Origin of the sequence: Desulfosporosinus sp. OT (assembly GCF_000224515.1) — a bacterium.
Taxonomy (GTDB): domain Bacteria; phylum Bacillota; class Desulfitobacteriia; order Desulfitobacteriales; family Desulfitobacteriaceae; genus Desulfosporosinus.
On record NZ_AGAF01000148.1, the window covers coordinates 1 to 57671 of the forward strand.

Genomic DNA, 57671 nt, shown 5'->3' on the forward strand with positions numbered 1-57671 from the left:
GAAAACGCTCCTCGGGCCTAGCCTAACCCAAGGAGCGTGTACAAAAAGCTACAAGATTTTACTTAAGAACGCCTGTGTACGGGAATTCTTAGGATGAGCAAAAACCTCGTTGGGCTCTCCCTCCTCCATAATAACACCCTCATCCATGAAGATCACTCGATCACCAACTTCACGGGCAAATCCCATTTCATGAGTAACGGCAACCATGGTCATCCCTTCACGAGCTAAATCCTTCATTACGGCAAGAACCTCTCCAACCATCTCCGGATCCAAAGCGGAAGTGGTCTCGTCAAAAAGCATGATCTTCGGTTTCATCGCCAATGCCCGGGCAATCGCGACCCGTTGTTGTTGCCCACCAGAAAGACGATCCGGGTATTCGCCCGCTTTGTCGGATAAACCAACTTTTCCCAAAAGATCTAAACCAATCTTTTCGGCTTCCGCTTTATTCATTTTACGAACAATCTCTGGAGCAAGTACAATATTTTGAAGTGCTGTCATATGCGGAAAAAGATTAAAACGCTGGAACACCATGCCTACTTCTCGGCGAATTGCATTAACATTAATCTCAGAGTTAAGTGGAATCCCATCAACGATAATTTCTCCACTTGTCGGCTCTTCCAGTTTATTTAGACAACGCAAGAAGGTGCTCTTGCCCGAACCACTTGGGCCAATGACAACGACAACTTCTTTTTCTCGAATATGGCAATCAATCCCTTTAAGCACTTCGAGCTTACCATAGGATTTATGCAAATTCTTAACGTAAATCATTTTTCCCCAACCTCCTCTCCGTATAGGCAACCCATTGGGAAATCAACTGGGTCATTAAAAGATAATACAAGGCAACCGCTATATACATAGGAATAGGTTGAAACGTTCGCCCAGCAATAATTTTCCCGCTATAAAAAAGCTCTTGAATCGCAATGATCGATAACAGAGACGAATCTTTAAGTAAGGCAATAAACTCGTTGCCTAAGGGTGGAATTACTCGCTTAAACGCTTGGGGAAGGATTACGTAGCGCATGGATTGGCTATGGTTCATCCCCAACGAACGCGCCGCTTCCGATTGCCCACGATCAATTGATTGAATCCCCGCCCTAAATATTTCAGCAATATAGGCTCCAGAATTCAGACCCATTGCCAAAACCCCTGCAAAGTACTGATAGTTATCCGGCAGAGTCTCCCAATGAAAAAGTCTTGGGACTAAAAAATAAACTAAAAAGATTTGAACTAACAATGGGGTCCCTCTAAAAAAATCAATATAAGCAATAGCAAGCGCCCGTAAAACTTTAATTTTGGATAAACGCGCTAAAGCCATAATGAGACCAATAACAACCCCGATTGCAACTGCACCGGCTGTCAGTTCCAAAGTAAGAAGAGCTGCTCTATTCAGTACAGGGATGCTATCCAGGGCTGCCTTCCAATTCATTTCCACAGAAAATCCTCCTAGCTTTTCATTGCATAAAATGATAAGAACATTTTTCAATCGTTAGAATTCTTTTGTTTTTCTTACCACTGCCTGAAATTATACATTTTAGGACAAATTTATACAAGCCAAAAAACGTCAGAAAAGAACTTCCATAATTTTTCTAGCGTAGTCGTACCGTCAGTGAAAACAACAGGAAGAAAATTTCATATTTAGTTTCAATGGCCAATTTCCGCGATCAATTTTCTCCTCAAGAACTTAGTCTGCAATATGAAAAAAGAAGACACTTAATCAAAGTGCCTTCTCTCATAGAAGGGTCAACTAGCTAATATCAAAAACCTCTTAGAATTTCGGTGCATCTACTTTAAACCACTTCTTATAAATCTCATTGTATTTCCCGGTATCGATTAATTTCTTTAAAGAGGCGTTCATTTTAGCGCCCAACTCTTTATCATCTAATTTCATGCCTATTCCGTAAAATTCTGCACCTGAATTTGCATCCACTGATTCAATTTGAGCACTTGCATTTTGTGCTTGGAACCAAAGTACTACTGGAGCATCTGCCACAACAGCATCTACGCCACCATTCAGAAGATCGTTGAGAGCGTCGGGTGTCGTATCATATTTTTTAGTTGCCATTCCTAGTTTCTCAACTGCAAATTGTCCCGTTGTATTGAGTTGGACCCCGATCTTTTTGCCTTTCAGGTCTGCCAATGATTTAAAGTTGGCTCCCTTTTTCATTGCAATATACTGAGTACTTTTAAAATACTTGTCACTAAATTGAATAGTCTTAGCACGTTCATCTGTGATCGTCATAGCTGAAATGATCGCATCATATTTCCCGGCCTGTAAAGCCGCAATCAAACCATCAAAAGAACATGTCTCGATATTCACCTTAGAATATCCCATATCTGCTCCAAGAGCATTGATGAGCTCAATATCAAACCCTGTCGCTTGCTGCTTCTCATCCATGAACTCGAATGGTGCGTAAGCAATATCTGACCCTACCTTCAGAATCTTTTCCGCGGGTGCAGGAGTAGGAGTTGGTGCACTGGCATTTCCGCAGCCAGCAAGTGCCAAGAGACTTAAGCTAAGTAATCCGCTTAAAACAAGACGAAACTTTGGTTTAAACATGTTTATCCCCCTTTTTCATTGGATGAACGCAGCATACTCTTTATACAAGCTTTAGTGTATGATGAATTAGCCCATCCATCTATTTTTCTAATTATACATACTTATAAATATTTATGGAAGCCATTTTTCTCTATTTTTCATTCTATTTCATGCTTATTTTTCAAGCGCGGGTCAAAACATCTCTTAAACCACCTTCAGCGCAATTTTTAATCCCACTTCTTTCAGGAAAATCGTAATACCAGAGCAAAACAATTCTCTCCAAAAGTGTGCACAAAATAGTATCATTTATCCCCCAAAGTTACGCACAGGAGCCTGTGGATAGTGTGGATAAGTCTTAAAAATCTACTGCTTTTCACAATAGAACTGTGGATAACGTTGTTGAAAGAATGTTTTATCGATAGTTATTAACAAATACAGAAAAAAGCATTGGCCGACCTCGAGTCAACCAATGCTTGTCATGTCAAATAATTTAATTCAATACCTGAATTAATATTGCTCGCGAGCTGGACGATGGTGTTGATAGCACTCACGGCAGTATACTGGACGATCGGATGTCGGTTGGAAAGGAACTTGTGTTTCCACTCCGCAGTCCGCACAAACAACCGTAAACATTTCACGTGATCTTCCTTCTTGGGAATTACGGTTTGCTTTGCGGATGTTGCGGCATTCGCGGCAACGTTGTGGTTCATTTTCGAATCCTTTTTCAGCGTAGAATTCTTGTTCTCCGATTGTGAAAATAAAAGTTGCTCCGCAGTCTTTACATACTAGATCTTTGTCTTCAAAGGCCATGAAAGATATTCCCCTTACGTAAAAAAATGTAATAGGCTCTGCCCATCCAATAGTAATTATAACGCTAATCACACAAAGGCACAAGTTTTTTTTCGAGTCCAGCTGCCAAACACAGGCCATAAATTGCTTGAACTCCACTTTCGCGCAGAGTTTCTGCCACGGCTTCTAACGTAGCTCCGGTTGTTGTTACATCATCCACCAGCCATATGCTCCGCCCTTTAATCTTCTCTGGTTGTTGCACTTCAAAGGCACCTTTCAGATTATGCAAACGTTCTTGACGTGAAAGGGAAACTTGAGACGATGTTGATGCGATCCGTTCAACTCCGCAGAGAATTGGTAATCCTAATTGCCAGTGTAACACGGAGGAAATGACCTCCGCCTGATTAAAACCTCGTTCTGCCATACGCGATGCATGCATAGGGACCGCCACTACACCATCGACGACAGGAAGCTGACTAATCGCCCAATCGGAAAAAGGGCGAGCAATCTCCATTAAGCGCCGAGGATGTGCTTTGAACTTTATTTCTTGAATAAATTCCTTTAATCCTCCGGCATAATGACCCCAAGCTGTAATCTGATCAAGATGCTTAGGACCCTTTCCAGCCTCACAATCCAGGCAGTGTATTTTCTCTGAGAGAATCAACTTTCCACATCCCCTGCAGCGCCCGAGCTCCGGATGAAGATACTCTGTTGTACAGGCTGGACAAATTACACCCTGCTCCTCGCCACAAAATATACAAGCTTGTTTGTCTACATACCATAAAGCTCGCGTGATCTTTGCCGCTTCTATCCCGAGGTCTCTCAATACTTTTACCCTCCCGCTGAATCTGCGTTAATAAGCCCTAATTCCATGGCATGTCTGTTTTGCTCCTTAATCCACAAAACTGCAGTTTTCATGGCCGGTGTCCTTCGCTGAGAAACAAAAACGACCTTTCCCTCAGGACTTTCTCGAGTTCGCCCCACCCTTCCAGCCATTTGTACCAAGGCACGCTCATCAAATACAGGATGGTCTGCCGCGAGAACCACGACTTGTATCCTTGATAACGTGATGCCTCGCTCCAAGATCGTCGTACTTACAAAAAGATCAAACTCTCCCTGACGCAAGCGCTCAAGTTTCGCGGAACGCCCTAAGTCTGAACTGTAGCTACCGTCAACACACCAATCTGGAAAACGTCTTTGAAAACATTTGATCCACGGTTTGATCCAAGAGATCTTGGGGACAAATACCAAAACAGGTCCCGCTGCCCTCAAGGTATCAATTTGCGATGCCCATAAATCTGCGCAGCTGTAAGACTCTAGAGGATGACGGGATCTTTCCCAACTGGGAACCGGCAAGGGGGTTCGATGGTGCCGTGCCGGAAGTCGAATGAGTCGTATCTTACCTTGTTGAACACCCACTAATCCTTCCGGGGAGGGCGTTGCCGTCATGTAAATTATCTTACCGTTTGGACGCAAGGCATGCTTCAGTCCCCATTCCAAAGCACGGCTCCCATGATAGGGAAAGGCATCCATCTCATCCATGAAAACCACATCAAAAGCTCGCCAAAATCTTAATACTTGGTGGGTGGTCGCCAGGACCATCCCTCCGCCTTGAAATTTAACCAGGGTTGTCCCTGTCAACACTTGCAACGGATAGTCCGGAAAATCCCGTCTCAGCCTCGGTTCAATGTCCTTAACGACATCTTGGCGGGGCGCAGCAAATAGTACCGATTTTCCCCTCTCTAGAGCCCAAGCTGCGGATGGGAAACACACTTCAGTTTTCCCGGCTCCACACGCTGCCCAAAGAAGTGCCGTCTCTTCCGAAGCATCTTTAATGAATTCAAGCACTTGTTCACTCGCTAAACGTTGTGCCTCTGTTAAGGTCCAGTGTGGCCGAAATAGAACCTCAGAAGGGCCGTCTAAGAGTGGACGTTGATCTCGAAAAAATACGTCTAGTGAAGTGCTCGGCCCGATACTCTCACAACTTTGACACGTTGCGGCCATTCCTTGAAGGCCGGGCCACACTTCCAAGTTTGTCTCTCCACAACGTTGACACTGCCAGCCTCTGCCGTGCGACTTCACCGCAGGAACCCACTGCGCACTGCCTTGTTCAACACTGGAATGGGCTAGCCTGATGATTTCTCTCTCTTCTAGCTTGAGCTCTCTGGCCAGGCTACGCAGGTCACTGCACGAAAGTTGCCTTCCTAGTACTAGTCGATTAAACATATTCCTGACTTCATAATATCGTTTCTCATCCAATCGGTCTGAACAACCAGCAACTGAAGCAGGGCTAAGTTCCTGCCAGGTGAAGTCCTGGGTGTCCCAGCCTAAAGCTCTGATTATTTTAAGGATCTCAAGTTTTCTATCCCTTCGCTTTGGCCCTTTGTGCAGAAAATTAACGAGTTTTCTCCGATACAAACGCTCCTGAACGATCTGGATAGTCTCTAAAGAGAGGGGTTTACTGAGATAACTAAGAACATCAGAATTCAGCTTGTCCATTACCTGAAACGGACAAAAACTAACGTTACCGTCTTCTTTTAACGTCAAGAAGAATTGCATAAGTATCCCCTCTTCATTTTAATCCCCATAGCAGTTACACTCTACTTCACAACAAACTCTGGAAAGGGGGCACTCGTCAATCTCAATTTCTGGGAACCGCTTTTGAAGACAGGCTAGATATAAATCTTTCTGCTTAGTGGCTACGCCTTGATGGATGCGAACTTTAATCCATAAAGGTACCTTGAATTTCTTCTGCATCCTAGGCAAGGCCATTCGGAGATGCCAAAAGTCTTTTTCTAACTCGCTGTTTTCTGAGCCTAAGTAACAAACATAGTTTAGACTATGTGTCTTATTGCCACACTCTCTCTGCCATGCCCCAATAAGAATCTGCCATTTAAGTGGAATATTCCATTCCAAACTCGAATTAGTTCTCCACAAAAGAATTCCTAAGCACAACACGACACCTAGTAAAAACATCAGCCACTCCCCCTCACCCACAACCTATGTTCCGGGTAAGAGTTGCGTGAGTTGTCTCTGCCGAGCATATTCAACCAGAAGTTTGATATGTTGGGAAGGTTCAAAATCCTGATATCCCTTCCAGAGGAATCGATCCTCTTCCGATAGTATAGCTGCTCTTCCCTCAATTTTCTGGGGTATACCTTCGACCCAGAGATAGAGCGGAACTGCCTTTTCAGGGTGCGTACGACGCTGTGCCTCAGCTGCATTCCAAACTACTGACTGGGCCCATTCATACGCTTCTAAGTTAAATGGTTGCCAACGAAGTACCTCCTCTACAGCTTGCACCCCTGTATCTGTGTTTCCACTCTTTAATAGGGACTCTGCCTGCTCGCGTCGCACACTGGTTTGTGTTTGATCCCAGTTCAAGCTCATATTCCAAAGGGCAATGCTTCGAGCAGGATCCTGTGCACGACCAAGACGTGCCTGTGTATTCCAAGTCTTCTCTTTCTCGAGCAGTATTGGATTCAAAAGTACACTCCCAGTAACCAGACACAAAAATAGACTTATGAAGAAGAATAATCCCTTGCCCCTCAGTTTTGGAACTAATTTTTTCCACTTTGGAACAAGAGAATGAGGCGGTTTTTCTCTATTTTGAATGCTCCCAAAAATAAGCCAAAATAGAACACCTAAAGTCCCGAAGGAAAAATCAGCATCCACCAAACTATGTAATCCCAAAAAGAGTAATGCTCCCCATGCTCGAATTTTAGCTGTATATCCATCGACTCCCTGCGACGATATGGACGGCACAGATTTCTTAGCCCAAGTCTGCCATACCTGGCCTAAGGTAAAAGCACTCCACATAACCATGCTTAAAGTTCCGATAAAACCTTGGTTTAATAAAATATGAATAAAACTCGAATGAGGATCTGCTGTCCAGTATGGAAAACGTTGAACCGTGGGAAAGGCCATCCACCCTCCGGCTCGTGGAATCCCTCCTGAGTCCCAAGCTAAGCGTAACCCATCCTTAAAGTAGACGAGCCGTTCTTGCCAACTCGCTGATGAAAAGCTCCAGGACGTTAGGTTCCCCCAGGCGAGTCTATTAGTACGTAGCACGAGTGCTGTCCCAACTACCCCCAGCAGAATTACCCATAGTCCTCTTATTTCCATGCTCGTTATTTTCCTATTAACAGAGTTTAAAATTCGGCTGAATCCACGCGCTTTAACCTTGTCTACAGTTTGACGGTTTCTAACCTTTAATAAAAATTGCCCTATAAAAACTGCCAAAAATATTCCCACTCCAGCGCGCGATCCCGTGCCTAAGAGTGAAATTCCTAGGAAGATTGTCTGAACTGGCTTCCTACACGGACAAAACAAAAGAACTGCTCCTAAAAAAGCTGCTGTGGCATTGGGGTAGCCAAAGACTGAACTTAATCTCCCCGCCACTTTGCTCACCCAAGGCAGCCAGCCAATAATAGCCACAACAATCGCCAGCCATTCGGTATATTGTACCAGATGTTTTTTGGCAATATCATCCGCAGAAATCCCCACCCCCAGCCTATAAACAAACCATAGGATTCCCCAGCGTAGAGTTTCAATAAATCCGTCCTTGACTTTCACGGGATGAACTATTCCTACCACAGAAAAAAAGAGCATTCCCAAAAACAAAACATCTGTCAGACCAAAGGCAGAAGACATCTCTGTTACGTGATTAGACTTCGACAAGGTAGCCTGCAAAGCATACACTGATAAGGCAAAGGCAAAAAAAACCCATTCCTGTGAAAAGAAAAGACCGTGGGCCACAAGGCTTAGGGTTAAAAAAAGAGCTAGGATGCGTGCTGTGTTGCTCCTAGCTCTGCTGACTTGCTGTAAAGTTGTCCCGATCACAGGGTAGGTGTCTTCCTCTCCAGGAAGAATTTAAGGGTGCCTTCTGCAACCAGCGTTTCTCCGACATACGCTTTACCTTGGGCAACACCAAACGTTTTTCGCAGCTTTAGAAGTTCCACTTCCAAGCGCAGCTGATCTCCGGGAATCACTTGCCGCTTAAACTTAACGTCATCTAAACCGGCAAACAATCCCAAGTATCCAGCATACTCTGGCATCTTAAGGATGACCACACAGCCGACTTGGGCCAGTGCCTCCATGATCAGAACTCCCGGCATAATCGGATGCCCTGGAAAGTGGCCCTGAAAAAACGGTTCATTGGCTGACACATTCTTTATTCCGACCGCTCTTTTCCCTTCCTCCAATTCTATGATACGATCTACCAGAAGAAAGGGATAACGATGCGGGATAATCTCTTGGATCTCTTGGCTTTGTAACACTAGTACTCCTCCTTATAACTCGATGCTCGAAGCTTGATGCACGATGCTCGAAAGTCAAATATTACGTTTCTCGCCCTGCGCATCGCGCTCCACTATTTACTTGCAGATATGAATCAGTCTGGCTATGATTAGAGTAATTCATTTTTCCTACTCGCTAACTAGTATAACCAAGTTTAAGGCTGAAGGGAAGATAAGAAAATCGTGGAAAACTACAAAATTTTACATATTATAGGTGGGGGAGAAATTGGTGGGGCTGAACAGCATGTATTATCTTTGCTTAATGGTTTAAATGGGTCTCGTTTTTCCCCTCATCTGGCCTGCCTTACACCCGGGCCTTTTGCAGCCCTTGCCCGTGAAAGCAATATCTCAACTCGAACCTTCCCCATGCACTTCCCTATAGATCTATCCCCAATGCCCGGTCTCCTGCGTTGGGCTCAGCATAAAGGGATAAATCTTATTCATACTCATGGTTCCAGAGCAAATCTTCTAGGCCGCCTTGGCGCAAAATGGTTAGGACTCCCCTGTTTGACTACGGTGCATAGCTCCCTTGCCCATGATTATCTTTCACCCTGGTCTGCTCGCCTAGCTTTAGGACTAGACCGCCTTACCCTGCCCCTGACGTCTGGGATTATCACTGTATCTGAACATTTAGCACAAGAAGTCGCGTCAAGAGGCGGTCAGAACATAGAGACAATTTATAATGGCCAATCTCCCCTGGCGTTTAATGATCCAGCAAATTCTCGCCACCAGTTCCGCAAAGAATGGAAAATCCCATCTGATGCACTTGTCGTTGGATCTATTGGACGACTCCATCCTACAAAAGGACATACTTATTTGATTAAAGCTGCGATTCAACTGCGCTTAAAGTTTCCAAACCTTCATCTTTTGCTCATTGGAGACGGTCCCTTTCGCCAGGCTCTGGAATCTGAACTTAGCCATAACCTGATTCCCTATACTTTGACTGGCTACCTCCCCCGCGCCTACGATGCACTTCCAGCCATGGACCTTTTTGTCTTGCCCTCGGTCAGCGAAGGCATGGGATTAGTCCTTCTTGAAGCAATGAAAGCCGGAGTTCCTATAGTGGCTAGTTCTGTTGGAGGAATTCCGGAAGTCGTTCGCGCTGGAAAAGATGGATTGCTCGTTCCTCCAGGGGATGTGGCTGGGTTCACAAAAGCATGTGCTTCTATAATTGAAAACCCAGATTTAACAAAGTCCCTTGTTCTCTCCGGCCATGACCGCTGGCCCAAGTTTTCTATTGAAACTATGGTTCGAGAAACCGAACAAGTTTACACCCGCTTGCTTGATAACTTCACTCGACCCATCAAAAGAGAAGAATGCTTCAAATGACGATAACAAGAGGAGTTGAGCGAAATCGCTCAACTCCTCTTGTTATCGACCTGGTGTTCGTCTCTAGCGCTCTTGTCATTCATTTTCCCCTTATCTTGACGCTCAGGAATTTTATAGACAGGAATTACCTGATGCCTAGTATTCCAGGGATCAGGTATAGGTGCTAGGACTGGAACGTTGTCGTTGTCCTGCTCTTTTGTTCGCTTCATCCCTTTATTCACACTGTTCTTAGTTGCATCCGATTCTTTACTCTGTGCTTGACCATGTCCTTTTCCCTTATTATTTTCCTGGTCCTTCTGCCAATTCTTAGTTTCCTCTTGCTCCTGCTCTTTACCGTTATCTCTCCCTCCATTAGGAATCTTGAGCAGAGAGGATGGTTTATTGGTCAATCCTGAATCTTGCTTCGAAGCCCCTGACCTACGCGGTGAACCAGTTTGAGGCTCTTTCTTCGCTACCTTGATTTGCTCTTGAACCTGTGGGTTTTCTAGTAACCTAACCCGTTCTGATGTATCTTTTAGTTTTAGTTTATCCGATTGTGTTACGACCCCTGCCTTTTGAGCTGTCTCCCATAGTCCATACTCCCCTAATGACAAATCTCCCTTTTGCGCTAACTCTCGATCCTGAGGAGTAAGAGGGAAGACCGCAACTTGAGGTGTCAACCCTTTTTTCTCAACTGTCTCTGTAACCCATGAAGTAATTTGAGTTTCGTTGAGTTCCTTAGGCATTTGATCTAAGGTTTTATCACTCATCGGCGAATATCCGACCATAACCCACCGCTGCTCAGAGTTAAGATATTTTTGATCAAAGGCCTCGGTAACTATTTGTTCTAAAACCTCATCAATTGGTTTACCCGTTAAGTCAACACGACTTAGCATACGCTTTGCATCCTCATTCTGCGTGTTAAACTTTAATAAGTGACCTTGGGCATCCAGAGTAAATTGCACACTAGGATTAATATCAACTGAGAGCATCGCTACAGCGGTTGGCGTTTGATATAGGTTCCACCCCAAGAGAGCAACAAAAATCAAAAGAAACATCGCTGCAACTCCAGCCCATAGGCGTAACCCCCTAAAAAAATCTCTCGCGTTATGTTGGATTTCTATTTCTTCACCCACCTCAGCAAGGAGCCGACTGCGGATTTTGCGAAAGCTTCCGTCCGTTCCCAAAACAGTGTAATGCAAATCGGACTTTTCTATCACTACAGCTTTCATTTTGCTCATCCCTTTGCCTTCCTTTCCTGAGGGAGTACATATTCGCGCAAATAAACATAGTCATATTGATTAGCAATAAGTAAAGCAACCGCTAAAATGTACTTTCTTCCCCGTTCTAGTACCTTCGGGTGAATTTTAGTTTTCAAAGCTAATGCTTGCATGGGGACCTTCCCCTTTCGTTCAACCTGAAGCCACAACTCAGGGTCACTGGCTAATTCTCGAGCCGCAGTGAGTAGCGTTTCTCGAGAATCCCGATGTTTTGGGGAAGCCGCAACCAGGTCCTGAAAGGTAAGCTGTAACTTTGCCAAGGCTTTAGAGAATTGTTCAATTTCTGCTGCCCGTTCGCTGTTCTGCTCTTGCTCCCGAAATTCATCTAAACCAAGATGGACATCAATTCCACGTCCAACGTCCTCTTGATCCAGAGAGATTGCCTGCCTCAAGCGCTGCCTGCGATAATAATCAATCAACCGTCGTTTCATTAAAACCCGTGCATAGGCTAAAAATGGTACACCTTTATCCAATTCAAATAGATCGATCGCTTCATTGAAAACGATCAGCGCTTCTGATAATTCGTCATCTTTACCCCATTCTAGAGAACGATAACACGCCTGGCTCGCCACATGACGAATAAACGCCTGAGATTCAGCCAAAAACCCTTCTCGGGCTTCTAGGTCCTCTTTCAAGCGCTGCCACGTCCATTGTTCTTCCCATACTGGCATGCTTACTTCCCCCTACTCTCCAATACGAAGCAGATTCTCCCTTTTAGGGGGTCTTCTGAAAGAATCTCTGCCAAAGCACCTTAAATACAAAGCGTGGTAGAACCGTTTGCCGTTTCCAACGCCAAGGCTCTTTCCACAAGCGATAGAGCCATTCAACATGAAGATCTTGGATGCGTTTTGGCGCACGGACCACTGTTCCAGCTAACGCATCGAAACTTCCTCCAACTCCAATACTCACACTTGCCAATCGTGGATGTTCAGAAATCCAATATTCCTGACGGGGAGCGCCTAATCCGACGAACAAGAGATCAGGTCGAAAGCGGCGTATTTCTTCTAACACATGAGGCTCTTCTTCAGAGTTAAAGTAACCATGCCAAGCTTTACATACAATCTCAGGGTATTCACTGGAAACTCGATACATTGCCTGTTCGGCTACTCCTGGTTTTCCTCCTAGAAAGAAGAGTCGCCATTTCCCCGCATTAGAGACTGGAAATAAAGCTTGAACTAAATCAATCCCAGTTACCCGTTCATAAACAGGAGTTCTTAACCTCCGGGCAGCCCAAACCACCCCAATTCCATCGGCTGTTACAATTTCTGCGGAGTTAATTAGTTCCCTTAGTCGAAGATCTCGGATTGAAGCATAGATCATTTCAGGATTAGCCGTAACCACTCGTATCGGCACCTGACTCGCTATCGCTTGACCGATCTGCTCTACTGTCTCTGGCATGGAATAGGTATCTACGGTTATCCCCAGAATATTGACCCTCATAAATTGACCTTCCCTTTCTGAGTCACTGTCTTTGACAGTTCGTACTTGCTCCCTTGAGAGAGGAAGTGTCTTAGCATCTACGGCACGAAAGTATGCGTCAGCTGCTCTGTGCCTTCGGCGATACTCTCCACCGGAGACTATCGTGATCGACACGCTCCATTGCTATTCACTTGTCGCTAAGGCCAAAACGCAAACCCTCTGGGCTGTCCTGGTCGAATGCTATGCCATTCTTGGCGCATTCGACACTAGGAACATCCTTGTTCCGTCGCATGTGTGTCGCTCCTTGCCATCCAAGAAGGCTAATACGTGCGAAGACAGTGTCTTCGGGCACCGCGACATCAGTCCATCCATGGACAAGTCCCGTTGCGTTTCTTAACGCCTTATCGTCTGCGCTCATTGACGCAATCCCACTAAAGTGCTCTCTAAGCTAAGAAACTTCCTCTGTGCTGGGGTCGACGGGGTTCGGAACCTGAAATCAAATAGGGGACAGTTCTAACTTTCTGCTCCAAGAGCAGTTGTAAAATTAATTGAGAAAGTCCAAGGATAACAACCCTTACCCGAACAGATTCTCTATTCGGATTAGAACACTATCCTCGGACATTTCAAGTTTATATTTAGGATTCTAGCGCCATCCTTTTATTTAAAACATCCGTTTAATACCTTGCCTGTACCCAAGGCCACACTGGATATTGGATCTTCGGCTATGCTAACCGGCAATCCAGTCTCTCGGGACACACGCTGGTCAAAGCCATACATTAAGGCTCCTCCCCCAGTCATTACAATTCCTTTGTCAAGAATATCCGAGGCTAACTCAGGAGGGGTACGTTCTAAAACTTCTTTCACTCCAGCGACAATCGCCTCTATGGATTCCTCAAGGGCAACAAAACACTCTTGAGAATTGACTTTGACTGTTTTAGGTAAACCTGTAATCAAATCCCTACCGCGAACATCAATGAACGCCGCTGGACGGCCCTCAGGTATTGCTGAACCCACCGCCATTTTAATTTCTTCAGCAGTACGTTCTCCGATCATGAGATTATGTTCACGGCGTATATACCGAGTAATAGCTTCATCAAATTTATCTCCACCAACGCGAAGACTACGTTTAGCTACTATGCCATTAAGCGAGAGCACCGCAATATCTGTTGTGCCCCCACCAATATCTACGACCATACTTCCGGTTGGACCAAAAATATCCAACCCCGCGCCCAAGGCTGCAGCATATGGTTCTTCTACCACTTTTACATCTTTGGCTCCAGCCTGATATGCTGCCTGCTTAACTGCTCGTTGTTCTACTTCTGTTACTCCTGAAGGAATACAAACTACAACACGAGTTTTGAAAAAAGGCCAGCGCTTGGCGCCCGCTTTCTCCAGAAAATATTTTAACATTAGCTCCGTGGTCTGATAATCAGCGATCACACCATCACGCATCGGACGTACGGCGACAATATTCCCCGGTGTTCGCCCGATCATTAACCGTGCTTCTTCTCCTACAGCAATTCGTTTATTGGTATTACGGTCAATGGCGATTACAGAAGGCTCATGTAACACAATTCCTTTTCCTTTAGCATAAACCAAGACACTAGCTGTTCCCAGATCTATTCCTAAATCTATTCCAAACATTGATGGAGATACCCCTTTCGTCATCATAGCTTGTCCAATTATATATGTTTATATAAACAAATAGCACAATCTCCCTCGCGGGAGATTCGCTATTATTTGTTAGTACTAAAATCATTCGTGATAAAATCTCTAATCCCTTTTTGCTTTTCAACTTTTTTGGCATTCTTCTACAAATTTCTTATGCTGATCACATTCTAAATTTCGTTTTTAATTTTCCTGGTATTTTTTCCGGGTCGCCTCGCCTCCTCGAATATGCCGTTCGGCCTTATTGGTCTCAAGAATATGCTTTACTTCCATGGACAGTTTCTCATTTACCAGGGGTAGTCGTTCAGTCACATCTTTATGCACCGTCGATTTCGAAACACCGAAAACATCAGCCGTTTGCCTCACCGTTGCACTCGATTCCAATATGTAAGTCCCAATATCGAGCACCCGTTTGCGTATATATTCTTGCACACAGAGCCCTCCTTCGTCCACAAGCGTACTACATTTATATGCATACTCGATAAAAAAAGACATCCATAAAAGGATGTCCTCATTTGGTAAATACTGTGTTGTTTATCTTAAGACCGCAATTTATAAATAATAACCTACTAGGGCCTTTGCACTTCATTATCATGCCATACTTCGTAATGAAGTTGCGTACGATCATTTTGTCCTTCTGCTCCTGGGAAGAATCCAACCTGTCCAAGCGCCCCTTGATTCACTACTATCTCACCCACATGCACACGAAGATTATCCAACCCCCCATAAGTGACCAACCAACCTTCACCACAGTCTAAAGTCACTTGCTGACCTAAGATTGGGTCTAATCCTATAGAAACAACTTTCCCTCCATGTGTTGCTCGGATTACTGTCCCTTCTGGTTCTGCGTAGTCCACACCGGCATGAAAGATGTAACTCTCAAGAGTTTCTGAATAATAGCTCCCTACATCGCGCAAAATTTTCCCCTGCACTGGACTGGGGAAATCCTTAATACTCCAATTTTTTTCACCCATGTCTGTCGGTTCATGCACAAGCCTTAATCCTTCCGAGGGTTCTTGAGCCTTTACAGAACCTGCAGAAACGTCTGCCTGAGTATCCACAGTCGTTCTTTGTATCGTTTGAGTTTGGTTACCTTCTGAGACGGCTTGGGTTGTCTGACTTGGCAACTTGGTTGCTCTCTCTTGGATAGAGATTGATGAGGAACTTAGATATCCTTTAAATATTATTAGACCACTCACTAAAAGAGTTGCGCTCCAGACCAAGATCCAACCTTTAGACCTTTTCCAATAATTCACTCGACTCACCTCAAATCTAGCCTTGCCGAATGCCGCAACTTTTAGACGCCTCTTCTCAATGAAACAATTTCATAAATCTCTAACGCTTATATCCTAACGCCATAAGCTTTGTACCCGGATAATAATGAGCCAGAATCTCTTCAACTTTCTTATTTTTTTTAGCCAAATCATTGGCTCCCCATTGCGACATCCCTACTGCGTGCCCATTACCATATGCTGTTATAATTAAGCGCTCAGGTTGAACAACCCATTCGATATCTGTTGAGGGGAGTCCAAGTAACGTTCTGAGCTGAGTTGCGAGATATACTTTGCCTAACAAACGTACGCTCTTGACTCTTCCGACCGTCGTTCGGCTTAATACTTGAATATCTTCAGAATTCATAGACTGTGGAGATCCCTTGATTCCTAATTTCTTGTACAACTCTGTTGGCGTAAAACCAAAGCTTTTTATATAACGCTCTAAATTTTCTTCACCTGAACTAACATTTTGCAGATATGGACGAGGCGAACTCCACACCTCCTCAGATCGCTCGGTTGGCTTTCTTCCGCTACTGCTATGATAAAAGGCATCGATATATTCACCATTGGCAACGAGAACCTGGCCGCGCGTTTCACTCACTGCTTTTTGCAATCTGCCTCGATACCGCCAGTAATTAAACCATCCCCATTTGGCCTTCATTTGTGTGTCCGACAACCAAGCTTGGGTTTGAACCGTTGTATCAACATCATATCCAATATCTGAACTATTTTTTTGGCCTAGTCGCTTTGCTGCATAGGTTCGAGCCGCGACTGCCTGAGCTTTTAAGGCTTCAATCTCAAATTCTGCAGGCATCTCTGCAGCAACAACCCCTAAGAGATAGTCCTCCAGTGCTATTTTTACCACTTCCCCGCTAGGCATTAATATACGAATTTGTACATCATCGGTTATGACCTTCTCTTTCTGCCAACGTAAGATACTCCACGGAATTACAAATACAATACAAAGCGATAATGCAATGAGCCATACCCATTCTTTTTTCATTTGATCCTCCTGCGGTACAAGCATTTTGCTTAAATCTATGCAGAAAAGGTAAAGAATATGGCAGTCAAAGGGTACAAAAAGGACAAGGAATAGTTTAATCTGTTCCTTGTCCTTTTTATTGCCTCTATATTTTCTCATACATAATTAAGTAATTTCTAAAGATGCACCGCCACTTCGCCCACTCTCTATTTCTCACGAATAATTTCAGCACCCAAACGAGATAGTTTTTCCTCTACCTTCTCGTAACCCCGATCAATATGGTGAATTCCGCGAATACCGGTCGTCCCTTCCGCAGTCAATGCAGCCAGTATTAATGCGGCTCCGGCCCGCAAATCAGTTGCAGTCACTGGTGCCGCATTCAGACGTTGTATCCCATGAACAATGGCACTACGCCCTTCGATCTTGATATCTGCTCCCATTCGCTTAAGCTCATCCACATGCATGAAGCGGTTCTCGAAGACTGTTTCTGTGAATAAACCCGTACCGTTTGCCCGTGTTAGAAATGCCATAAAGGGAGCTTGAAGATCCGTCGGAAATCCTGGATGAACCTGAGTTTTAATATCCACTGCATTATAGATACCATTTCCGCTAATACGAATTCCGTCGTCTTCTTCAGACATGCGAATTCCTGCCTCTTCCATTTTGGCAATCAGAGGCTTAAGATGATCCGCAATGACATTTTGAACTAACACATCTCCACCAGTTGCAGCTGCCATAAGAAGATAGCTGCCCGCCTCAATCCGATCGGGAATAACCGTGTGTGTGGTGCCGTGAAACTCACGAACACCTTCAATATGAATGATACTCGTACCTGCCCCACGCACTTTGCCACCCATTTCATTCAAAAATGTTGCCAAATCCACAATTTCCGGCTCTTGCGCAGCATTTTCTATAAGTGTCGTCCCTTGGGCCATTGCGGCAGCCATCATAATATTTTCCGTAGCTCCCACACTTGGATAATCTAAGTAAATTCGAGCTCCTTTAAGCCCTTTAGACGTAACATCTAAGAACCCATGATCCATTTTGACTTCTGCACCTAGAGCTTCTAATCCCTTTAAATGCCAATTTATAGGGCGAGACCCTATGGCACACCCACCTGGATGAGAGATACGCACATGCCCTTTACGAGCTAGGAGTGGACCCATAGTGACAATAGACGCTCTCATTTGAGAAACAAGGTCATATGGAGCTTCTATACAATCTATCTCACGAGCATGGATTTTCAGAGTTGAGCCCTTTCGCTCAACCGTTGAACCCAAAGCCGATATAACCTGATTCATGACATTCACATCTAACAAATCTGGAGCATCATCTAATTGAATGGGTTCGGCACATAACAAACTTGCAGCTATAATAGGAAGTACAGCGTTTTTCGCCCCACTTACTGTGATTGTCCCTTCAAGCGGTTTGCCGCCTGTGATAGTAAGCATACTCAAATTCTAAAGACACCCCCTGTCTCTGTTTTCATTATACCCGGACTTGTATTAATTCTCTTTGTTCAGTCTTTTATCCTGCTTAAATTCGACTATTTTCCTCAAAAAGTACTTTAAAATTCTTCCAGCAAGACTGGCATAGCCAAGACAGTTTGTCCTTCAGTGTTTTTCCCCCGACTAAGCAATTGAATGTTAACAAGATCTTGACCTGCTATCACACTATTATTAAAATTGCTCTGGTATCCAGCGATGGAAACCATGTCACCCTGAAGGGCCCATTGAGAAGGCAAGGCATTTGTCTTGCTTAAGTAAGAAGCAATATCGACTAATTGAGGGACACGTTCATCCAAATAGATGTGCCCGTCGGTTTTAGCCATTTGTTGAGCCATAATAGTATACCACGAATATAGATTACTTTCCTCGTTTTTATCAATAAAGCAATGCCCAGAAATAGTTACGGCTACGTTTCCATTTCCAGTCTTTAGCTCTTTATAGTCCCAGTTCCAATTAGGCATTGGCTTTTTTGTCCAAATTTCAAGTGGTATCTCTCCATCTTCAAACCACAATATCACGTTTACCTCAGCTTCTTCCGCCAGCACAACCTCTGAGTTTAAAAGTAAGGGTACCTCCATCTGAGAGGTCTTAAGCGTGTCTTTTGAAGGCATCCCCATATAAACGTTGTGAATACCAAAGCCGATACATAATATACAGGCAATTAGGGAAATCATGATTATTCTATGTAGATTCTGTTTTGACTTCATTCGTCTAACAAGCATTATAGAAGGCCTCTTTCTCAATCTTTCTATAGGTTTAGCCATAGCTTTACCAAATAGTGAGAAAGCTAACATACTTAACACTAAAAAGTTTATACATATCCTAAATTAAGCAATAAATAAAAAAAGAAAAAGGGCCCAACGGGCTCTTTTTCTTATATAGTGGAAAACAATACTTCAAAAATATGCTTATTTTTTGCCAACTGATGCCTCAATACGTGCAGCTGCTCTTCGCAATGCATACTCCGCTCGTCGTACATCAATCTCGTTCGTACGTGTTGACAAGCGTTTCTTCGCCCGTTCTCTGGCCTCTTGGGCACGAGCAACATCGATATCCTCGCTCAACTCAGCAGTATCCGCAAGAACTATCGCGGAGTTTTCGATAACTTCGACGAACCCCCCCGCAACCGCCACTCGTTTAACAGCACCATTCAGGTTGTACCGTAAGACACCGATATCCATGCCTGCAATTAAGGGTGCGTGGTTCGGCAAAATCCCTAATTCACCTAATTCACCAGGAATAACTGCAAACTCAACATCTTCTTTTAATACGTTTCCTTCAGGAGAGACTATGCGTAGCGAGAATGTTCCTGCCATAGCTTACTCCCCCAGTTTCTTAGCTTTTTCGACAACCTCTTCAATTGCGCCGACCATTAGAAAAGCTGCCTCTGAAATGTGGTCGTATTTCCCATCCGCAATTTCTTTAAAGCTACGAATTGTCTCTTTCAAGGGCACATACTTTCCAGGCGAGCCCGTAAATACTTCAGCAACGTGGAACGGTTGTGACAAGAAACGTTGGATCTTACGAGCACGTGCAACAATAATTTTTTCTTCTTCAGAAAGCTCATCCATACCTAGAATAGCAATGATATCCTGCAATTCTTTGTACTTTTGGAGAAGTTGCTGAACTTGACGCGCAACAGTATAATGCTCTTCACCAAGAACTAATGGTGAAAGAATCCGTGACGTTGAGTCCAAGGGGTCCACAGCAGGATAAATCCCGATTTCAGTAATGGCACGAGACAAAACCGTTGTAGCATCTAAGTGGGCAAATGCTGTTGCCGGAGCGGGGTCTGTCAAGTCGTCAGCAGGCACGTAGATAGCTTGTACAGATGTAATAGATCCTTTACGAGTGGAGGTAATCCGCTCTTGCAGTTGACCCATCTCTGTTGCCAACGTTGGCTGATAACCTACGGCCGAAGGCATCCGGCCGAGCAGAGCCGAAACCTCAGACCCGGCTTGCGTGAAGCGGAAAATGTTGTCGATAAAGAGCAACACGTCTTGTCCTTGTTCATCACGGAAGTACTCAGCCATTGTCAAGCCCGTTAGACCTACACGAAGACGAGCTCCAGGCGGTTCGTTCATTTGGCCGAACACCATAGCGGTCTTATCGATAACGCCAGACTCTTTCATTTCGTGGTAAAGGTCATTTCCTTCACGAGTCCGCTCACCAACACCGGCAAATACAGAAAGACCACCGTGTTGTTTAGCAATATTGTTAATAAGTTCCATAATTAATACAGTTTTACCAACACCAGCACCGCCGAAGAGTCCAATCTTTCCGCCTTTAGAATACGGACATAATAAGTCGATAACTTTAATACCAGTCTCCAAAATACGGGTAGATGGCTCTTGATCTTCAAAGGCCGGAGCCGGACGATGGATTGAATAATTGGTATCGGACTTAATATCTCCAGCGTTATCAATTGGCTCTCCCAAAACACTTACCATCCGACCCAAAGTTGCGGGTCCGACAGGAACTGTAATTGGTGCACCAGTATTAATTGCATCTATGCCCCTTTGCAGACCATCAGTCGAGGACATGGCAACACAACGTACTGTATCGTTCCCGAGATGCTGAGCTACTTCTAAGGTGATATTAAGTTTCTGTTCAGGAACAATTACCTTAATGGCAGTATATATCGCCGGCAGTTCATCGGGCGCAAACGCAACGTCAACTACCGGTCCCAAAACTTGCAAAACCTTGCCGTTCTTCACAGGCGCGAAACCTCCTTATTGGGTTTTTCCGGCAGCTTAATCTAAAGCAGCTGCTCCGCCGACAATTTCAGATATTTCCTTAGTAATCGCCGCCTGTCGGGCTCTATTCATAATCAACGACAATCGGTCAATCATATCTTTGGCGTTATCTGTTGCCGAACTCATGGCTGTCATCCTAGCCCCTTGCTCGCTTGCTTTTCCTTCAAGAATTGACCGAAAGATCTGTGTTTCTACATACTTCGGCAGCAGACTTGCAAGGATCTCATCAGGAGACGGTTCAAAAATATATTGTTTACTTTGTTTGCCTTCAGGCTTTTCGATGGGAAGTAGTTTGACTTGCGTAGGTCTCGCGTTAATTGCGCTTACGAATTCAGTATACATCAGATAAACCTCATCCGCTTCACCCTGCTCGTAAAGTCGCACCACTTCCTGGGCTATTTCTTTCGCTTGATTATAACTTGGTTCATCTCCAAGTGCTACAAACTCAGCCAAAAACTCAATTTTACCGCGTCGGAAGAAATCTCGACCTTTGCGGCCTACCGTCACCAACTTAACTTCTTGTGGCGTTTCGGCAATCAAACCGGCGGTCTTCCGAATCAGGTTCGAATTATACCCTCCGCAAAGACCACGGTCTGATGTTATCACCACATAAACCACCTTCTGCACAGGCCGCTTAATCAAAAGCGGATGAACCGTATCCCCAGGAACCTGTGATAGGCGTTCCAAGACCCCTTGCAATTGGTGGGCATAGGGGCGGGCAGCGTTAAGCTTTTGTTGGGCTTTCCTGAGTTTGGCCGCGGAAACCATTTTCATCGCCTTAGTGATCTGCTGCATGTTACGGACGCTGCGGATCCGGCGACGAATATCGCGTACTCCTGCCACCTCATTCACCTACTCCTTTTTAATCTAGGCCACAAACCCCTGTTTGAATTCGTTAATTGCTTTTTCCAGAGCGACGATCATATCATTGGAGAGCGCCTTCTCGGTGCGAATTTTAGTCAACAGGTCGGCCTTCACGGAGCGCATGAAGCGCAGGTATTCTTGTTCGAATTTCCCAATCTTTTCAGCATCAATGTCATCAGTAAACCCTTTAACCGCCGCATAGATAACGACAACTTCTTCCTCAACCGGCATTGTTGCATACTGATTTTGTTTGAGAATTTCCATAGTCCGTTTTCCACGGGCCAGACGCATTTGGGTAACTTTATCCAAGTCAGATCCAAATTGAGCAAATGCTGCTAATTCACGATAGCTGGCGAGGTCCAAACGAAGCTGTCCAGCAACCTGTTTCATAGCTTTGATTTGGGCACTACCACCTACCCGAGAAACGGAAAGACCAACGTTGATTGCTGGCCGGAAGCCGGCGTTAAAGAGGTCTGACTCCAAAAAGATCTGACCGTCTGTAATGGAAATAACGTTAGTAGGAATATAGGCCGACACGTCACCTGCTTGAGTTTCAATAATCGGAAGTGCCGTCATTGAACCTCCACCAAGGTCATCAGACAACTTCGCAGCCCGCTCCAACAAACGAGAGTGGAGATAAAAAACGTCTCCAGGGTATGCTTCACGTCCTGGTGGGCGTTTAAGGAGCAGTGAAAGTTCACGGTAAGCTACCGCTTGTTTAGAAAGGTCATCGTAAATGATCAGGACATGTTTGCCATTATACATGAACTCTTCACCCATAGCAGCCCCGGCATAAGGTGCGATAAAGACCATTGGTGAAGGCTCAGAAGCAGTAGCGCATACGACAATTGTGTACTTCATAGCATCGTTTTCTTCTAATTTCTGAACCACGCTGGCAACTGTCGATGCTTTTTGGCCTACAGCTACGTAAATACAAATCATGTCTTGACCTTTTTGGTTGATAATCGTATCGATAGCTACAGCCGTTTTACCAGTTTGGCGGTCACCAATAATTAATTCCCGCTGACCACGACCAATAGGAACCATAGCATCAATAGATTTAAGACCAGTTAGCATCGGTTCACTCACGGATTTTCGCGCAATAACACCTGATGCTGGGGATTCAATCGGACGGAACTTATCCGTTACGATCTCCCCTTTGCCATCAATGGGTTGACCAAGAGCATTAACTACGCGGCCAATCATAGGCTCGCCGACAGGAACTTCCACAATCCGTCCTGTTCTCTTGACTTGATCGCCCTCTTTAATCCCTGTAAAAGGTCCAAGAATAACGCAACCAATATTATCTTCTTCAAGGTTCATTGCCATGCCGTAAACGTCACCTGGAAACTCTAGGAGTTCTCCGGCCATGGCCTTCTCCAAACCGTATACACGGGCAATGCCGTCTCCAACCTGGATAACTGTTCCGACATCTACAATATCAACAGCCGTATCATAGCGTTCAATTTGTTGTTTGATAATGGAACTAATTTCTTCTGGACGCAAGTTCATCCTGTTATTTCACCCCTACTTCCTGAGGTTTATCTGAGGTTCTACGCAAATCCCCACGCATTCTGTTCAAAGCGTGAGCGATGCTCCCATCAATCACGCTGTCTCCCACCTGTATAAGAATTCCACCAATGAGTTCAGCTCGAACTTCGCTAATAATACGGACGTCTTTCCCCGTCTTACGTCCTATGGCCTGTTTTAGATCGTCAAGTTGGGAAGGGCTCAGAGCAACGGCACTGGCCACTTTAGCTTCCACAACTTTCCGTGCCTCATCCGCCAACCGAGTAAACTCACGTTGAATGAACGGTAAAAGGTTTTCCCTTTTCCTATCAATCAATAGATAGAGGAAATGACGTGTCGTGGCACCAAAGTCTTCTCCCAGCAACTTATCCATGACGGATTTTTTCTCCTTCAAGGAAATATGCGGATGAAGCAGGATGCGTTTAACCTCTTCGTTTTCCTCCACAAATTTTGTAAGTTCACGCAAGTCATTGTCAATTGGATCAAGAGACGTCTCCGAGGCAATACTAAACAAGGCCTGAGAATACCTACGAGCCAGTGCCCCATTTATCATTGCATTTCCCCTACCTCTTGAATGAATTGCTCAATGAGTTTTCCTTGACCTTTCATGTCAAGCTTTTGGCGAATGATTTTTTCAGCAACTAAAACCGACAAATCTGCAACTTGTGCTTTGACTTCAGAAATTGCTCGATCGCGTTCGCGTTCAATATCTGCTAAAGCGGATTTCTTGATTTTTTCTGCCTCTTCATGAGAAGCTGCTAAAATCTCATTCGCCCGAGCTTCGCTAACCTTTGTAGCCTTGGCAATCACTTCTTGAGCTTCCTGACGTGCTTTACGCATTTCTTCTTGGTATTCGCGTTTAATTTGATCTGCCTGTTTGCGTTCATTTTCCGCCTGAGCAAGCATCGATTCAATGCGACTCCGCCGTTCTTCCATCATTTTCATTAACGGACCCCAAGCTTTTGAACTGAGCAGCCAAACGAGCAACAGGAAAGAAACTATCATTACCACAAACGTATAGTCAAATTGAATAGGATTCCCACCCAATGGTCTACCCCCCCCTCGAGTATGATAACGTCGTAATGATTTTTTTCAAGGGGGAACTTTCGTTCCCCCTTGAATTTAAGATGGGTCTAACTTTTGCCCATCACGCAAACTTACTTTGTGAACATGAGAAGAAGGGCAAGTACCCAAGTTAACAGTGGTAAGGCCTCGATCAAGCCGACACCGATAAACATGGTGGATTGTAAGGATGCTTTGGCTTCAGGTTGGCGGGCAATACCCTCCAGAGTTTTAGTAACAACACTACCATTACCAAGCGAAGCTCCAAGGGCTGCTAATCCAGCAGCAAGTCCTGCACCTAACGCAGCTGCAGCAGACACGTCCATAGGATTTCCTCCTTTCTTATTTGCAATAGATTGTAAGTATTATTCCCTCAGCGAGCTTTACGCGTCACTGAAAACTAACTGAAACAATGTTTTAATGATCCGATGAGACGGCTTGAGATATGTAAGCCGTAGTCAACACCGTGAACACGTAGGATTGGATGGCTCCAATGAAAATACTAAAGGCCAGCCACACTACCATGGGAGGGATTCCTCCCAAAACCGATTTTCCAGGAAGCATCAGAATAACCTTGATTAGAATTTCCCCAGCAAAGATATTCCCAAAAAGACGAAAGGCCAGCGTCATTGGCTTTGAAAGCATGTCAATGATGTGAATAATCGAGAACACCTTAAAAGGCTCAATAAAATGATGGAAATAATGGAGTCCTTTGTGCTTAACCCCTAAGCCAATAACCATGCAAATTGTTAATATTGCTAAGGCCATTGTGATGTTAATATCTGCCGTAGGTGACGACCAAACTGGTTCCTCGAAAATCTTGTCCAAATGGGCAAATTCTATGTGGAAATGTTCAAATAAGTTAAACGTTAAGTTTGGGATAAGGCCAATCATATTGGAAAAGAACACAAACGTAATCAACGTTAGCAAATACCCTAGAATCGGACGCCCCTTCTCCAGTCCCATGTTATCACCCACAAGGTTACTGACAAAGTCGACGATCCATTCCAAAACATTTTGCATTTTACCAGGTTTGCCGCTCGTTAAATGACGAACCCCCATAAAACAGAACACGCAAATAAGAAACATCGTCATCCAAGTCATGACCAAAGTTTTGGCATGGAAGGTCATGCTCCCTAAATGCCATAAAACTAGTTCTTCATGCACTTCTTTTATCACCCCTTTCTCCATGAAGTTTGTGTATTGCAACGGTGATGAATGATATTATCACCCCTGTAGCAATCCCTAAAGCTAAACTAAGTAGCCATTTTGACTGGAAGCGGGCCACTGCAGCAACCACGAGGGTCACCATGCCCAATCGAGCCACAAGACTTCGACGCATCCGCTTAAGTGCTGAATGAATATCAAGCTCAGAACTTCGCTGTGTCTCGTTATAAATCCACACTGTATAGCCAAACCCTACCCAGTAACCAATTAAACCACCAAGAAAAGCCTGTCGACCCGTCAATGCTACCGCAATCAATATACAGGACGTTCCACTCAATAAGGCAATTAAGCTACTTCTAATCATCGGATACTCCAAATTTCTTTAAAGTGATCACTAGGTAGCTCCCCCCGAGTACCAAACCACTTAACATTAAGATTATGGTCAACCATGGTTGTGTTCCCAAGCGGTCATCTAAGTAACGCCCTAATAGGAATCCTCCCCCGACTAACCCCGCTAACGATGTCGCAATACTGGAACCGATCTCAAATCCTTTCTGCCAGCCTTTTTGGTTCCTTGCCATTTTCATTCTTTCCTTTTCTATATGTACTAAGGTAAATGTATTCGCGAAGCAAATCTAAATTCCTGCTCATTCTACAATTAAAACTGACAATTCAGTATTTATATTTCCAATAACTTTTTACAATTTTCTCTTATTTATTTAATTCTAACTAACTATACCACAACTTTGTACTATTTTGTACAGCATTGTTTAATTTTATCACCACGCTCACTTTCCTTCGATAATCTTAGCAATACGTTTCGCAGCACGTCCATCGCCGTATGGATTAGTCGACATTGCCATTTTATGGTATGACCTTTGATCCCCAATAAGGTGCTTTAATTCCGAAAACACTTTCTCATATTTAGTCCCCACAAGTAAAACTGTCCCCGCCGCTACTGCTTCCGGGCGTTCTGTAGTATCCCTCACAACAAGAACTGGTATACCAAGCGAAGGTGCTTCCTCCTGAATTCCTCCTGAGTCGGTCAAGATTATATACGATCGTGCCATAATATTTACAAATGGCTCGTAGTCCATTGGTTCTATCAGATTAACTCTCGGATGAGATCCTAAGACTTCAGTGACCACTTTCCGAACCTCGGGATTTTTATGTACTGGAAAGATAATGTATGTGTCCGGAAATAACTCCAGCGTACTCTTCAAGGCTTGATAAATTTGACGCATCGGTTCACCAAGATTTTCTCTGCGATGCGTTGTGACCAGAATCATTCGTGATTTTTCACCCTGTTTGAGGATCGTTTGAATGTGAGGGTCCAAAAAAACATACTCTGGTTTCACTGTATCTAACAAAGCATCAATCACAGTATTGCCTGTTACAAAAATCTTTTCTGGCACAACGCCTTCAAGCAAGAGGTTCCTCTTCGCCGTTTCAGTTGGGGCGAAATGCAAATCTGTTAGAGCGCCAGTTAGCTTACGATTCATCTCTTCAGGAAAGGGCGAAAACTTATTTCCCGTACGTAGTCCAGCTTCGACATGCCCAACAGGAATTTGTGCATAAAATGCAGCAAGTGCGGCTACAAATGTCGTTGTTGTGTCCCCATGTACCAGCACAAGGTCAGGAAGTTCACTTTGAAAAATCTCTTTAAGCCCCGCAAGTGCCTGAGTAGTAATTTCGGTTAACGTTTGCCCCTGCTTCATGAGGTCTAGATCAAAATCTGGAACCATGTGAAATAACTTCAAAACTTGATCTAACATCTCACGGTGCTGAGCTGTCACAGTAACTTGACAGAGAATTGACTCTTGCTGCCGAAGTGCTCTGATCACTGGAGCCATTTTTATAGCCTCCGGGCGTGTACCAAACACTACCATCACTTTTTTTCGGTTTTGCACGGCTTTACTCCCTTCGATTGAATGCCAATCACTTGCTTCACAATTTATGGCTTCTCTTCCGCAAACTGCACTAACTCTAATCCTGCTTCTTTTGCCATTGCTGCTGCAAGCTGATCTGGATAGGAATGAGTATAGACAACTCGCCTTATCTCAACATTAATTAATAACTTTGTACATAATACGCAAGGTTGATGGGTCGTATAGAGGTCAGCCCCTGCAATCGCGACCCCGTGCTTCGCTGCTTGTACCAATGCATTTTGTTCTGCATGCACAGCACGGCAGATCTCAACGCGTTCCCCGGAGGGAACGTTTAAGGTCTGCCGTAAACAACCGACTTCATCACAGTGCAGGAGTCCCGCAGGACTCCCGTTATACCCTGTACTCAAAATTTGCTTATCCTTGACTATTACTGCCCCAACCTGACGGCGCAGACAAGTCGATCGCCCAGCAACTACTTCTGCCATCTGCATAAAATAACTGTCCCAACTCGGTCGCTTCATCATTTCGTCCCAAACAACCGATCACCTGCATCACCGAGGCCCGGTACAATATAACCGTGTTCATTTAAGCGCTCATCCACTGCCGCGACAAATATATCAACGTCAGGGTGTGCGTTTTGCACGGTTTTAATTCCTTCTGGGGCGGCAATCAGGCACATCAATTTAATGTTTTTAGCGCCACGATCTTTCAAGAACGTGATGGCTGCAGACGCTGAACCACCGGTTGCCAACATAGGGTCAATGACAATAAGATCGCGTTCTGCAATATCATTGGGCAGCTTGCAATAATATTCTACTGGTAATAGGGTCTCTGGATCCCGATAAAGGCCGACATGTCCAACCTTTGCCGCCGGAATCAAGCGAAGCATTCCATCAACCATTCCTAACCCAGCGCGCAGGATTGGTACCAAACCAACTTTCCGACCGGCAATCACTTTGGCTTTTGCTAATGCGACCGGTGTTTTAACCTCAATTTCCTGAAGGGGAAAATCGCGGGTAACCTCATAGGCCATCAACATCGCGACTTCCTCCACAAGTTCCCTGAATTCCTTCGAACCTGTCTTCTCATCTCGAATAAGGGATAACTTGTGTTGAATTAGAGGATGATCAAGAACTTGAAGCTTTGTCATGGTTTAGGACTCAACTCCTAATCTAAATTTGCATATAAGGGATATTGCGCACATAACGCACGAACAATTTCCCGTGCTTTCGCCAGTTTATCAGTTTCATGTTGCGAGGTCAAGGCAAGGTCCATCGCCTCCGCAATCTGATGCATCGCTTCAGGATTCATGCCACGCGTTGTTACTGCAGGCGTCCCTACCCGAATTCCGCTAGTGATATAAGGACTTGCTGTATCAAACGGAATTGTGTTCTTATTCACAGTAATTCCTACTTGATCTAAGATTGTTTCCGCTTCTTTCCCTGTTACCGATTTGCTTCGTACATCCACAAGAATAAGGTGGTTATCCGTTCCTTCCGAGACAAGACGGAATCCTCGATCCACTAACGCTTGAGCCAGAGCTTTAGCATTTTCAACAATACGAGTCTGGTACGCTTTAAAGTCTGGCTGAAGTGCTTCGCCAAAAGCAACCGCTTTCGCGGCAATAACATGCATCAGTGGCCCCCCCTGAATTCCCGGGAAAATGGCCTTATCAATTGCTTGTGCGTGTTCAGCCTTACAAAGAATTAAGCCGCCACGAGGCCCTCTTAAGGTCTTATGAGTAGTCGTGGTCACAAAATGGGCATAAGGAACAGGTGATGGGTGCAATCCAGCAGCTACTAAACCAGCAATATGTGCCATATCCACCATGAAAAACGCTTCCACTTCATCCGCAATTTCACGTAACTTGGCGAAATCAATTATTCTGGGATAGGCACTCGCTCCAGCAACAAGCATTTTCGGTTTATGTTGGAGCGCTAACTGGCGGACCTGCTCATAGTCTATCCGCTCTGTCTTCGAATCAACCCCGTAAGAAACAAAGTTAAAATATACCCCAGAGATATTTACCGGACTCCCATGCGTCAGATGACCACCGTGTGATAAATTCATCCCTAATACGGTGTCACCGGGTTTTAGCATTGCAAAATAGACTGCCGTATTGGCCTGAGACCCAGAATGGGGCTGGACATTGGCATGTTCAGCGTCAAAAAGTTTCTTAATACGATCACGAGCTAAGTCTTCAACCACATCAACATATTCGCATCCACCATAGTAGCGTTTTCCAGGATACCCTTCGGCATACTTATTTGTTAAAACAGACCCTTGTGTTGCCATCACTGCCCGACTGACAAAGTTCTCAGAAGCAATCAGCTCAATGGTGTTTCTTTGACGATTTTCTTCTCGTTCAATGGCTTGCGCGACTTCTGGGTCTTGGGGTTTCACCCACTGATCAATATAATCCATTTATTTCACTCCTACTCATTGGGGGAGGAAGTGTCTTAGCCCATTCGCACACGTTCCATTGCTATTCGCTTGACGCAATTCCACTAAAGTGCTCTCTAAGCTAAGAAACTTCCTCTGGCTTGGGTCTACGAAGGTTTAAAAAAATTTCATTTCTGTTCTTCATACATAGCCCGAGGGCCACCTATCAGGCGTGGGCGGGTGTGGGCAAGGGTTAGATGAGCTTCTCCTATCTCCTTCACGTGTAAGCGTATAGGTATTGCTACGGGTCTCAGGTGCATACCGATAAATGTGTCTCCGATATCGATTCCCGCATGCCCTTGAATTCTCTCTACCATAATCGGAGATGAGAATTTCTCCCACGCCTTCACCGTCATTGCGCCTCCGGCATGTAGCGCCGGAAGCACTGTAACTGCCTCTAATCTATAATGATCTACACAGGCTTCTTCCACTACCAAGGCCCGGTTGATATGCTCACATCCTTGTACTGCTAAAAAGATTCCCTGCTGATGAACCCGTTCCAACAAAGATGGCAGTAACACCTCGGCGACATCTAAGCTGCTTCCCTGACCAATCCTTTGACCGATAACTTCACTAGTGCTACATCCTAGAACGAGGATCTGCCCCGAACGCAAATTAGCCTTTATAAAAAAGGCATCAAGTACTTCATCCCAAACTTTGGCCATATCAGCTAATTTTTCTGCAAACATTTTATCCACGAGAAAGTTTCCCCCTCCCCTTGATCCTGGACTCAAGCAGGGATGTTTGTAGTTCGAATCGTCATGACTCAAATTTAACCGCACTCGATGTCAGTGATCAAATTTACACGGCGGGCATGCCGGCCTCCAGCAAAGTCTGTTTTTAAAAAGATATCCACAATGTCCAGAGCAAGACCCACGCCAGTTACCCGGCCACCCAGGGTTAAAACGTTGGCATTGTTATGTTCTCTAGCCATTCGGGCGGAAAATGTCTCTGTACAAAGCGCAGCACGAATTCCTCTAATTTTATTCGCAGCCATGGAAATTCCCTGCCCTGTTCCACAGATTGCAATCCCCAAGTCTGCCTCACCCTTCATGATCGCGTTACCTACTGCAAAACCATACTCGGGATAATCCACTGAGTCGGTCGAATGAGTCCCTAAATCTTGGACTTCTAACCCCTGTGCTTCTAAATGTTTACGAATGGCTTCCTTAAGTTCGTAGCCACCATGATCGGATCCCAGCACAACTCTCACGTTCATCCCTCCATCTTTCTATACTTTCAGTTCTACAGTTAGTTACAAAATCCCTGCAATAATACAAAATAAAGCGACGTTTTACGCCGCTAGTGTAGACATCTTTCGCTTATCTTATACCATTTCTTAGCCATCTGGGTATATTAGGAAACTATTTCTTGTAAAGCCCCAAGCTTCAAAATGTTCAGTCATGCATGCCGAGACTAAGCGCCACTTTGTATAAGAAATAAAGGTCTGAGTGCGCTTAGTCATCCGTTAGAGCTAGGTGACTTTTTAAAGCATTTAGCAGCTCACTAATCTCCCAAGCTGTCTCACGGTAAACTTCAAGAGAACCGCTCCATGGATCGCGGATATCTCGTTTTTGTTCTCCCCAGCTTCCTAAATACTTAGTTTTCTGTTCATATTGAGGGAAACTATGTCTCAACACTTTTTCTTGTGCTTGAGTCATCGGGATAATCCAATCCGCCTCTGCTAATAGTTCGGCCCTAATCTTTCTGGAACGATGCCGGGATAGGTCCACGTTTCGCTCTTTAAGAACCTCTAGAGCATAGGAACTAGCTTCTGTTCCTTCCCATGCTTCTATTCCCGCCGAGCTGACTTGAACAGCATCACCAAACATTTCTTGAGCCAATCCCTCCGCCATAGGACTCCGACATGTGTTTCCTGTACAAATGAACAAAAGTTTTAAGCTCACTTTATACCTCACCTCAATCCGTTAGAACAACAATTTAACACCAATAAGCAATAACGCCAGTCCACCAAGCAGTTCGGCTTTGTCTCCCAACCACGTTCCTAGTATCCGTCCTAAAACCAAGCCCATCCCAGTCATTAACCCAGCGATCGCACCGATGATCATAACCGTTATAAAGACATCGGTTTTGATCGTTCCTAGTGAAAATCCGACGCTTAAAGCATCTAAGCTTACACTGGCGGCAAATACATAAATACCAAATCCCTTCAGGGAAATGTCATTAGCAACATTTTTGTGCTTAAGGGCATCTCTAGCCTCCCCTAGAGGAAAATGTTCCGTGGTTGGCCGAAAAACCTTGTAAAGCATCCGCCCCCCCAACACGATAAGAATTAATGCCCCTATTACACTTGCATAACGGCCGAGAATTGACCCCAGTGCTTGACCCAACATTATGCCACAAAGCGGCATAACTACATGAAAGACCGCCACCACCAACGACAATCGCAACATCATGCGATTTCTGATTCCTGACAAACCAATTGCCAAGGACAAAGAAAAAGCGTCTGCCCCTAAGGCAATTGCTACTGCCACAACCCATGCTAAATTCAATACCTTCCCTCCGTTCTCGTTATAGTATATGCACAGGGAAGAGCCTATATTAGTACCAGTACTAATGCCAAGTACACCTGCACTATAACCTATTGCTACTAGATGTATTGAATCCTCTGGCCTGCGGCTTTCTGTAAACGGTTCATTATTGCGGTCCCAAGGCCACCTTCTTCAACCCCTTCAGCCAAGATTATATCCATTCCTCTCTCATCACATAGTCTTAATCCCTCGAATAAGCTACTTGCAACTTCTTCAGGACGATCTTTTGATCCTAAAACAAACAAAAGATCAGGAAGCCGATTATGCAAAAAAGGTGCGCTCTCAAGAGTACAAAGAACTCCGACCTTTTTCAGTTTAGCATGTCCTTTGTGAATTTCATGTCCCATCCGCTGCACAACGCGCTCGGATGAACCAACCATTAGAATCATCTCGCCATGTGGGGCATAGTGCCTGTATTTCATGCCGGGTGCTCTAGGTACTTGAATCTTCGACGGCTTGTCCACCCTAACCTCGCCCAATACTTTCTCTAGTTGTTCCTTAGAAACTCCGCCTGGACGTAGGATGGTTGGAACTTCCCCGCTCACATCAAGCACGGTTGATTCCACTCCAACCATACAAGCCCCAGCGTCGAGAATCAGCGGAATTTTGCCTTTCAGATCTCGCCAGACGTGGCTTCCACTTGTCGGACTGGGTTTCCCTGAGAGGTTCGCGCTTGGAGCAGCAATCGGAAGTCCCGTTTCTTCGATAAGGCGGAGGGCAACCGGATGGCTTGGCATACGAATTGCCACATTAGCTAGCCCGGCTGTAACCAAATCCGAAACGTTGGCTGTTTTCGGCAAGACCATAGTCAATGGACCTGGCCAAAAGTGTTGAACACAAAGCTCTGCCGCCGGCGTCCAGCTATCAACTAAGATGTTTGCCATAGCACGGTTGCAAACATGCACAATTAAGGGATTATCCTGGGGCCGACCTTTAACTTCAAAAATTTTGGCACAGGCTGCAACGTCTAGAGCGTTTGCCCCTAACCCATAGACAGTCTCCGTCGGAAAGGCGACGAGTTCCCCTGCTTGCAGCCACTCTGCACCTTCTTTTAATAATTCTGCTTCCGGATGGACTCCATCAATATAACTTCTTTTGGTCTGCATCTATGCTCACCTCGCTAAGATCACCCGGTCTCGCCCCGCCAAGTCCGGGAAAACCTGTGTTTCAAAACCTTTCATTTGGAAAATCCGGCAAACTGCCTCCGCTTGATTCCAACCTATTTCCATGAGCAGCTTGCCCTGAGGGGTCAATAACCGACGTATCTCTTCTGACAGACGACGATAGAATGTCAATCCATCTTGTCCCCCTAGAAAAGCCATAGAGGGCTCGCGGAAAATCTCAGGAGCGCACTGACTATAATCCTCCGGAGAAACATAAGGAGGGTTCGTAATAATAAAATCCCAAAGTTCACCCTGAATAGGTGTCACAAAGTCCCCTTGACGCCATTGCACAGTAACCCCTAAACGTACAGCATTCTGTCGTGCTACGTCTAAGGCGTCTGGTGAAAGGTCTGTTCCGACCACCTCCGCCTTAGGATAATAATAGGCCATCGAAATCGCAAGAGCACCACTTCCGGTACAAAGATCCGCAACCTTGATCGATTGCTCTTGCCCCGATCGCTCTTCCTGTTTTACTATTTCCAGCCATTTCTCAACCAAAATCTCGCTATCCGAGCGAGGGATAAGTACCCTTTTATCAACACTGAAACAAAGACCCATAAAATCCTGTCGCTTTAAAATATATTGGAGCGGCTCATGCTCAGCTCGACGAATAATTACCTCTCGAAAGTCCGCCTCTTCCTCCTTTGACAAATTACGGTCAAGATCGAAATAGAGGCGGTCACGACGCGACACACCTAGAACTTCGGCCAATAATAAGTCTGCATCAAAGCGAGCATTTTCGATACCTTTTTCCAAGAGCTGTGCCTCGCCGTAATGCATTCCTTCTAGAACCTTCAAAACTGCTTAGCCCCCCATCTCGATGTTCGAAGATCGAATATCGAATTAGGCCCTGAATAAATTCATTACCTTAGTTATGAATAATTCACTGAGTATTTTCAATCTCGTCTTATTTGATCTCAGCCTTTAGTCGCTCTGCCTGATCTGAAGTTATCAGAGCTTGAATGATTTCTTCTAAATCTCCCGTTAGGATCGTCTCCAGGCGGTGCAACGTTAGACCGATACGATGGTCTGTTACCCTTCCCTGAGGGAAGTTGAATGTTCTAATCCGTTCGCTTCGATCACCTGTACCCACCTGACTTCGACGTTCAGATGCCTGCTCCCCGCTCGCTTCTTCTTGAGCTTTCTCTAGGATGCGTGCCCGTAAAACCCGCAAGGCCTTTTCTTTGTTCTTAAGTTGAGACTTTTCATCCTGACAAGACGCTATAATTCCAGTTGGCAGGTGGGTAATACGTACTGCTGATTGCGTGGTGTTTACACACTGTCCACCGGGGCCACTAGAACAGAAGATATCAATGCGCAAGTCATTAGGATTGATTGATACTTCTACTTCCTCTGCTTCAGGAAGAACAGCAACAGTCGCCGTCGATGTATGAATTCTCCCCCCCGACTCTGTTGATGGAATTCTTTGAACCCGGTGCACTCCACTTTCAAACTTTAATTTACTAAAAGCCCCATACCCTTCCACTAAAAAGATAATTTCTTTATAACCACCAATATCTGTATAACTGGCACTGAGGACTTCTGTTTTCCACCCCTGTCCTTCCGCATAGCGGGTATACATCTTGTAAAGATCTCCTGCAAACAAAGCCGCTTCATCGCCACCTGCCCCCGCCCGGATTTCCATAATGACATTCTTTTCGTCATTTGGGTCCTTCGGCAGAAGAAAGACGCGCATCTTTTCTTCCAATTCCAGCGATTGGCTTCGTAACTCATCAAGCTCTTGCTCCGCCATCTCCTGCATATCTGAGTCAAGTTTTTCCTTGAGTAAGTTCTCTGTATCCTCTATGCCTCGAAGTACCGCCTGATATTCTCTAAAGGCTGTGATCAGGTTTGTCATGCCCGCCTGAGCTTTGGCATACTTCTGCCATTCACTCTGATTGGCAAGGATTTCAGGATCACTGAGAAGTTCCGTTAATTCATCATATTTTCGTTCTATCTCATAAAGTTTCTCTAACATTTTTTACACCTCAAAATTACGTTAGTTCCTGACCAGAATCTAAAACACCTTTTAATGCTGCCAGGGCGACCTCTAACTGCGCATCATCTGGTTCCCGTGTGGTTAATTTCTGTAATAACAAGCCGGGGACAATAAGCCAACGCAGCCACGGCGATTCCAAATGCCGTGAAGAGAATTTAAGAATTTCATAAGCAGCTCCAGCTACAAAAGGCATGAGCAACATTCGAGAAAGTAATCGCCACCACAAGGGATGTAAACCCACAAAAGCAAACACAAAGATACTTACAACGACCACAATCAGGAGGAAACTTGTCCCGCAGCGAGGATGCAACCTTGGAAAGGGGCGCGCATTTTCTACCGTGAGCTCTGCTTTTGCTTCATAGGTAAAAATTGCTTTATGCTCTGCACCATGATATTGAAAGACCCGTTGAATGTCTTTGAGCCTGGAAATGCCTAAGATATAGAGAAAAAAAACAACAAGCCGAATTGCTCCCTCCAATAAATTCTGCCACACGACTCCAGTGACCCTTCCCTGCAGCAAGTGAGCTACCCCAGTTGGCAATCCGACAAAAAGCAAAAGACCCAAGCCAAAAGCAAATCCTATGGTTAACGCTAACTCCCAAAAACCGAGTTCTTCCTCTTCGCCATCTTCCTCCCCCATTGAACGATTGGCCGAAAAGGTCAACGCGCGCGTTCCGACAATCAAAGAATCTACCAGCGCTACAAACCCTCGAATCAACGGCAACTTTAAAACAGGTTTGTTTGACCATGAATTAAGTGCTATATGAGTAACCTCAATCTTGCCATCTGGTAGCCTGACCGCTATAGCACTCTCCCGAGGTCCACGCATCATGACCCCTTCTATGACCGCTTGCCCGCCATATTGGACTGGTCTACCCATCGAACTTCCTCCTTATCTTCGGATCCTACCATTTATAACTATGACTAACGTATGGCATAGGTGCAAAATAATAGTTTATGTTATCCTTTACGCAAAAAGCAGAGCTTGCGCTCTGCTTTTCCACCAGCAACGACCGCAGGCCGTTGTTTACATCCCATATTTCTTTTTAAACCGATCAACCCGTCCGCCTGCATCGACAAACCGCTGTACCCCGGTATAGAAGGGATGGCATTTCGAACAAATTTCTACTTTGATGTCTTTTTTTGTACTTGCTGTTGGAATGACTTCTCCGCAAGCACATGTCACTGTGGTTTGTTCGTATTTAGGGTGAATTTTTTCTTTCATGTCTTCACCTTCTTTCCCATTTGGATCGAGGCGCTCTTTTGCCGCACCTGCTTAAAAAACGATTTCAGTCAACTCTTACTATTTTAGCACAGATATTATCAACTGGTCAATATTTCATTTTCTAATAAATGGCTTATTCCTATTCAATATATCTGCCGATTGTATCATACTTGAGCATTTTACCCAAACTCTAAATAAATTATACAAGGAAAGGCTTAACAACCCTTCATAGCATAATCCGGCTTCTTGTCAAAGCGGTGACGTGCTTCGATAAAACGAACTGTCCCAGTTTTTCCTCGGATGACAACGGTGTGGGTCAATGCACCTTTCGAGGTGTAGGTCACACCACGCAATAAAGGGCCTTCAGTAATCCCAGTCGCTGCAAAAAAGACGTCATCGGTACTCACTAGGTCTTCCATCGTTAATAATTTTTGGACATTCTCAATTCCAAGGACTTTAGCCCGAGCCACATCTTCATCATTTTCCGGCCAAAGACGGCCTTGCATTTCCCCACCCATACAACGAAGGGCCGCTGCGGCTAGAACACCTTCAGGCGCTCCACCAATTCCCATCATCATATCGACCCCAGTATCTTCAAATGCACAAGCCACAGCCGGTGAAACATCTCCATCGGTAATGAGACGAACTCTCGCCCCGCAAGCGCGCACATCTTGAATCAGTTTCTTATGACGTGGACGATCCAAAATGACAACCGTTATGTCTTTCATATTTTTACCTAACGCTTCAGCCACATTTGAGATGTTTTCGTGCACAGTTGCATCTAAATTTATCTTCCCAACAGCAGCAGGTCCTACCGCAATCTTGTCCATATACATATCTGGAGCATGAAGTAAGCAGCCCTTCTTGGCAATCGCCACAACGGCAATCGCCCCTGCCACTCCTTTTGCACAACTGTTGGTACCTTCCAAGGGATCAACAGCAACATCTAATTCTGGACTTTCTCCATTTCCAACACGTTCCCCAATATAGAGCATCGGGGCTTCGTCCATTTCCCCTTCTCCGATCACCACTGTGCCATCCATGTGAATCGTGTTAAAAACTGCCCGCATCGCTTCAACGGCAGCATTATCAGCGGCTATCTTATCCCCTAATCCTACCCAACGTGCAGAAGCTAGAGCCGCAGCTTCTGTCACTCTGGCAAATTCCATCGTGAGTTCTCTTTCCAATTTTAACCCCTCCTTAATTCTTTCACCTGTTATTTCCAACCTTGTCTTCGCAGTAATTATTTAGACAGAAACAAACGCATCTTCGCTAATATTTATCGCAAATTATGTCATAACATTTATTCTCAATACGTTTATTGTGACATACTTTTCAAGGGTTTTCAACCACATAAACTCATTAAACTCACAAAAAGGTTGGCATCAGCTTATCTAATGTCCAGATAGGCAGATGCCAATTTCATATTTGATATTTATATTTCGAAATCCGAGGCCATTCGTAATTACTGTAAGTATAGAATATAAAATTTAGACCTTAAGCGAGTTTCCTCTAATAATTCAACGACTTACTAAGCTAAACCAGTTAATTAAAGTTTTTTCCAATCTGCCAAAAACTTCTCAATTCCAGCATCTGTCAGTGGGTGCCGAAAAAGTTGCCTTAAAACTCCAAAGGGAACTGTTGCATAATCTGCTCCTAATTTGGCAGATTCTGTGACGTGAACCGGGTTTCTAATACTGGCAGCGATGATTTTTGTTTCGATGTCATTTACTTGGAAGATTTCACACATATCTGCCAACGAATTGAGCCCATTTTCACCGATATCATCCAGTCGCCCCAAAAATGGGCTTACATAAGTTGCTCCCGCCCGTGCTGCAAGCAAGGCTTGATTCGCAGTAAACACGAGAGTAACATTTGTCTTAATTTTCTCTGCACTTAAGGTCTTTGCAGTTTTGAGGCCAGCTTCTGTCATCGGTATCTTAATCACTATATTCGGATGGATTGCAGCTAAAACATGTGCTTCCTGCAACATTCCTTCATAGTCAAGCGCAATAACCTCTGCGCTTATAGGACCGTCAACAATCCCTGCCACCGTCTTAAGTAGTTCGTGGAAGTCCTTTCCTTCCTTAGCTACCAAACTAGGATTTGTCGTTAGACCAGCAATAACCCCCATATCCCAAGCTTGTTTAATTTCCTCAATATTTGCAGAGTCCAAAAAAAAACGCATGACGTTACCTTCTTTCTAAAAGTTTACGCCTTCCCGTTGCTGCCGAAGACTCGGATTTTCTCGCGGATTATTGCGGTTGCAGCTTCGCGAGCGGGACCCAGCATTTTGCGAGGGTCAATTTCTTTGAGATTCTCTTCGAGCACAAGGCGTGCAGCCTTTACAAAGGCTTCGCGAATATTCGTGTCAATGTTAACTTTACATACACCTCGTGAAATCGCCTCTCGAAGTGCTTCATCCGGCACTCCAGAAGAACCATGCAAAACGATCGGCGTTGAAACGCGTTCGCGTATTTGTGTTAATCGTTCAAAATCAAGTTTGGGAACCCCCTTATATTGACCATGAGCAGTCCCAATGGCAATCGCTAACGCATCCACCTGTGTCGCTTGAACAAAGCGCTCCGCCTCAGCAGGATCTGTAAACAGTGCCTCTCGTTCGCTAACGGTGATATCATCCTCAGTCCCACCGATTTTACCCAATTCCGCTTCAACTGAAACACCCAGAGGGCGTACCGCTTCAATCACTTTGTTGGTTAACGCAATATTGTCTTCCAACGAGTGTTTGGAACCGTCTATCATCACGGAAGAGAATCCGTTACGCACACACTGCATGACTTGAGCAAAACTTGTTCCATGATCGAGATGCAAGGCAATAGGAACACTTGCTTTTTCGGCAGCTATCTTCGTTAAGGTTGTAATGTACTCAATTCCTGCATATTTTATCGCACCTTGACTGGCCTGAATAATAACTGGAGCATTTTCGGCCTCTGCTGCGGCTACAATCGCTTGAACTATCTCCATATTATTACAATTAAAGGCTCCTACTGCATAGTGTTCTTTTTGCGCTTTTGCTAATAACTCATTCATCGAAACTAACGCCATTTTTTTTCCTCCTCGTTCGTCTTTGAAAGGTGCTGGCCCCGCAACGGACTATTGATGAGCCAAGTTTTATTCTCTTCCAGATACATCGAATTTATCCCTTCAATTTGACAAACATTATCCGAACTGTCCGCATAAATAACTCCCATAGCTTCACAGTATTCACAATACAGCTCGATGCGATCCGGCAATAACTCAAAGGATAACTGATGGTTTCCACAAGCACACCCTAAATCTCCTTGCTTAGCTAGACAATGAAGATGATCTAAAATCCGAAGCATGACCTCAGGATTTTCGAACTCTTCCTCGTAACCTAATTCTACCGCCAAATCTCCAATGGATTTTTCACGTTCATGACAAGCCTGAGTGACTTTCTGTTTAGGCCCAATATATCCAACCGAAGCTTCCACCGCCGGACAAACAAGCGGCAAAGCCTCTTTGCCCCAAATGGCATGGCGATTTAATCTTAAATAATGGGTATCCCCACAGTAAGCGCATGCATAAGTGATGTTAAACTGCTGACGGTTTCGACTAGTTACTGACATAAGTTCAAGGCCGCAACCACAAAGCAGCTTCTTGCGTTCTCGCTGAGAAAATGCAAAGAGAGAGAGGGCATGAAATTCTAGTTCTCCGCATTGAGAACACTGAATGGCAATCGTTGTGTTTGTCGTTAGAATCATAATTCCCACCTCTTCCTACAGCATATACTTCGTCATACAAGAAGATTTTCCTGCCTTTCGACCAACAAAAAGTATATCGTGTGCGGCTGCTGATACTACAGTAACTACCTTAACAGTCCGTGCTTGTCCATGAAAAACGTCAAAAAAAGCCGGCTTTATGTACTGGTCGTCTAACTTGAAAACATATGTATTTTCCAAACTATTGAAAAACTTAGGTAGTCGTTAATATCTCCTTCACCCGTTCTCTCAACTCAAATAAATCAAAAGGTTTACCCATGTAATGGAGAATCCCAAGATCTTTGGCTTGCTCCATATTCTGAGTATCACCGTAGGCGGTCATCATAATCACGCCGACTCGCCGATCTAAGGCACGAATTTGCCCCAATGTTTCTAAACCGTTCATTCCAGGCATTTTCATGTCCATCAATATAAGATCTGGCTCAAACGTTTCCAGTAACTGAAGAGCTTCTGCCCCATTCGCAGCCATTTCAACCTCATGGTGATCCTCCCTGAAGGTCTCGAAGAGCAGGCGACGCACTCCAAGTTGATCATCTACTACAAGTATTTTAGCCATTCCCTACATCCCTTTCCCTCAAGTTTCTCCTTGTCATACTATCAGAAAGTACAAACTTAGGTTATATACTTTCTAAGCATAAGTGCAACTAAGGCGGCCGCCTCGCCAAGGCTTGGCGCCAGCTAAGTTTTCTTTATTGCAGTGAATATTCTGTATGAGCTGGTAAAACTCCTTCTTTCATAACCCGATCTGACAACATTTGTCCACCTTGTCTATATCTCCTTGGAATCCGAGGATTTGCCACAGTCCGTCGCAAAGGAATCTGAACCTCATCCCCTAACGCACAATCCTGCATTCCCACCTCAATTACTGTAAGCTGCATACCAATTTTTCCAGCGACATGAACCCTCCGCCCTTTCAGTTCTACCTGTTCTTGCCCAAGGAAAAAGCCAAATAAAGCTAAAAAGTTTTTAATCACAATTTTTAAAAAATCAAGCCATCCTTGAGGGACGAAATGCGGGGTTACGCCAAACCCATCCGCATACCCCACAGGAATCACTGCTAGTTGAGTTGCGGCCTTCGTGCGATAAATACTTTGATAGCCTACATAGGTCCCTTTCGGGACTTTGCGCAGGTGAACAATCTGACTTTTAGCAACCCAAGGATCGCTTAATGTTAATTTCGAACTGAAACCAGGCCCTGGATAATGCCCAATCAGTAATGTTCCAATACGCACAAAATCATGATGCCATTCGGGATAATCGAGAAAAGCTGCACTATTGCAGACATGTTTCCAAGTCGGATAAATCCTTAGTTCTTCAAGACGGGACGCAAAAATCAGGAAACGTTCATATTGCCCTAGAGAATACTGCCTATCTCTTTGAGCCGCACGAGCAAAATGAGTATAAACTCCCGCAACATGGATATGGGGAGCTTTTAGCAAAGCTATAGAAAGTGCCTCCGCCTCAGGAAGTTGAAACCCGGTTCGTCCCATGCCAGTTTCTAATTTGAGATGCACCTGAACCTGCTGAAGAGTTTCCTGTTCCATCTCCGAACAAACCACATTCAATTCCTCAATTGAAGACAGTTCTGAAAGTGTCAGCTGTAACTGTGCGCTGATAGCCCTAGGCCATTCTTCCTGCGAAGTAGGCCCTAACACTAAAATCATACCCCTGATTCCATGCTCTCGTAAAATCAGACCTTCTTCGAGCCTTGTAACTGCAAACGCCTCACACCCAGCTCTCTCCAAAGCGCGTGCAACCTCAATTGCGCCCAATCCATAGGCATCTGCTTTCACCACCGCCATACATCGGGCTCCAGAACGAAGGAGCTTTACAACTTCTTCGTAATTTCTAACGACCGCATCCAGGTCAACTTCAATCCACGTTCCAGCCATAGGCTTATCCCCTCCGAGCTCGCCGTAACTTGCCAATAATCCCCTTTACAGCCTCTGAATAGATTGGTTCCAAGTGATTCCAAAGAAAATAGATTATTGGGCGATACACTAGGTCCCATTCTCCAATAAATTCTGAATAATCTCCGTTAAACCCTTTCTTAAACCGATAAAGCCCATAAAGCGGGTTATCCTCCGTCAAATGTCCAGGTACCCCCCGGAAGTCATAGAGAGTACAACCCAACGACTTTGCCCAACGAATCATTTCCCACTGAATCAAGTAGTTAGGCATAACATTTCGATGAGCGTTCGACGAAGCGCCATAGATATACCAGGCTTTCTCTCCAATGACAAAGGCTAAGGTTCCAGATATGATTTTGCCTTCATATTCAGCAATAAATAATTCCCCCAAACCCACCGGCACCAAGGAATCATAAAGATCTTCAAAATAGGAATAAGCTCTCACCAAGAAGCGGTCACGTTCGGTCGTTTCGTTTAAAACCCGGTAAAATTCCGGTAAATCTTCACGCGTTCCTCGCCGAATCTGAACCCCTTTCTTCTGAGCAAGACGAATATTGTAACGAGTTTTCTGCTGCATATTGGCCAGCAAGGTCGACTCATCCGGCGAAATATCTAATCGAAACACATACTTAGGCTGAACCCCTTCAAAGCCCTTACCACTCTCAGCAGAGCTGAATCCTCTAGCAACAAAAAACCGTTCCACTTCTTTTTCCGAAGACAGCACATCTGGATCAATCTTTAAGAAAATAGCCCCCCGGGCTTTCGCCAACTTGCGAATCTCCGCCAACACCAAATCTGCCAGCTCAACATTCTTCCAATCCACAATCGGCCCGCGAGAAGCATAGAAAATAGGTATCCCCACAACCGGAATTTTACGTTCCAGAATAGAAGCTACCGCTACAATTTCACCGTTTTCTTCAACAATCAACCTCCATGGCGCCCATCCAGTCCGACTCTTAATCTCTCCCCACTCCCAAGACTGGAGCACATGCCCTTTCGAATCCTTGGCCAAAAAAGCATTATAGCGTTCATGTTCACCTTTATCGATCCACCTGGCTACATAGGCCATCGGTTCAATCCCCTTTCCTCTTGCCATTCTTTCCACGGTTACACTCGTCTAATCAATAACCAATGATATAACATAAGAGTTCGTGCTATAACCTTTAATCCTAGGTTTAGCAGAACTCTCCTAAGTCAACCTATACGCCGAGGATCGTGCCATCGAACATTCCCCCGTTTCAAGCCCCTGAGTCGCATTTGTGACATGAGTGCGACGTCTTTATGTAAGCAGAATAATAAACCTGAGAAAAACAATCCCTAAAGGAAGCTGAATGTAAGTTAAGAACCGTCCCTGCTCCCGTCAGAATAACGCAATCCGTAAAAAAGACCCAAGTAAGACGGTGCACATGAAATGTGCCGTCTCCCAAATACTCGTCACCCAAAACGAATCCTCAACGGTCTTCAAAGCAGGACTAATCATCCCCCCGACCCAAGCCCAGGGACGCAGTATGACACAAGCGCGACGTCTCTACGTAAGCAGCCCAGCAAACTTCCGTTCAAGCGACCGACCCCAGATACGGGGCTGCGCACAAGGATGTGCGCTGCCGCCAGTGAGCCAAGGATGGCTCATCTGGCACGATAGTCTCCAGTGACGATAGTCTCCAGTGGAGACTATCGCCGAAGCCGCTAATCCCCAAAGAATACCTACCGGCGTAGGATTAGTATCGCCGAAGCCGCGATCCCGAAAGGAATACTTTCCGGCGTAGGATGAACCCCGCTCCCCAAAGCAGGAGCTTGAACGGTTAGTTTGCTCTGCGTCGTAGGACCGAGCGCTGGGTCATACAAGTCCCCTACTTCAACGCAGCCCGAATAAACTCTCTGAAAAGAGGATGCGCCCGGTTTGGGCGTGACTTAAATTCCGGATGGAACTGAGAAGCCACAAACCATGGATGGTCCGGATATTCAGTGATTTCTACTAGACGGCCATCCAACGATGCCCCGGAGAACCTCAATCCTGCAGCCTCGAGCTCACCCCGGAACTGATTATTAACTTCATAGCGATGTCGATGGCGTTCATAAACAACTTGATCCTGATACGCTTGATACGCCAGGCTTCCCTCGACCAACTTTGCTGGGGAAATTCCTAAACGCATGGTGCCACCTTTTTCTTCGATGTCTTTTTGTTCCGGGAGTATGTCGATGACCGGGTATGTTGTATCTGCATCAAATTCTGTGCTGTTGGCTCGTTCCATACCACAGACATTACGCGCAAATTCGATGATAGCTGTTTGCATTCCCAAGCAAATCCCAAGGAATGGTATCTTCTGTTCTCGAGCATAACGGATTGCTTCGATCTTACCCTCAATACCCCGGTTGCCAAACCCTCCTGGGACAAGGATTCCATCAACACCTTCTAGGTACTTTTCAACGCCTTCTTCTTCAATGCTCTCTGAATTCACCCAACGCACGTTTACTTTTGCCCCATGCTCAGTCCCAGCTGACCGTAAAGCCTCTGCGACACTCAAGTAAGCATCTGGAAGTTCTACATATTTACCAACAATCGCAATCTCGGTCTCCAACGTCGGAGATTTAATTTTCTCTACCATAGCTTTCCACTCAGTCATATCGGCCGGAGGAGCCTCAATACCTGAGCGACGAAGGACAATATCATCAAGCCCCTCTTCTTGAAGCTTCAGAGGAACCTCATAAATAGTTGGTGCGTCTAAAGCTTGAATGACGGCCTCTAATTCAACATCACAGAGCAGGGCCAGCTTCTCTTTCATATCACCAGCCAGCTCTTTCTCCGAGCGACAAACAATAATCGTGGGCTGAATCCCAATTCCCCGTAATTCTTTAACAGAGTGCTGTGTCGGCTTTGTTTTCAATTCCCCGGACATGGGTAAATACGGAACTAGGGTAACGTGAATGTAGATGACATTCTCGCGCCCTATGTCATTTTTCATCTGGCGGATCGCTTCGAGAAACGGCAGAGATTCAATGTCTCCTACGGTACCGCCAATCTCTGTAATTACGAAATCCGGGTGACTTTCTCTCGCCACACGGTAGATCCGTTCTTTAATTTCATTAGTAATATGAGGAATGACTTGAACGGTCCCTCCCAGATAGTCACCTTTACGTTCCTTACGAATGACTGACCAGTAAATCTTACCTGTCGTAACATTACTATTTTTCGAAACTGGTACATCAATAAAGCGCTCATAGTGGCCTAAATCCAAGTCCGTTTCTGCCCCGTCATCGGTAACAAACACTTCGCCATGTTGATATGGACTCATCGTCCCCGGGTCAATATTGATATAGGGATCAAATTTTTGTATCGCCACTTTAAGACCCCTATTTTTCAGAAGACAACCAAGGGATGCCGCTGTAATTCCTTTTCCAAGGGAAGACACAACGCCGCCCGTTACGAAAATAAATTTTGTCATGCGCTTTACCATTTCCTTTCAGACCTTAAATGTATACCGAACGAGTTCTTCTATTCTCAAGCAGGAGATAGTTATCAGGATTACCCTCTGCAAAAAAACACGTAAATAAAGCTAGTCCGCGAGCCGCACTAGCTTTATTTTCTCAATCAGTAAGACTATGTTTTGGGGTGGTGTTCTAACCTCGCACGTCCTGTCCGAGTCATGACCAGCGTATACGTACGATGAAGACTTGTGCCGCCGCCTGACGGCTTGGCACAAGCCAAGTTTCTCAATCCCACTTGATCTATTTTAGCCACACTTCTAAAAGATGTCAAGCCAAAGGACTTCTTTTACCATTTTTCTCCGCGTCTACCCTCATCCGCTTCGTCAAAAACTTCGTCTGTTTCTGAAGTATCGTCATCTAAGGCATCGTCATCTAAGTCTTCTAAATCTGACTTGTCGTCTTCATCAGAAGATGTTTTATTCATTAAACTTATAGTCGTCATTCGCTTGGGGATTTTCGACGAGTCCCAAACCTTCAGACCCCATTCACCTCGTCCAAGAAACGTAAATCGTGTATCTAGATTGATCTGAGTAAGCGCCGCTGCAATCCGTATAGCCTCCTGAGAAATTCCTAAGCGCCTTAATACTTCCTCAATTAAGTTATGATAATGCATAGGGTTACCCTGAGCTTTCAAAACCTCATAAGCTATATCTGCTTCCGTTGGCTTGTCTTTTTTGCTTAAAGAGTGGGTCAAAATTCCACCGCCCTTCGTCGTTTTGAATACCAATATATTCGGCCCACCCCTAAATATTTCCTGCTTGTCGTTAGTTTAAACATAAAATTTAAATTTCCACATTATCTACATTTTTTCCGGAGCTGACACTCCTAGTATGCCCAACACATTGCTAATAATTTGTTTCACGGCCCGCACTAAACTCAAACGAGCCTGCCGCAGCCCCTCATCGTCAACAAGTACGCGCTGACTGTTATAAAAGGTATGAAAAAGACCTGCTAAATCGAGTACATAACGGGCTAAACGGTGAGGTTCCATGAGACGTGCTGCCACAGTGATTTCGCTCGGTAAATCAGCCATTTTCTTGAGCAAATCTCGTTCTTCGGAGCTGTCAAGTCGTTTTAGGTCTTTTTCCAGAGGAAGTGTGTCGACATTACCAAGCTCCTCGGCTTGCCGCAAAATACTGCACAAACGAGCATGTGCATATTGCACATAATAAACAGGGTTATCCGACGACTGAGCTTTTGCTAGATCCATGTCAAAATCCACTGTAGAATCTGGATCTCGCAAGTTAAAGAAAAACCGCGCTGCATCTTTTCCAACTTCATCCATCAGTTCACGCAACGTGATGTACTGACCAGAACGTTTAGACATTTTCACCACTTCGCCATTTTGGATGAGCCGCACGAGTTGCATCAGAATAATTTGAAGGTTATCCGCTTCATACCCTAACGCGGACATCGCTCCTTTCAACCGAGCTACATGTCCATGATGATCGGCACCCCAGATATTGATTACCCGATTGAAGCCACGTTCAAATTTATTGCTATGATAGGCGATATCTGCCGCAAAATAGGTAGGTGTTCCATTGCTTCGGACCACCACTTCGTCTTTTTCATCTCCAAGCAAAGTGGATTTAAGCCAAAGCGCACCTTCCTTTTCGTAAATATATCCCTTTTTTTCGAGTTCCTCCATGGTTGAGCGTACGGCCCCTGAATCATGCAGGGTTTGTTCACTAAACCAAACATCATATTCAACCCCGAAATCCTGTAAGGTTGTCCGAATATCTCGCATTTTCTCGTCCAAAGCATACCGCACTAAAAACTCACGTCGCAGGCCCTGTTCGACTGAAAGATACTTGTCTCCTACTTTGGCAATAAGACCTTTTACCGTGTCGACCAAGTCTTCGCCATGATATCCCCCTTCTGGGAAAGGGGCATCCTGACCAAGTTGTTGTAAATACCTGGCTTCCAGTGACATTGCAAAATTATGAATTTGGTTCCCCGTGTCATTAATATAAAATTCACGGGAAACTTCATACCCTGCTGTGGAGAGTAACGAAGCGAGGCTGTCGCCAAGTGCTGCTCCACGAGCATTGCCCATGTGTAATAGTCCAGTAGGGTTTGCGCTCACAAACTCAACCTGAATCTTCTGACCCTTTCCGATATCCACTTGTCCATAGAGTTCTCCAGCTCTAATAACCTCACCTATCACATTCGTCAGCCATAAGGGATTTAGGCGGAAGTTAATAAAACCTGCCCCCGCAATCTCAGCGGATTCTATCCAAGTCCCGGTTGTGTCTAAGTGTCTAATAAGTATAGGTGCTATCTCCCGGGGCGAACGTTTCGCTTGTTTGGCTAGCACCATTGCTAGATTTGTTGCCAAATCTCCATGTTGCTTTTCTCTTGGTTCTTCCAATACGAAATTAGGCAATTCTTCAAACTTTAATTCTCCTGCCGCTTTTGCAGAATTCACGGCTTCTACCAACTGATTTGTAACTTGTGTTTTTATGTTCTCATAGAGACTCATTGGGGGAGATCCTCCTTTATGTTTAGCAACAGCAAATTATAACTGACCAAATTATCATCGATAAAAAGGTCATATTCTAGACTAATACGTCCCCCATGGACTGTCAAGTCACACTCTACTCGATGGGGCATAACGCTTAGCCAGATTTTCCCATAACAGGTTGTGTAAATACTCCGATTGAGCACTCCCTTTTTAAACTCTTGCGCTAGATCCACTGAGCCCTTGCGATTTAAGGTAACTAGTCCTTCTCTAATGCTTAAATAGGTTGTCACACCTTCAAGGCCTGTACTCTCACATTCAGACTCTTTATATAATACATAGAAAGCACCGTTTCGTTCATAAAACGTTCCTGTAGTGATCAATTCCTGCTGGTCTTCATGCCCTTCCGGATACTTCTGTTTTCCGTAGACCTGAATGGTCGCTTTTTTCTGCAATGGTGTGCTCCTTTCTGGAGGGGAGGAAGTCTCTATTTTTCGAACTGGCTGCGAGATGACATGTTTAAATGGCCTATTCTCGGTAACTCTAAAAAAACCCTTTTTTACTCTTAATTAATTTTACCCAATAACTAACTGCCCTTAGTCGTAGTCATGATTAGATGACTGCAGATATTTAACAGCGAGAGGGATGCATCCCTCTCGCTTTTGTCCAATTATTTTTACTGTAAGTATTCTCCGCGTGGTGTCTTGATGATCCGTTGGATCTTCTCTTCGGCGCCAGTTGAAGCATTTAGGTAGAGAAGATATTCCTCTCCTTGATATTGACCACGAAACTCATAACAATAGATTTCTTGATTTCCGGTTTTAGCAATGACTGTCAAGCGGCTCTCTAGGATCTTGAAATTAGCACGCAACTTTCGTACCGCCTGGTTCATCGTTATTTTAGCTGGGAAAGTCCGCGTATGGTGGAAGGCATAATATGGTGCAGCATCCAGACCGATAAGGTGGCCATTATCTAAAGCGATCATCAACCGTACTTTATCCGGATAAATTCTTACCCCATTTTCTTCGACAACGGCATCGAACTGAACATACGAACCATAATCCTCACTTGAAGTCAATACTAGTTGCCAGCCTAACGCTTTCAGAATCGACTTAGCTCTGCTCGTGGCATCTTCTATACTCATTGTCCTGGGGTCAATTGAACGCTGATCCCGATAGTAGGTTACAACGCCACCCTGGCGACTAACTTCCAAATCAGCATTTTCATACTTCCACATATACCCACCTAATGGTCCCTGAGACTCTCCTGCGAATTCTGGCGTTGTATTAGTATATCCTACCTTGTTCAAGAAATCTCGCACTACACCTTGGGCCTGACCTCGGGTTACATTACCGGAAGGTAACCCTAACGGCTTTGACACGACGCGCGTAGCAAATTCCCCTGTATATGAAAATGGGGGTAGCTTTTGCAAGCTGGCATCCAACTGATCTAAACCCGACCTTACAGATTTAGAAGGGGCCTCCGAGCCATCCGCGGCTGCTTCCGCAATTTGAGTTCCGCCAAATCCTAAACGTTGCCTAAGCGACGGCTTAGGGTCTATCCAAACCAGATTTTCCGTGTCCATTCTATTCATTATATCTTGAACCTTTTGATTAACCGGCAAGAGCCGTTCATGCATATCTCTTAGGGTCTTTTCCTCTTCCGCTGAAATCGTTCCCCCACCAGCGATTCTTTGGGTCAATGTCCTGGCAAAATCGCCAGATTGGGTTAAAAACTCGCCCACATAGCTCAGTCCAGCCTGATCGGATGGGATTTGAGCAAAATCTTTGAGCGCAGAATCACTTTTACTTGAGACTTGACTCAAGTAGAGAATCTTTTGGGTGGGGTTACTAGCTACATCTCCTTTGGCCATATCCGTCTCTAACTGGTTCAGGTGACTAGCGAAATCAGTTAAAGCCCGATGGTTATTGTTTTCTGCGGCCAGACGATATTCTCCTGCCAGACGATATTCATTATAGCCCCAGCCTAATGAGATCAATAAAGCTACCGCTAGAGCTCCGATCCAAAATTTTCTATGCATGCTTGTCCCCCTACTTTGTAAAGATATGATTCCCAATTTTTTTAATCTGTGGTCGTGACCAAATATATTTATTTTTTGTTTTGGCTGGATTAAAAAAGAATAACGCCCCCCCTGAAGGGTCTGATCCGTTTACAGCTTCTTGAGCGGCACGTAAAGCTGATGCCGAAGGTGGTAAATTAATTTGACCATCATCCACGCTGGAGAAGGCTTTAGGCTGGTAGATGATATCCGCAACAGTTTTAGGAAACGCAGGATCTGAAATCCGATTAATGATCACGGCAGCCACCGCAACTTGTCCAGTATAAGGTTCTCCACGTGCCTCTGCATTCACGCAGCGGGCTAAAAGATTCGTGTCAATAGCTTTATTCCCAACAGCCTTTCCTGAGGCATTTGTATTTTGACTGGTTAAGCGCTTTAACTCCTTGATAGTATTCGTTCCAGCTAATCCATCAACTCTTAACCCGTGGTCCTTTTGAAAATTCCGTACTGCTGCCTCTGTTTTCGAGCCGAACTTACCATCAACCTTTCCCAGTCCATAACCAAGCTGTACCAATTTAGCTTGCAACTCTTTAACTTCTGGACCTTTGCTCCCCCGCCCAAGCAGACGATCCCCTAAAGCTGCATACGCAATCCCGGACAGGGTAATGCTGAGAATCAGTCCAATGATTAAGACGACCCTCCAAGGTCTAACGCGTAATTTCATACCCTCACCTCACTTTGTTTAATGCTTACTTAGTGTGGCAAAAGTTCAGAGAAATTATCCAACATTATCCTCATAAAACATAAAAATAAAAATCGAAGGGTAGGGACACGATGCATCGCGCCCTTACCCTTCGTTACCCAATTTACTGCCCTATTAATCTGTTATGATCTCGGCCCCCTAAAAGGGCGCAAACTTCGGGGTTTCCCTAGAATTTCTGCCCATATAACCCCTTGGACAAGTTCTCTTTCCGTCAGCGAAAGCTCAATGCCCCTTAAACCTAGGGGTTCCTTGGCTACTTCCTCTCTGGGAATCTCTTCAGTACTCTTATACGCTTCAAGCCCAAGTATTCCTACGTAATCACTGGTTCCTTCAGTTCCTTGAGTTCCCTCGGTTCCTTGAGTTCCTTCAATGCCTTGAGTCCCCTCGGTTTCAACATAATAATCCTCGGGTGCTTCAAAATCTTTAGGTTTCGTCGATTTCAAAGATCCCGTTTGGTAAGGAACATTTTCTAAGGCTTGTTTTAGCTGCTCTTTCCAATTCCCAAGGGATGTTCCTTGAATTACATCTCTTATTGAGCGACCATCCGGCAATCTAAATGGGTCAGAGGGCTTGCTTGGCACTTGTTGACTGCCACTCTTCTTCATAACCGAGACCATTAATTGGTAAATAGCCAAAATGATAATAACAACCGTGAAGATCGACATGATCTCACCTACTTCTTCGTGAGGCTATCACTGCCTGATTCCGTTTTACCCGTCTGAGCAATGTTGCCTCTCATCTGAGTGTCAGCCAGAATATTTTGCATGTTGTAATAGTCCATAACACCAAGTCTTCCTTCACGTAAGGCCTGAGCCATTGCTTTAGGAACTTCCGCCTCTGCATCAACCACCTTGGCCCTCATCTCTTGAACCGATGCCTTCATTTCTTGTTCCTTCGCAACGGCCATCGCACGCCGCTCTTCAGCTTTTGCTTGGGCAATGCGTTTATCCGCTTCTGCTTGGTCCATCTGCAGCTGAGCACCGATGTTTTTACCTACATCGACGTCCGCCATATCAATCGATAGAATTTCAAACGCTGTCCCCGCATCCAATCCTTTTGCTAACACCGTTTGCGAGATCAGCTCAGGTTTTTCTAATACAGCTTTATGGGATTCCGAAGAACCAATACTAGTGACAATTCCTTCCCCAACACGGGCGATAACTGTTTCTTCACCGGCACCACCAACAAGTCGATCAATATTGGCTCGTACGGTAACCTTGGCTTTGACTCTAAGCTCAATTCCATTTTGTGCTACGGCAGAGACAACCGGAGTTTCTATTACTTTCGGATTAACCGACATCTGAACGGCTTGAAGAACATCTCTACCAGCTAGATCAATGGCTGCAGCTCGTTCAAACTGAAGCGGAATCGCAGCACGTTCAGCCGCAATCAGAGCATTAACCACCCTATCGACGTTTCCACCTGCCAGATAGTGAGCTTCAAGCTGGTCTGTTGCAATTGCTAAACCTGCTTTATGCCCCTTAATCATAGGATTCACGATCTTTGACGGTACCACACGTCGTAATCGCATACCGATTAAGTTGAAAATCCCTACATTAACTCCTGCGGCTAATGCCGAAATCCAAAGTCCTACTGGGATAAAGCTAAGAAGCACACTCACAAGTACAAACGCAATAAAAATTAACAGTAACGGCACGATTAATGTGGTCATTCAATGCTCGGTCGTAACCGAGCTTCACCTCCTTATGACTATTTCTTCTCTAACAATGATCCTATTCCCCTCAACAGCGATTACTCTGATCCCATTTCCTGGTCCAATAAACCCCCCTTCAGTTACAACATCTAAATGCTCCCCATCAAAATCTGCTGTACCGGCTGGGCGCAACTGGGTGAGGGATATCCCAACTCTCCCAAGATACACTTCATATTGAACTTTAGGGGCAACATATCCTCCCTTAGAGGTTTGGCGTGTACTTAAAGAGAACTTCTGCCACAAGCGCCGAGTGCGAGGTGAACGAAAACTCAAGAAAGTGATGATTCCTAACACAACCAAAGCACCACCCGTCAAAAGCACCCCTTCTAGCAACGAGTCAGTCACTAAGAAAATGCCCGTGATTAAGGCTGCAATTCCGAGCATCCCACTAACCCCGAAACCTGGAATAATAAATATCTCAACCGCCAACAAAACAATCCCGATCACAAACAGCGCAGCAATAATACCTTGCGGCACCACCCTCTCCTCCTTTCTTCAAGCTAAAGCGTACTCTCTTTCTATCTTCAGTCCTTGGTGTCCAAAGTGTTTAACCAACGCTTCGCAATTTGTTTATATAAATTGGCTCTCGCCAATAAATTTAGAATAACAAGCGTCGTGGCAACCTTTTCCCTGTCCTCCACTTCCATTTTCTCTCCGTTAAGCGTCTCCTCGACTTCTTTTTCTAGTCCCTGAAGGGATATCTGCCAATCCATCTGAGATCGGTCGAAGATTTCACTGTAATATCGATAAAGTTTGGTGGGATTAATGCGGTCATCCGACGTGTCCAAGAGACTTTCGTTAACATAACCAAGCAAATTGGAGACCTCTTCAAGTGATAGGATATCGCGCAAGTCATTAATAAGTAAGATATTAGCAACTTGTTCACGGTTATATTTTTTCTTCTGCGGATTGGGGACATACTTACGCCTTACCCAGTTCTGAACATGAGTGGGATTGATATCATTCTGACTAACCCTTTTAGCCACTTCTACAACTTGGGCCAGCATCATTGAGTCTAGTTCTAGATAAGGAAGTGCTTTCTGCTTAGGTTCTAAATCATTTAACACATCGCAAATCGCCTGCATATGCTTTGAATTCATGCTTTCACCTGCTTTGATATTAATGTTAGTTGTTATAATAATGATATTATATGATCATTCTAATCATATGTCAATATATCGAATTCATCTTTATATATATTTTACTATCATTTATCATCGTCATTGATCGAGTTCTATTTTGTGTGTTATCCTTAATATGCAGGTACTCACCCTCTATCTGTAGAAAAGAGATTTAAGATACTCAAAAAAGGACTAGGAGATGGTACAGTGTTTTACGAAGGAAAAATATACCGTCCGCCCAGTGAGGCAAAAAGTATTATCTTGCAGATCACTGTGGGATGCCAGCACAATGCCTGTAGCTTTTGCGCTATGTATAAGGATAAATCCTTCAGGATTAAATCTGGCGCAGAAATCAAAGATATTATTGCTACAGCCGTTGCCCAGGATTTAGATGCGGAACGAATTTTTTTAGCGGATGGAGATGCTATAGCGGTAGATACCTCTTTGCTCATCGAAATTCTTGATCAACTTTACGAAGGATTTCCTCGACTTAAACGAGTTGGGATTTATGGTGGCCCAAAGGATATACTCGCCAAGAGCCCCGAAGAGTTAGCAAACTTAAAGGCCCATGGTTTAACGATGGTTTATTTGGGCGTTGAAAGTGGCAATGACGCGATTTTAACCGCTGTCTGTAAAGGCGTCACATCTGAGCAGATGATCGCTGCCGGGCAACGAGTCAAAGCCAGCGGTTTAACTCTCTCCTGTACAGTCATTATTGGCCTTGGGGGAAAAGCCCATTCACCTGAACATGCCGTTGATACCGCACGAGTTATTAGTTCCATTGACCCTCATTTTTTAGGGGCGTTAACCTTAATGGTCGAGCCGCTTGCTCCTTTGTCAAAAGCTATCGAACGCGGAACCTTTCAACTTCTCACACCCTTCGAATGCCTAACTGAAATTCAAATCTTGCTTGAACAACTTAGAGTTACTCACTGTGTTTTTCGGAGTAATCATGCCTCCAATTATTTGCCCCTCCGGGCAACACTGCCCGATCAGCGGGACGAATTGTTGAAGACCCTCGACAACGTCATCAGGAATCATGCCATTGACCAACTTCGCCCTGAAGGTTGGCGAGGCCTGTAGTATAAAAAAAGTTGCAACAAAAATTATGTTTTCTAGAATTAGTTAAAGAAAACTTGGCTGGCGCCCGAAGACACTGTTTTCGCACATATTAGCCTTCTTGCAGTATGTAACGAAGTTATACTTTCTGATAAGTATAAATAAAACAGAGCAGAAAATTGGCTCATCCAATTTTCTGCTCCATCCTTAGATGTAATACTAATTGCAGTATATTTTCCACGGCCCGTTCTGTGGAGTGACCCGGTAAAGCAATGGCCGCTTTTCTCCGCATTTTCTCAATCTCCTCCGGATGCCTTAAGAAGCGGTTTAAAAGCTTTTCCAGTTCTTCCTCGTTACTAGCTAAGCATCCTGCACCTATATGCTGCACAAAGTGGGCATTTTCTTGTTCTTGGCCAGGAATTGGCTTATAAATAACCAATGGCAAGTGCTTCGTTAAGGCTTCAGAAACCGTTAACCCGCCCGCCTTTGTGATAATCAAGTCCGAAACCGACATTAATTCTTCTACATTATCAACAAATTCGAACCTCATCATTGGGTTTCGACCCTGCGCAATTACTTCTTCTAAAGAAAGATACAACTTCTTATTTTTTCCACAAACAATTATTGTCTGGACCGGGACTGGAGAATCTGCAAGTTTTTGGCAGATTCTTTTCGCGCTTTTCAAAACTCCATAAGATCCCCCCATCAACAAAAAGATAGGAACATCGGACTTTAAACCTAACTTAGTGATAATATGCCCTCGATCTATTTCTTCATCAAATTTAGGGCTTACCGGAATCCCGCTCACATGAATGCGTTGTGCATTAATTCCCCAAGACTCTAAACTTGCCTTCACCTCTGAACAGGCCACAACGTAGCCATCAACACCTTGATGAACCCAGTGACTGTGGACTGTATAATCGGTGATTACAGTGATCACCGGAACATCAAGGAGTTGATCAAGCCTGAGTTGAGCCAGAATCGACGAAACAGTGGGATAAGTACACACAATGAAATCCGGTTTAAATACATGAATGTATTGAAGGAAATTACTTCGCCCCAATTGACTCAAGAAATGTTGACTTTTAGATCGAGGTTGTACCTTAGCTGTTTTATAATAAAATTTCCCCCAAAGTTTGGGTATGTATTTAATAATCTCGCTATAGATATTTTTGATCATAGTGTTAATCGGTTGATTTAAAAAGTCACCGAAATCCAAGTGGATAATTTTCGCCGCAGGATGCTTAATAAGTATCCCTTCAATCACAGCTTCAGCAGCCCGCAAATGTCCATTTCCAAACGTTGCGGAGAATACGAGAACCTTTAACGGTTTCAAAGATTGGCCCTCCCTCTCATCTACAACAACCTTATTCTAGCTATCGACTAGTAAACCAAACTTTTTACAATTTAATATTTATAACTTTTATACCGCTCAGTAGCCCGCAGGTTCATGCAAGTGTCATAGAGCTACTTATATTATAGGGATATCTTTGGGAAAAAGAAAGGTAATATTCACTTCCCTGCAAACCTCGTAAATTTGTTTGGCTAACTCTATGTTATGAGCTAAAATAATTGTAAGCAAGCAAAAAGTTTCGATGGCTTTAACTTATTTTTGAGACTACCTTTCGATATCAAAATTTAATAATGGCTCGGTGCACTATTTGTACCGAACTAATATAACTCAAGTATTTATTTATGAAGGGCGGATAAGAACATGTCGCATAAAACAAACGCAGCTCGCATTCTTGATCAGGCCAAAATTTCTTATGAATTAAAAGACTATATTGTCGATGAATCCGATTTATCTGCAGTTGCTGTTGCCAATAAAGTAGGTCTCCCCATCGAGCAAGTATATAAAACTTTAATAGCTCGCGGCGACAAAACAGGGGTAATCGTTGCTTGTATTCAAGGCGATCATGAACTCCATCTCAAACGATTAGCTGCACTCAGCGGAAATAAGAAGGTTGAAGTTGTATCCCTTAAAGAGGTCCAACCGCTGACTGGTTATATCCGGGGTGGCGTTTCTCCCCTGGGAATGAAAAAAACCTTTCCCATCTTTATCGACTCTGCTATAGAAAAACTTGATAAAATCGCTGTCAGCGCCGGATCACGCGGCTTGCAACTTTTCTTGCGCCCTATAGATTTAATTTCAGTGACCAAAGCTCAATTAGGGTCAATTGGCGATTCTGTCTGATTTCTGGGAACAATCAAAGTTTCGTTTAAAACTATTGAAGGGGCTACCTGAAAAAACATTCACGGTAGCCCCTTCATCAAACTTTATCTAGTTAAATCAATTTGTTCCCTACAGAACCCGACTAGCACCTACATAACAGGATTTCCAATACGGTCCAATAACATAAACCGTAACCCCCTTAGACTCCGACGCATTAATAAATTGACCATCGCCAAGATAAATCCCCACGTGACTTACAACACCATTGCTCGCAAACGAGAAAAAGACCAAATCTCCCGGTTGAAGGTCCTCGAAGGCAACCTTAGTTCCTACATTATATTGGTCAACTGAAACCCTGGGCAACGTAATTCCATTTTTCCCAAACACATATGAAACGAATCCAGAGCAGTCAAAACCAGTCTCTGGTGTAGACCCACCCCATTGATACCTAACGCCAAGATATTGTTTTGCCGTAACAATGACGGAATCTACT

66 protein-coding genes (1 of these 66 running past the window's edge) are annotated in these 57671 nt (G+C 44.6%); 3 read left to right on the forward strand and 63 right to left on the reverse strand.

What is annotated here, in order from left to right; all coding sequences use genetic code 11:
• Positions 1-48: 48 nt before the first annotated feature.
• The 9 genes from DOT_RS13120 to fabZ form a co-directional block, all read right to left on the reverse strand.
• Positions 49-768 (reverse strand): amino acid ABC transporter ATP-binding protein, encoded by a 720-nt coding sequence (locus DOT_RS13120; RefSeq protein WP_009619460.1) that lies wholly within the window; start codon positions 766-768, stop codon positions 49-51.
• Positions 755-1432 carry an amino acid ABC transporter permease gene (locus DOT_RS13125; RefSeq protein ID WP_009619463.1) on the reverse strand — a complete coding sequence of 226 codons (678 nt, stop codon included), beginning with the start codon at positions 1430-1432 and terminating at the stop codon, positions 755-757. The genes DOT_RS13120 and DOT_RS13125 overlap by 14 nt, the downstream gene beginning before the upstream one ends.
• Before the next feature lie 333 nt (positions 1433-1765).
• Entirely contained in the window at positions 1766-2557 is a 792-nt protein-coding gene (locus DOT_RS13130) for a basic amino acid ABC transporter substrate-binding protein (RefSeq protein WP_009619465.1), read from the reverse strand.
• A 486-nt stretch (positions 2558-3043) separates the two neighbouring features.
• Positions 3044-3346, reverse strand: a complete 303-nt coding sequence (locus DOT_RS13135) for a zinc-ribbon domain containing protein (protein WP_009619469.1) — start codon at positions 3344-3346, stop codon at positions 3044-3046.
• 64 nt (positions 3347-3410) lie between these two features.
• Positions 3411-4151 (reverse strand): ComF family protein, encoded by a 741-nt coding sequence (locus tag DOT_RS13140; protein ID WP_009619472.1) that lies wholly within the window; start codon positions 4149-4151, stop codon positions 3411-3413.
• Between the two features lie 5 nt (positions 4152-4156).
• Positions 4157-5884 carry a DEAD/DEAH box helicase family protein gene (locus DOT_RS13145; RefSeq protein WP_009619474.1) on the reverse strand — a complete coding sequence of 576 codons (1728 nt, stop codon included), beginning with the start codon at positions 5882-5884 and terminating at the stop codon, positions 4157-4159.
• An 18-nt stretch (positions 5885-5902) separates the two neighbouring features.
• The gene (locus DOT_RS13150) at positions 5903-6301 is read right to left on the reverse strand and encodes a hypothetical protein (protein WP_009619477.1); all 399 of its coding nucleotides are present in this window, start codon (positions 6299-6301) and stop codon (positions 5903-5905) included.
• Between the two features lie 24 nt (positions 6302-6325).
• Entirely contained in the window at positions 6326-8167 is a 1842-nt protein-coding gene (locus DOT_RS13155) for an O-antigen ligase family protein (protein WP_009619478.1), read from the reverse strand.
• Entirely contained in the window at positions 8164-8604 is a 441-nt protein-coding gene (gene fabZ / locus DOT_RS13160) for a 3-hydroxyacyl-ACP dehydratase FabZ (RefSeq protein WP_009619480.1), read from the reverse strand. The genes DOT_RS13155 and fabZ overlap by 4 nt, the downstream gene beginning before the upstream one ends.
• Positions 8605-8805: 201 nt before the next feature.
• Between fabZ and DOT_RS13165 the strand changes: the two genes are divergently transcribed.
• Positions 8806-9951: a glycosyltransferase gene (locus tag DOT_RS13165; protein WP_009619482.1), complete on the forward strand. Its 1146-nt coding sequence runs from the start codon at positions 8806-8808 to the stop codon at positions 9949-9951.
• Positions 9952-9980: 29 nt separating this feature from the next.
• On the opposite strand, the gene DOT_RS13170 is transcribed toward DOT_RS13165, so the two are convergent.
• The 52 genes from DOT_RS13170 to DOT_RS13420 all read right to left on the reverse strand — a co-directional run bounded on the left by DOT_RS13170 (position 9981) and on the right by DOT_RS13420 (position 53925).
• A complete protein-coding gene (locus tag DOT_RS13170) occupies positions 9981-11171 on the reverse strand; it encodes an anti-sigma factor domain-containing protein (protein WP_009619484.1) in 1191 nt (396 codons plus the stop codon).
• Entirely contained in the window at positions 11168-11881 is a 714-nt protein-coding gene (locus DOT_RS13175) for a sigma-70 family RNA polymerase sigma factor (RefSeq protein WP_009619486.1), read from the reverse strand. Before DOT_RS13175 ends, DOT_RS13170 begins: the two co-directional genes overlap by 4 nt.
• Positions 11882-11924: 43 nt before the next feature.
• Positions 11925-12650 (reverse strand): WecB/TagA/CpsF family glycosyltransferase, encoded by a 726-nt coding sequence (locus tag DOT_RS13180; protein ID WP_009619488.1) that lies wholly within the window; start codon positions 12648-12650, stop codon positions 11925-11927.
• A gap of 166 nt (positions 12651-12816) precedes the next feature.
• The gene (locus tag DOT_RS13185; protein ID WP_040412153.1) at positions 12817-13047 is read right to left on the reverse strand and encodes a hypothetical protein; all 231 of its coding nucleotides are present in this window, start codon (positions 13045-13047) and stop codon (positions 12817-12819) included.
• A gap of 239 nt (positions 13048-13286) precedes the next feature.
• The gene (mreB, locus tag DOT_RS13190) at positions 13287-14273 is read right to left on the reverse strand and encodes a rod shape-determining protein MreB (RefSeq protein ID WP_009619490.1); all 987 of its coding nucleotides are present in this window, start codon (positions 14271-14273) and stop codon (positions 13287-13289) included.
• Positions 14274-14480: 207 nt separating this feature from the next.
• Positions 14481-14729: a sporulation transcriptional regulator SpoIIID gene (spoIIID, locus tag DOT_RS13195; RefSeq protein ID WP_009619498.1), complete on the reverse strand. Its 249-nt coding sequence runs from the start codon at positions 14727-14729 to the stop codon at positions 14481-14483.
• A gap of 137 nt (positions 14730-14866) precedes the next feature.
• Positions 14867-15553 (reverse strand): M23 family metallopeptidase, encoded by a 687-nt coding sequence (locus DOT_RS13200; RefSeq protein ID WP_009619500.1) that lies wholly within the window; start codon positions 15551-15553, stop codon positions 14867-14869.
• A gap of 79 nt (positions 15554-15632) precedes the next feature.
• Entirely contained in the window at positions 15633-16574 is a 942-nt protein-coding gene (gene spoIID, locus DOT_RS13205) for a stage II sporulation protein D (protein ID WP_009619501.1), read from the reverse strand.
• A gap of 185 nt (positions 16575-16759) precedes the next feature.
• Complete coding sequence (gene murA / locus DOT_RS13210; protein WP_009619502.1) at positions 16760-18010, reverse strand: UDP-N-acetylglucosamine 1-carboxyvinyltransferase; 1251 nt, start codon at positions 18008-18010, stop codon at positions 16760-16762.
• A gap of 110 nt (positions 18011-18120) precedes the next feature.
• Positions 18121-18783 (reverse strand): hypothetical protein, encoded by a 663-nt coding sequence (locus DOT_RS13215; RefSeq protein WP_009619503.1) that lies wholly within the window; start codon positions 18781-18783, stop codon positions 18121-18123.
• Positions 18784-18969: 186 nt separating this feature from the next.
• The gene (locus DOT_RS13220; RefSeq protein WP_009619504.1) at positions 18970-19377 is read right to left on the reverse strand and encodes a F0F1 ATP synthase subunit epsilon; all 408 of its coding nucleotides are present in this window, start codon (positions 19375-19377) and stop codon (positions 18970-18972) included.
• A 3-nt stretch (positions 19378-19380) separates the two neighbouring features.
• A complete protein-coding gene (gene atpD / locus DOT_RS13225; protein WP_009619505.1) occupies positions 19381-20778 on the reverse strand; it encodes a F0F1 ATP synthase subunit beta in 1398 nt (465 codons plus the stop codon).
• Positions 20779-20814: 36 nt separating this feature from the next.
• Complete coding sequence (atpG, locus tag DOT_RS13230) at positions 20815-21660, reverse strand: ATP synthase F1 subunit gamma (RefSeq protein WP_009619506.1); 846 nt, start codon at positions 21658-21660, stop codon at positions 20815-20817.
• A gap of 24 nt (positions 21661-21684) precedes the next feature.
• The gene (atpA, locus tag DOT_RS13235) at positions 21685-23193 is read right to left on the reverse strand and encodes a F0F1 ATP synthase subunit alpha (RefSeq protein WP_009619507.1); all 1509 of its coding nucleotides are present in this window, start codon (positions 23191-23193) and stop codon (positions 21685-21687) included.
• A gap of 4 nt (positions 23194-23197) precedes the next feature.
• A complete protein-coding gene (atpH, locus tag DOT_RS13240; RefSeq protein WP_009619508.1) occupies positions 23198-23764 on the reverse strand; it encodes an ATP synthase F1 subunit delta in 567 nt (188 codons plus the stop codon).
• Positions 23761-24258: a F0F1 ATP synthase subunit B gene (atpF, locus tag DOT_RS13245; protein WP_009619509.1), complete on the reverse strand. Its 498-nt coding sequence runs from the start codon at positions 24256-24258 to the stop codon at positions 23761-23763. The genes atpH and atpF overlap by 4 nt, the downstream gene beginning before the upstream one ends.
• A gap of 110 nt (positions 24259-24368) precedes the next feature.
• Positions 24369-24599: a F0F1 ATP synthase subunit C gene (gene atpE, locus DOT_RS13250; RefSeq protein WP_009619510.1), complete on the reverse strand. Its 231-nt coding sequence runs from the start codon at positions 24597-24599 to the stop codon at positions 24369-24371.
• A 91-nt stretch (positions 24600-24690) separates the two neighbouring features.
• Positions 24691-25404, reverse strand: a complete 714-nt coding sequence (gene atpB / locus DOT_RS13255) for a F0F1 ATP synthase subunit A (protein WP_242833833.1) — start codon at positions 25402-25404, stop codon at positions 24691-24693.
• A 28-nt stretch (positions 25405-25432) separates the two neighbouring features.
• Positions 25433-25804 (reverse strand): hypothetical protein, encoded by a 372-nt coding sequence (locus tag DOT_RS13260; protein ID WP_040412159.1) that lies wholly within the window; start codon positions 25802-25804, stop codon positions 25433-25435.
• Positions 25797-26021, reverse strand: coding sequence for an AtpZ/AtpI family protein (locus tag DOT_RS13265; RefSeq protein WP_009619513.1), 225 nt, complete (start codon positions 26019-26021; stop codon positions 25797-25799). The genes DOT_RS13260 and DOT_RS13265 overlap by 8 nt, the downstream gene beginning before the upstream one ends.
• Positions 26022-26228: 207 nt before the next feature.
• Positions 26229-27350: a UDP-N-acetylglucosamine 2-epimerase (non-hydrolyzing) gene (gene wecB / locus DOT_RS13270; protein ID WP_009619515.1), complete on the reverse strand. Its 1122-nt coding sequence runs from the start codon at positions 27348-27350 to the stop codon at positions 26229-26231.
• Between the two features lie 44 nt (positions 27351-27394).
• The gene (locus DOT_RS13275; RefSeq protein ID WP_040412161.1) at positions 27395-27853 is read right to left on the reverse strand and encodes a cytidine/deoxycytidylate deaminase family protein; all 459 of its coding nucleotides are present in this window, start codon (positions 27851-27853) and stop codon (positions 27395-27397) included.
• Positions 27850-28479: a uracil phosphoribosyltransferase gene (upp, locus tag DOT_RS13280; RefSeq protein WP_009619519.1), complete on the reverse strand. Its 630-nt coding sequence runs from the start codon at positions 28477-28479 to the stop codon at positions 27850-27852. The genes DOT_RS13275 and upp overlap by 4 nt, the downstream gene beginning before the upstream one ends.
• Before the next feature lie 17 nt (positions 28480-28496).
• Positions 28497-29753: a serine hydroxymethyltransferase gene (gene glyA / locus DOT_RS13285; protein WP_040412163.1), complete on the reverse strand. Its 1257-nt coding sequence runs from the start codon at positions 29751-29753 to the stop codon at positions 28497-28499.
• A 146-nt stretch (positions 29754-29899) separates the two neighbouring features.
• The gene (locus DOT_RS13290) at positions 29900-30460 is read right to left on the reverse strand and encodes a TIGR01440 family protein (protein WP_050809881.1); all 561 of its coding nucleotides are present in this window, start codon (positions 30458-30460) and stop codon (positions 29900-29902) included.
• 83 nt (positions 30461-30543) lie between these two features.
• Entirely contained in the window at positions 30544-30984 is a 441-nt protein-coding gene (gene rpiB / locus DOT_RS13295; protein WP_009619525.1) for a ribose 5-phosphate isomerase B, read from the reverse strand.
• 244 nt (positions 30985-31228) lie between these two features.
• Complete coding sequence (locus DOT_RS13300) at positions 31229-31678, reverse strand: low molecular weight protein arginine phosphatase (RefSeq protein ID WP_040412165.1); 450 nt, start codon at positions 31676-31678, stop codon at positions 31229-31231.
• Positions 31679-31699: 21 nt separating this feature from the next.
• Entirely contained in the window at positions 31700-32284 is a 585-nt protein-coding gene (locus DOT_RS13305; protein ID WP_009619527.1) for a manganese efflux pump, read from the reverse strand.
• A gap of 98 nt (positions 32285-32382) precedes the next feature.
• Positions 32383-33429 (reverse strand): L-threonylcarbamoyladenylate synthase, encoded by a 1047-nt coding sequence (locus DOT_RS13310; RefSeq protein ID WP_009619528.1) that lies wholly within the window; start codon positions 33427-33429, stop codon positions 32383-32385.
• A gap of 6 nt (positions 33430-33435) precedes the next feature.
• The gene (gene prmC, locus DOT_RS13315) at positions 33436-34284 is read right to left on the reverse strand and encodes a peptide chain release factor N(5)-glutamine methyltransferase (RefSeq protein ID WP_009619529.1); all 849 of its coding nucleotides are present in this window, start codon (positions 34282-34284) and stop codon (positions 33436-33438) included.
• Between the two features lie 109 nt (positions 34285-34393).
• A complete protein-coding gene (prfA, locus tag DOT_RS13320; RefSeq protein WP_009619530.1) occupies positions 34394-35464 on the reverse strand; it encodes a peptide chain release factor 1 in 1071 nt (356 codons plus the stop codon).
• A gap of 16 nt (positions 35465-35480) precedes the next feature.
• Complete coding sequence (locus DOT_RS13325; protein WP_009619531.1) at positions 35481-36365, reverse strand: DUF1385 domain-containing protein; 885 nt, start codon at positions 36363-36365, stop codon at positions 35481-35483.
• Positions 36366-36512: 147 nt separating this feature from the next.
• Positions 36513-36710, reverse strand: a complete 198-nt coding sequence (gene rpmE / locus DOT_RS13330) for a 50S ribosomal protein L31 (protein WP_009619533.1) — start codon at positions 36708-36710, stop codon at positions 36513-36515.
• 215 nt (positions 36711-36925) lie between these two features.
• Positions 36926-37897, reverse strand: a complete 972-nt coding sequence (gene glpX, locus DOT_RS13335) for a class II fructose-bisphosphatase (protein WP_009619534.1) — start codon at positions 37895-37897, stop codon at positions 36926-36928.
• A gap of 362 nt (positions 37898-38259) precedes the next feature.
• A complete protein-coding gene (fsa, locus tag DOT_RS13340; RefSeq protein WP_009619535.1) occupies positions 38260-38898 on the reverse strand; it encodes a fructose-6-phosphate aldolase in 639 nt (212 codons plus the stop codon).
• Positions 38899-38921: 23 nt separating this feature from the next.
• Positions 38922-39776 (reverse strand): class II fructose-1,6-bisphosphate aldolase, encoded by an 855-nt coding sequence (locus DOT_RS13345; protein WP_009619537.1) that lies wholly within the window; start codon positions 39774-39776, stop codon positions 38922-38924.
• A complete protein-coding gene (locus DOT_RS13350) occupies positions 39767-40453 on the reverse strand; it encodes a hypothetical protein (protein WP_009619539.1) in 687 nt (228 codons plus the stop codon). Before DOT_RS13350 ends, DOT_RS13345 begins: the two co-directional genes overlap by 10 nt.
• 211 nt (positions 40454-40664) lie before the next feature.
• Entirely contained in the window at positions 40665-41027 is a 363-nt protein-coding gene (locus DOT_RS13360; RefSeq protein WP_009619540.1) for a response regulator, read from the reverse strand.
• A 133-nt stretch (positions 41028-41160) separates the two neighbouring features.
• Complete coding sequence (gene alr, locus DOT_RS13365) at positions 41161-42363, reverse strand: alanine racemase (protein ID WP_009619542.1); 1203 nt, start codon at positions 42361-42363, stop codon at positions 41161-41163.
• A 4-nt stretch (positions 42364-42367) separates the two neighbouring features.
• On the reverse strand, positions 42368-43450 hold the full coding sequence (locus tag DOT_RS13370; RefSeq protein WP_009619543.1) for a peptidoglycan bridge formation glycyltransferase FemA/FemB family protein: 1083 nt from the start codon (positions 43448-43450) through the stop codon (positions 42368-42370).
• A gap of 635 nt (positions 43451-44085) precedes the next feature.
• Positions 44086-44226 carry a hypothetical protein gene (locus tag DOT_RS30475; RefSeq protein ID WP_157998457.1) on the reverse strand — a complete coding sequence of 47 codons (141 nt, stop codon included), beginning with the start codon at positions 44224-44226 and terminating at the stop codon, positions 44086-44088.
• Between the two features lie 5 nt (positions 44227-44231).
• Positions 44232-45824 carry a CTP synthase gene (locus DOT_RS13375; protein ID WP_009619545.1) on the reverse strand — a complete coding sequence of 531 codons (1593 nt, stop codon included), beginning with the start codon at positions 45822-45824 and terminating at the stop codon, positions 44232-44234.
• Between the two features lie 155 nt (positions 45825-45979).
• Positions 45980-46120, reverse strand: a complete 141-nt coding sequence (locus DOT_RS30480; protein ID WP_157998458.1) for a hypothetical protein — start codon at positions 46118-46120, stop codon at positions 45980-45982.
• A 33-nt stretch (positions 46121-46153) separates the two neighbouring features.
• Entirely contained in the window at positions 46154-46594 is a 441-nt protein-coding gene (rpoE, locus tag DOT_RS13380; RefSeq protein ID WP_009619547.1) for a DNA-directed RNA polymerase subunit delta, read from the reverse strand.
• A 72-nt stretch (positions 46595-46666) separates the two neighbouring features.
• Positions 46667-48349: an arginine--tRNA ligase gene (gene argS / locus DOT_RS13385; protein ID WP_009619549.1), complete on the reverse strand. Its 1683-nt coding sequence runs from the start codon at positions 48347-48349 to the stop codon at positions 46667-46669.
• Positions 48346-48783: a DUF1934 domain-containing protein gene (locus DOT_RS13390; protein WP_009619551.1), complete on the reverse strand. Its 438-nt coding sequence runs from the start codon at positions 48781-48783 to the stop codon at positions 48346-48348. Before DOT_RS13390 ends, argS begins: the two co-directional genes overlap by 4 nt.
• Before the next feature lie 221 nt (positions 48784-49004).
• Positions 49005-50369 carry a PepSY1/2 domain-containing protein gene (locus tag DOT_RS13395; protein WP_009619553.1) on the reverse strand — a complete coding sequence of 455 codons (1365 nt, stop codon included), beginning with the start codon at positions 50367-50369 and terminating at the stop codon, positions 49005-49007.
• A gap of 10 nt (positions 50370-50379) precedes the next feature.
• A complete protein-coding gene (gene sleB, locus DOT_RS13400) occupies positions 50380-51072 on the reverse strand; it encodes a spore cortex-lytic enzyme (RefSeq protein ID WP_009619555.1) in 693 nt (230 codons plus the stop codon).
• Between the two features lie 161 nt (positions 51073-51233).
• Complete coding sequence (locus tag DOT_RS27845; protein WP_009619557.1) at positions 51234-51776, reverse strand: hypothetical protein; 543 nt, start codon at positions 51774-51776, stop codon at positions 51234-51236.
• A gap of 8 nt (positions 51777-51784) precedes the next feature.
• Positions 51785-52783, reverse strand: a complete 999-nt coding sequence (gene floA, locus DOT_RS13410; protein WP_009619558.1) for a flotillin-like protein FloA — start codon at positions 52781-52783, stop codon at positions 51785-51787.
• 24 nt (positions 52784-52807) lie between these two features.
• Positions 52808-53302: an NfeD family protein gene (locus DOT_RS13415; RefSeq protein WP_040412171.1), complete on the reverse strand. Its 495-nt coding sequence runs from the start codon at positions 53300-53302 to the stop codon at positions 52808-52810.
• 47 nt (positions 53303-53349) lie between these two features.
• The gene (locus DOT_RS13420) at positions 53350-53925 is read right to left on the reverse strand and encodes a DUF1836 domain-containing protein (protein ID WP_009619562.1); all 576 of its coding nucleotides are present in this window, start codon (positions 53923-53925) and stop codon (positions 53350-53352) included.
• A gap of 228 nt (positions 53926-54153) precedes the next feature.
• Here DOT_RS13420 and DOT_RS13425 point away from each other — a divergent pair, with 228 nt between their 5' ends.
• Positions 54154-55029 carry a radical SAM protein gene (locus DOT_RS13425; RefSeq protein ID WP_009619564.1) on the forward strand — a complete coding sequence of 292 codons (876 nt, stop codon included), beginning with the start codon at positions 54154-54156 and terminating at the stop codon, positions 55027-55029.
• Positions 55030-55189: 160 nt separating this feature from the next.
• On the opposite strand, the gene DOT_RS13430 is transcribed toward DOT_RS13425, so the two are convergent.
• A complete protein-coding gene (locus DOT_RS13430; RefSeq protein WP_009619566.1) occupies positions 55190-56341 on the reverse strand; it encodes a glycosyltransferase in 1152 nt (383 codons plus the stop codon).
• Between the two features lie 378 nt (positions 56342-56719).
• Between DOT_RS13430 and ybaK the strand changes: the two genes are divergently transcribed.
• Positions 56720-57199: a Cys-tRNA(Pro) deacylase gene (gene ybaK, locus DOT_RS13435; RefSeq protein ID WP_009619568.1), complete on the forward strand. Its 480-nt coding sequence runs from the start codon at positions 56720-56722 to the stop codon at positions 57197-57199.
• A gap of 108 nt (positions 57200-57307) precedes the next feature.
• Here the strand turns inward: ybaK and DOT_RS13440 are convergent, their stop codons facing one another.
• Positions 57308-57671, reverse strand: the 3' portion of a protein-coding gene (locus DOT_RS13440; RefSeq protein ID WP_040412202.1) for an NlpC/P60 family protein. Its footprint extends 317 nt past the window's final position; only the last 364 of its 681 coding nucleotides appear in the window; its start codon lies beyond the right edge, outside the window; its stop codon occupies positions 57308-57310.

Coding starts and splice junctions, on each gene's coding strand:
- DOT_RS13345 (WP_009619537.1), bottom strand. CDS start 39,776: ATGGCGTTAGTTTCGATGAATGAGTTATTAGCAAAAGCGCAAAAAGAA.
- DOT_RS13265 (WP_009619513.1), bottom strand. CDS start 26,021: ATGGCAAGGAACCAAAAAGGCTGGCAGAAAGGATTTGAGATCGGTTCC.
- argS (WP_009619549.1), bottom strand. CDS start 48,349: ATGAGTCTCTATGAGAACATAAAAACACAAGTTACAAATCAGTTGGTA.
- upp (WP_009619519.1), bottom strand. CDS start 28,479: ATGACAAAGCTTCAAGTTCTTGATCATCCTCTAATTCAACACAAGTTA.
- DOT_RS13150 (WP_009619477.1), bottom strand. CDS start 6,301: ATGTTTTTACTAGGTGTCGTGTTGTGCTTAGGAATTCTTTTGTGGAGA.
- DOT_RS13290 (WP_050809881.1), bottom strand. CDS start 30,460: ATGTTTGCAGAAAAATTAGCTGATATGGCCAAAGTTTGGGATGAAGTA.
- DOT_RS13360 (WP_009619540.1), bottom strand. CDS start 41,027: ATGGCTAAAATACTTGTAGTAGATGATCAACTTGGAGTGCGTCGCCTG.
- glyA (WP_040412163.1), bottom strand. CDS start 29,753: ATGGATTATATTGATCAGTGGGTGAAACCCCAAGACCCAGAAGTCGCG.
- floA (WP_009619558.1), bottom strand. CDS start 52,783: ATGACCACATTAATCGTGCCGTTACTGTTAATTTTTATTGCGTTTGTA.
- spoIID (WP_009619501.1), bottom strand. CDS start 16,574: ATGAAAAAAGAATGGGTATGGCTCATTGCATTATCGCTTTGTATTGTA.
- DOT_RS13375 (WP_009619545.1), bottom strand. CDS start 45,824: ATGACAAAATTTATTTTCGTAACGGGCGGCGTTGTGTCTTCCCTTGGA.
- DOT_RS13135 (WP_009619469.1), bottom strand. CDS start 3,346: ATGGCCTTTGAAGACAAAGATCTAGTATGTAAAGACTGCGGAGCAACT.
- DOT_RS13215 (WP_009619503.1), bottom strand. CDS start 18,783: ATGCTTGTTAGACGAATGAAGTCAAAACAGAATCTACATAGAATAATC.
- atpH (WP_009619508.1), bottom strand. CDS start 23,764: ATGATAAATGGGGCACTGGCTCGTAGGTATTCTCAGGCCTTGTTTAGT.
- DOT_RS13170 (WP_009619484.1), bottom strand. CDS start 11,171: ATGAGCAAAATGAAAGCTGTAGTGATAGAAAAGTCCGATTTGCATTAC.
- DOT_RS13325 (WP_009619531.1), bottom strand. CDS start 36,365: ATGGGTAGACCAGTCCAATATGGCGGGCAAGCGGTCATAGAAGGGGTC.
- DOT_RS13180 (WP_009619488.1), bottom strand. CDS start 12,650: ATGAGGGTCAATATTCTGGGGATAACCGTAGATACCTATTCCATGCCA.
- atpA (WP_009619507.1), bottom strand. CDS start 23,193: ATGAACTTGCGTCCAGAAGAAATTAGTTCCATTATCAAACAACAAATT.
- DOT_RS13370 (WP_009619543.1), bottom strand. CDS start 43,450: ATGGCCTATGTAGCCAGGTGGATCGATAAAGGTGAACATGAACGCTAT.
- DOT_RS13260 (WP_040412159.1), bottom strand. CDS start 25,804: ATGATTAGAAGTAGCTTAATTGCCTTATTGAGTGGAACGTCCTGTATA.
- DOT_RS27845 (WP_009619557.1), bottom strand. CDS start 51,776: ATGTCGATCTTCACGGTTGTTATTATCATTTTGGCTATTTACCAATTA.
- DOT_RS13175 (WP_009619486.1), bottom strand. CDS start 11,881: ATGCCAGTATGGGAAGAACAATGGACGTGGCAGCGCTTGAAAGAGGAC.
- atpE (WP_009619510.1), bottom strand. CDS start 24,599: ATGGACGTGTCTGCTGCAGCTGCGTTAGGTGCAGGACTTGCTGCTGGA.
- alr (WP_009619542.1), bottom strand. CDS start 42,363: ATGGCTGGAACGTGGATTGAAGTTGACCTGGATGCGGTCGTTAGAAAT.
- DOT_RS13185 (WP_040412153.1), bottom strand. CDS start 13,047: ATGAGCGCAGACGATAAGGCGTTAAGAAACGCAACGGGACTTGTCCAT.
- DOT_RS13220 (WP_009619504.1), bottom strand. CDS start 19,377: ATGGCAGGAACATTCTCGCTACGCATAGTCTCTCCTGAAGGAAACGTA.
- DOT_RS13130 (WP_009619465.1), bottom strand. CDS start 2,557: ATGTTTAAACCAAAGTTTCGTCTTGTTTTAAGCGGATTACTTAGCTTA.
- DOT_RS13395 (WP_009619553.1), bottom strand. CDS start 50,369: ATGCATAGAAAATTTTGGATCGGAGCTCTAGCGGTAGCTTTATTGATC.
- DOT_RS13120 (WP_009619460.1), bottom strand. CDS start 768: ATGATTTACGTTAAGAATTTGCATAAATCCTATGGTAAGCTCGAAGTG.
- atpB (WP_242833833.1), bottom strand. CDS start 25,404: ATGACCTTCCATGCCAAAACTTTGGTCATGACTTGGATGACGATGTTT.
- prfA (WP_009619530.1), bottom strand. CDS start 35,464: ATGTTAGAGAAACTTTATGAGATAGAACGAAAATATGATGAATTAACG.
- DOT_RS13275 (WP_040412161.1), bottom strand. CDS start 27,853: ATGATGAAGCGACCGAGTTGGGACAGTTATTTTATGCAGATGGCAGAA.
- mreB (WP_009619490.1), bottom strand. CDS start 14,273: ATGTTTGGAATAGATTTAGGAATAGATCTGGGAACAGCTAGTGTCTTG.
- sleB (WP_009619555.1), bottom strand. CDS start 51,072: ATGAAATTACGCGTTAGACCTTGGAGGGTCGTCTTAATCATTGGACTG.
- DOT_RS13420 (WP_009619562.1), bottom strand. CDS start 53,925: ATGAATTCAAAGCATATGCAGGCGATTTGCGATGTGTTAAATGATTTA.
- fsa (WP_009619535.1), bottom strand. CDS start 38,898: ATGCGTTTTTTTTTGGACTCTGCAAATATTGAGGAAATTAAACAAGCT.
- DOT_RS13145 (WP_009619474.1), bottom strand. CDS start 5,884: ATGCAATTCTTCTTGACGTTAAAAGAAGACGGTAACGTTAGTTTTTGT.
- DOT_RS13350 (WP_009619539.1), bottom strand. CDS start 40,453: ATGATTCTAACGACAAACACAACGATTGCCATTCAGTGTTCTCAATGC.
- ybaK (WP_009619568.1), top strand. CDS start 56,720: ATGTCGCATAAAACAAACGCAGCTCGCATTCTTGATCAGGCCAAAATT.
- DOT_RS13310 (WP_009619528.1), bottom strand. CDS start 33,429: ATGCAGACCAAAAGAAGTTATATTGATGGAGTCCATCCGGAAGCAGAA.
- rpmE (WP_009619533.1), bottom strand. CDS start 36,710: ATGAAAGAAAAAATTCACCCTAAATACGAACAAACCACAGTGACATGT.